Consider the following 56076-nt stretch of genomic DNA (forward strand, 5'->3'; position numbering starts at 1 on the left):
TGCCGGTGTAGCTCAATTGGTAGAGCAACTGACTTGTAATCAGTAGGTTGGGGGTTCAAGTCCTCTTGCCGGCACCACTTTTATATGATATAATACTTAAGTCTCTTGTAAGAAGAGCCATTAGCTCAGTTGGTAGAGCATCTGACTTTTAATCAGAGGGTCGAAGGTTCGAGTCCTTCATGGCTCACCATTTACATGTTGCGGATGTGGCGGAATTGGCAGACGCGCTAGAATCAGGCTCTAGTGTCTTTACAGACGTGGGGGTTCAAGTCCCTTCATCCGCACCATTTCTGCGGAAGTAGTTCAGTGGTAGAACACCACCTTGCCAAGGTGGGGGTCGCGGGTTCGAATCCCGTCTTCCGCTCCAACTATACCATCCACGCCGGGGTGGTGGAATTGGCAGACACACAGGACTTAAAATCCTGCGGTAGGTGACTACCGTGCCGGTTCAAGTCCGGCCCTCGGCATTAAGTTTTGCGCCCGTAGCTCAATTGGATAGAGCGTTTGACTACGGATCAAAAGGTTAGGGGTTCGACTCCTCTCGGGCGCGCCATGATCTATACGAAATCGGGAAGTAGCTCAGCTTGGTAGAGCACATGGTTTGGGACCATGGGGTCGCAGGTTCGAATCCTGTCTTCCCGACCATTCCTGGGGCCTTAGCTCAGCTGGGAGAGCGCCTGCTTTGCACGCAGGAGGTCAGCGGTTCGATCCCGCTAGGCTCCACTTGGTTTCTAAAAAATATTTGGCGGTGTAGCTCAGCTGGCTAGAGCGTACGGTTCATACCCGTGAGGTCGGGGGTTCGATCCCCTCCGCCGCTACCAATGGACCTTTAGCTCAGTTGGTTAGAGCAGACGGCTCATAACCGTCCGGTCGTAGGTTCGAGTCCTACAAGGTCCACCACTATACGGAGGAATACCCAAGTCTGGCTGAAGGGATCGGTCTTGAAAACCGACAGGGGTGTCAAAGCCCGCGGGGGTTCGAATCCCTCTTCCTCCGCCATACATATTCCCAATCATCGCGGGGTGGAGCAGTTCGGTAGCTCGTCGGGCTCATAACCCGAAGGTCGCAGGTTCAAATCCTGCCCCCGCAACCAAACTTTAAAATGGTCCGGTAGTTCAGTTGGTTAGAATGCCTGCCTGTCACGCAGGAGGTCGCGGGTTCGAGTCCCGTCCGGACCGCCATTTAAATACTTAGGCTCGGTAGCTCAGTTGGTAGAGCAACGGACTGAAAATCCGTGTGTCGGCGGTTCGATTCCGTCCCGAGCCACCATTTTATCAATATATATTTTGGCGGTTGTGGCGAAGTGGTTAACGCACCAGATTGTGGCTCTGGCATTCGTGGGTTCGATTCCCATCAATCGCCCCAAATAAAAATTGCGGGTGTAGTTTAGTGGTAAAACCTCAGCCTTCCAAGCTGATGTCGTGGGTTCGATTCCCATCACCCGCTCCATTTCTATATCGTCATGGGCCTGTAGCTCAGCTGGTTAGAGCGCACGCCTGATAAGCGTGAGGTCGATGGTTCGAGTCCATTCAGGCCCACCATGACTTTTATATTCCACAGTAGCTCAGTGGTAGAGCTATCGGCTGTTAACCGATCGGTCGCAGGTTCGAATCCTGCCTGTGGAGCCATATGGAGAAGTACTCAAGTGGCTGAAGAGGCGCCCCTGCTAAGGGTGTAGGTCGTGTAAGCGGCGCGAGGGTTCAAATCCCTCCTTCTCCGCCATATGATTACAGATATAAATTTATAATTGTCGGCCCGTTGGTCAAGCGGTTAAGACACCGCCCTTTCACGGCGGTAACACGGGTTCGAATCCCGTACGGGTCATCCAGAAGCCTTGCATATCCTGCAAGGCTTTTTTATTTTTATCAATCATGGATATGTCATAAGCTTCGTTCTTTATTTTAAAACAGGCAACAAAAATCTCCATATATTTTGTTTTTCTTCAGAAAATGAAGTTAATTGTCTATAAGTATAAGCGCTTTCAGGAAAGGGCTTTTTTTTATTTCTTCGAATAAATACTATAAATGAAAACTATGATGTCAGAAAGGATGATTACATGGCCGTTGCCAGCCCTACAGCACATGATGTTTATCTTTTTCACGAAGGCAGTCTGTTTAAAAGCTATCAGCTGTTTGGCTCGCATTTTCGTGAGCTGAATGGCACAAGCGGATATGAATTCTGTGTGTGGGCGCCTCATGCGTCGGAAGTACGAGTGGCTGGGGATTTTAACAGCTGGTCGGGAGAACAGCATGTGATGCACAGAGTGAATGATAATGGTATTTGGACGTTATTTATTCCGGGTTTAGGAGAGAAGGAACGATATAAATATGAAATCGTGACAAATTGCGGTGAGATCAGGCTGAAGGCAGATCCATACGCCATTTATTCAGAAGTCAGACCAAACACAGCGTCACTTACTTACGATTTGGAAAGGTACAGCTGGCAAGATCAAAGATGGCAAAAGAAACAGAAGACTAAGACGCTGTATGAGAAACCTGTTTTCATTTATGAACTGCATCTCGGGTCTTGGAAGAAGCATTCTGATGGCAGGCATTACTCGTATAAAGAATTAAGTCAGACGCTCATTCCGTATATCAAAGAGCATGGGTTTACCCATATTGAACTGCTTCCGGTGTATGAGCATCCATACGATCGTTCCTGGGGGTACCAAGGAACGGGGTATTACAGCCCAACAAGCAGGTTTGGCACACCGCACGATCTGATGAGGTTTGTTGATGAATGTCATCAACAAAATATCGGAGTCATTTTAGATTGGGTTCCTGGACATTTTTGTAAAGATGCACATGGCCTTTATATGTTTGATGGAGAACCGCTTTATGAATACAAAGAAGAACGTGATCGGGAGAACTGGTTATGGGGTACGGCAAATTTTGACCTGGGAAAACCAGAAGTTCATAGTTTTTTAATTTCGAATGCGTTGTACTGGGCGGAATTCTATCATATAGATGGATTTAGGGTTGATGCAGTGGCTAATATCTTGTATTGGCCAAATCAGGATGAACGCCACACGAATCCATATGCTGTTGAATTTTTAAAAAAACTCAATCAAACCATGAGAGAGGCATATCCACAGGTGATGATGATCGCGGAAGATTCTACAGAATGGCCTCAAGTGACAGGTGCCGTTGAGGAAGGGGGGCTTGGTTTTCATTATAAATGGAATATGGGATGGATGAATGACGTACTGAAATACATGGAGACGCCGCCTGAAGAAAGGCGGCATTGTCATCAGCTTATCTCTTTTTCATTACTGTATGCGTTTAGTGAACATTTTGTGTTGCCGTTTTCTCATGATGAAGTCGTATACGGAAAAAAATCACTTCTTAATAAAATGCCTGGCGACTACTGGCAGAAATTTGCCCAGTATCGGCTTTTGCTGGGCTATATGACAGTGCATCCCGGAAAGAAATTGATCTTTATGGGATCAGAGTTTGCCCAATTTGATGAATGGAAAGATACAGAACAGCTTGATTGGTTTTTGGACTCCTTCCCCATGCATCAGAAAGCCAGCGTTTTTACGCAAGATCTTCTCCGCTTTTACCAAAAAAGCAAAATCCTTTATGAACATGACCATCGTGCACAATCGTTTGAATGGATTGATGTCCATAATGACGAACAATCAATCTTTTCTTTTATTCGCTATGGCAAAAAGCACGGTGAGGCGCTTGTCATCATTTGTAATTTTAGACCCGCGGTCTATCATCAATATGCTGTTGGAGTTCCTTTTTTTACCCAATACATCGAAGTGCTGAACAGTGACAGTGAAACATATGGAGGCTCAGGACAAATCAATAAAAAGCCGATATCGGCCAAAAAGGGAGCTCTTCATCATAAACCGTGTTATATCACGATGACCATCCCCCCTTACGGCATCTCGATTTTACGGGCGGTTAGAAAAAGAGGAGAGATAAAAAGATGAAAAAACAATGTGTAGCCATGCTCCTTGCCGGCGGAAAGGGCAGCCGTCTAAGCGGTTTAACAAAAAATATGGCCAAACCGGCTGTATCTTTTGGGGGAAAATACAGGATTATTGATTTTACCCTAAGCAACTGTTCTAATTCAGGCATAGACACAGTCGGGATTTTAACGCAATATCAGCCGCTTGAGCTGAATTCCTATATTGGAATCGGCAGTGCATGGGATCTTGATAGATATAATGGCGGAGTGACGGTTTTACCTCCTTATGCTGAGTCATCAGAAGTCAAATGGTATAAAGGGACGGCAAGCGCCATTTATGAAAATCTCAATTATTTGAATCAATATGATCCTGAGTATGTACTGATTTTATCAGGGGATCACATATACAAAATGGACTACGGCAAAATGCTTGACTTTCACATTGAAAAGAAAGCGGATGTGACCATCTCTGTCATCGAAGTGGGCTGGGAGGAAGCAAGCCGGTTCGGGATTATGAAGGCCAATCCAGATGGGACGATCACACAATTTGATGAAAAGCCCAAGTTCCCTAAGAGCAATCTTGCCTCAATGGGAATTTATATCTTCAATTGGCCGCTTTTGAAACAGTATCTTGAGATGGACGATCAGAACCCTTATTCTAGCCACGACTTCGGCAAGGACATTATTCCTCTGCTTTTGAAGGAGAAAAAGAAGCTTTCCGCTTATCCGTTCAAAGGATATTGGAAGGATGTCGGAACAGTGCAGAGCTTGTGGGAAGCCAATATGGATTTGTTAAAAGAGGACTCGGAGCTGAAGCTGTTTGAACGCAAATGGAAAATTTACTCCGTCAATCCCAATCAGCCCCCGCAATTTATTTCATCTGATGCGCAGGTTCAAGATTCGCTTGTGAACGAAGGCTGTGTTGTGTATGGAAATGTGTCTCACTCCGTTCTTTTTCAAGGTGTGACTGTCGGTAAGCATGCGACTGTCAAATCATCCGTCATCATGCCGGATGTGACGATTGGGGAGCATGTAGTGATTGAAAATGCCATCGTTCCTAAGGGGACGGTGCTCCCGGATGGTGCAGTGATTCGCTCCGAAAAAGACATTGAAGAGGTGCTGCTCGTTTCAGAGGAATTTGTAGAAAAAGAATTGATTTAATTACTGAACAGGGGGCAGAATCAGTGTTCAATAATCAAATGTTAGGTGTTATAGATGAAACCACATATAAGCATTCTCTTCAGGATTTAACAGCACAGCGGTCGCTTGGGGCGATTCCTTTTGCCGGCAGATACCGTCTGATTGATTTTATGCTTTCCAACATGGTGAATGCGGATATTAGGAGTGTTGCCATTTTTCCGAAGTATCGTTACCGTTCGCTCATGGATCACCTTGGGGCAGGTAAGGAATGGGATTTGCATCGGAAAAAGGACGGTCTCTTTTTTTTCCCGTCTCCCCATCTTCATCACGAATACGATGAATTCGGTTCCTTTCGCCAGTTTTCGGACCATCTAGATTACTTCCACAGAAGCACGCAGCAATATGCTGTTATCTCCAACAGCCATACCGTATGCAACATTCAATTTCAATATGTGCTGAAACGCCATCAGGAGGTTGGCTGCGATGTCACCGAGGTATTTCAGGACGGCCAGTCGCTGCAAATCTATATCATGTCTACAACACTTTTAAAGGAGCTGATCTACGGACATAGCGAAAAAGGCTATAAAACCATTCAGGAGGCTGTTGAAAAGGAAGCTTCCGCCTTGACCATTTGCCCTTATGAATATTCAGGTTATGCCGCTGTTATTGATTCAGTGGAAAAATATTATACCCACAGCATGGAACTCATTCAGCCTCGTTTTTGGCAGCAGGTGTTTTTGCCGCAGCAGCCGATCTACACAAAAGTGAAGGATGAACCGCCGACGAAATACGGAAAACACAGCACTGTCAAAAATTCTTTGGTGGCAAACGGCTGTGTACTTGAAGGAGAGGTTGAAAACTGCATTTTGTTCAGGGCGGTCCATGTTGGAAAGGGTACGAAGCTGAAAAACTGCATTATTATGCAAAAAACGCAGATTGGCGAGGATTGTCTTCTTGAGCAGGTCATTTCTGATAAGGACGTTAAAATCGGCAAGGCGACGGAAGCTGCTGGAACAGCTGAGCAGCCGCTTGTATTAAGAAAAGGTTTGGTGCAAGGAGAGCTGATGAATTCTTGAAGATATTATTTGCTGTGTCTGAATGCACCCCATTTGTTAAATCCGGAGGTCTTGCCGATGTAGCAGGTGCTCTTCCGAAGGCGCTTGCGCGATTAGACAATGAGGTATATGTGATGCTGCCGAAGTACAGCCAAATACCTGAGCCGTGGAAAAAGCGTATGAAAAAAAAGGCTGAGTGTACCGTAGCTGTCGGCTGGCGGCAGCAATATTGCGGAATTGAACATATGGCAGAGGATGATGTGAATTATTATTTCATCGAAAATGAGTACTATTTCAACCGGGATTCGTTGTATGGGCATTATGATGACGGTGAGCGGTTTGCCTTTTTTTCAAGAGCTGTGCTGGAGGCTGCCAAAGTTGTGAATGTTCCAGCCGATATTGTTCATACTCACGACTGGCATACAGCGATGGTCAATTATTTGCTGAAAGAGGAATACAGAAAACATCCTTTTTATGAACGCATGAAAAGCGTGCTCACGATTCACAACTTACAGTTTCAAGGCATATTCCCTCCCGATGTCACACATGACTTGCTGGGTCTTGAGATGGATCATTTTCACTATGAAAGGTTAGAATGCAACGGATTTGTTAATTTTATGAAGGCGGGCATCATTGCGGCTGATCATGTGACGACTGTGAGCCCTACTTACAGAAATGAAATCTTGACGCCGTATTATGGTGAGCAGCTGGAACAGGTTTTGCAATATAGGAAAAATGATGTAACGGGCATATTAAATGGCATTGATGATACGTTCTATCAGCCGAAAAGCGATCCTTATATAGAGGCGCAATACGACTCGGAACATCTTGCATGCAAGATGGAAAACAAAACGAAGCTTCAGCGGCGAATGGGGCTTCCAGAGAAAAACGATATTCCGCTGATCAGTATGGTGACAAGGCTCACTAAACAAAAGGGGCTTGATCTTGTCCGCAGAATTATGCACGAGCTTCTTGAGGAGCAAGACATACAGCTGGTTGTGCTGGGGACAGGAGAACGTGAATTTGAAGATTATTTCCGGTATGCAGAATTTGCTTTTCATGAGAAGTGCCGAGCTTATATTGGGTTTGATGAGCCGCTTGCCCACCAAATTTATGCGGGATCTGATATGTTTTTGATGCCGTCGAAATTTGAGCCGTGCGGCTTGGGGCAGCTCATTGCTCTTCAATATGGCGCCATTCCCATTGTTAGAGAAACGGGCGGACTTTACGACACTGTCCGTTCATATCAGGAGGAAGAGGGGACGGGCAATGGTTTTACATTTTCCGCCTTCAATGCGCATGACCTGAAATTTACGATTGAAAGGGCGCTGTCGTTTTATCGCCAACAGGATGTATGGCAGAGCATCATGAAGACCGCAATGAATGCAGATTACAGCTGGGGGAAGTCGGCTAAAGAGTATCAGCGCATTTTCGAGCATGTGACAAGGAGTGGACGGGATGTTCTCGAGTAAAGAACGCTTTGCAGATTTATTTTTAAAGCGCCTGGAAATGACGTGCGGAAAAAGCTTTAAAGATTCTGCCAAGCTGGATCAATATAAAACGTTGGGCAATATGGTCAGAGAGTATATCAGTGCAGATTGGATCAAGACGAATGAAAAAAGCAGATCCAATTCCGGGAAGCAGACATATTATTTATCAATCGAATTTCTGCTCGGTCAGCTCCTTGAACAAAACTTAATGAATCTCGGTGTTCGTGATGTTGTAGAAGCTGGTTTAAAGGATATCGGCATCAATTTAGAGGAGATCCTTCAGATAGAGAACGATGCTGGTCTCGGCAACGGCGGGCTTGGCCGGTTGGCCGCTTGCTTTTTAGATTCTCTTGCTTCGTTGAACTTGCCGGGGCACGGGATGGGCATCCGTTACAAGCATGGCTTGTTTGAGCAAAAAATTGTAGACGGGCATCAGGTGGAGCTGCCTGAGCAATGGCTGAAAAACGGGAATGTATGGGAAGTAAGGAATGCGGATCAGGCAGTTGACGTTCCATTTTGGGGCGAGGTGCATATGACAGAAAAAAGCGGGCGTCTGCATTTTCGCCACGAACAAGCGACAATTGTAACCGCTGTTCCTTATGATATTCCGGTCATCGGCTATGAAACGGGCACTGTCAATACGTTAAGGCTTTGGAACGCCGAGCCCTATGCGCATTATCATGGCGGTAATATTTTATCTTATAAGCGGGAAACAGAAGCGGTTTCTGAATTTTTATATCCCGATGACACCCATGACGAGGGGAAAATTTTACGTCTGAAGCAGCAGTATTTTTTGGTATGCGCAAGCTTAAAAAGCATTGTAAACAATTACCGAAAAACACATAAATCTTTATCCGGCCTGCATAAAAAAGTGAGCATTCATATTAATGACACTCACCCTGCGCTTGCGGTGCCTGAGCTGATGCGGATTTTGCTTGATGAAGAGGACATGAGCTGGGAAGAAGCTTGGCATATCACTGTACATACGATCTCTTATACGAATCATACAACATTGTCAGAAGCGCTTGAGAAATGGCCGATTCATTTGTTTAGGCCGCTGCTCCCGCGCATGTATATGATTATTGAAGAGATCAATGAAAGGTTTTGCCGCGCAGTTTGGGAAAAGTATCCGGGAGACTGGAAAAGGATAGAGAACATGGCGATTACAGCGCATGGTGTTGTCAAAATGGCTCATCTGGCCATAGTAGGCAGTTACAGTGTAAATGGTGTTGCAAAAATTCATTCCGATATATTAAAGGAAAGGGAGATGCGCGACTTTCACTTGCTGTTCCCAAATCGTTTTAATAATAAGACAAATGGAATTGCCCACAGGCGATGGCTGTTAAAAGCGAATCCAGGCTTGTCTGCCATCATTACAGAGGCGATCGGCGATGAATGGGTGAAACAGCCGGAAGCACTGATCCGTTTAGAACAGTACGCCTCTGATCCTGCATTTATTGAACAGTTTCAAAACAACAAAAGCAAGAAAAAACAAGAGCTTGCCGATTTGATTTTTTGTACGGCAGGGGTGGTTGTGAACCCTGACAGCATATTCGACGTACAGGTGAAACGGCTTCATGCATATAAACGGCAGTTGTTGAATGTTCTTCACATTATGTATTTGTATAACCGCCTCAAGGAGGACGCTGGGTTTTCAATCTACCCGCAAACCTTTATTTTCGGGGCAAAGGCTTCACCAAGCTACTATTATGCCAAGAAAATCATTAAGCTGATCCATTCTGTCGCAGATAAAGTCAATTATGATCCGGCGGTCAAACAGCTGATCAAAGTTGTTTTTTTAGAAAATTATAGAGTTTCTATGGCTGAGCGAATTTTTCCGGCATCAGATGTAAGTGAGCAAATTTCAACCGCAAGCAAGGAAGCGTCTGGTACAGGAAATATGAAGTTTATGATGAACGGCGCTTTGACGATCGGCACGCATGATGGCGCTAATATCGAAATCCTTGAGCGGGTGGGCCCTGATTGTATTTACACGTTCGGCTTAAAAGCGGATGATGTTCTATCGTATCAGGAAAACGGCGGTTATAGATCGAGGGAATATTATCAGCATGACCGGAGAATCAGGCAGGTAGTCGATCAGCTGATCAATGGTTTTTTTGAAGGAGAAGCAGATGAGTTTGAATCGATCTATGACTCGCTGCTTCCGCATAATGATGAGTATTTTGTACTGAAGGATTTCAGCTCATATGCAGATGCGCAAGAGCGAATTCAAGCTGATTATCGAGAACGAAGGAAATGGTCTGAGCGTTCGATTGTAAACATTGCTCATTCTGGATATTTCTCCAGCGACCGCACGATCCGGGAATATGCGAAGGACATTTGGGGCATCAAGCCGATGATATGAAAAAGCCGCTTATACAGCGGCTTTTTTTGTTCACAGATTCATTGAATCGATGGCAAAGGATAAGAACGTCGCAAATGCACTCCATAAAAAATAAGGCAAAAGAAGATAGCTTGCGGCTCTGCTGTATTTTTTCGCAATGATCAGTAATACGATTGCTGTAATGGCGACAAGCAGGCAGTCAATCGATGCAGCCAGCAGATTTTTTTGCGTAAACTGGAAATAGCTGAATGCCTGATTGAGCACGTAATTTATTAAAAACGCAAACCAAAAGCTTTTTGCACCTTTAAAAGAAAACGCAGCATATATAATGGCAGCTGAAAGGGAGATCAGGGCAAACAGAATGGCCCAAATGATGCCGATTGCAGAACCGCTTGGCGTCCAGTCGGGTTTTTTTAATGAATTGTACCATTCTTGGTCAACAGGAAACAGGTATCCTGCGGCTGAAAACAGCGCGTATGAAATCACAAAAACTGCTATGGCGCCGATCATCTTTTTCATGTTTGCAACCTCCGTATGTATTTATTTTACATTTATACTTACCCTTTAGCTTATAAAGATCAAACCCCCGATATGCGGGGGAAATGATGGATTTAAATCAGCTGCTGCAATGCGTTTGATTTAATGCGTTCATATTCAAAAGCTGATTCTAATTCTTCCTTCGGTAAAGCAGACTTGCGGACGTATTTTTCGCGAATGACATCGTAAAGCTCATAAGGAAACAGCATATCTATAAACATGACTTGTTTTTGTTCTTCAGTTAATGGGGCTCTGGATTCGTATGCGTTCAGCATGACATGAAATGTCTCGTCATCCCAAACGCCCGTCGTATCCAAAAGCGGAATAATCATTTTGCGCAAATCGCGAATAGGCAGATCAAATGATACGGTATCTAAGTCGATGACCCAAATCTGTTCATTTTCTCCTAAGAGTGTATTTCCGGTTCCGTAATCCTGGTGGCAAAGGTTAGGGCTTTTTTTCAGCTGTTCAGTCCATGGAACATAGGCCGATTGCAAAAGCTGGTCTTTGATGCGCAGGCCGTCTTCAATGAAGCGGTCTATCTCCTGAAGATAAAGCTGTGAGAAAGGGTCTTCTTTTTCCGCTCTCGCCATCAGCTTCCACGTTTCCATCTGTTTGCACCGTTTCGTGTAGTGATTCGGCCAGCGCCCTAATTTGGTAAATACGGGAACGCCATTCGGCGGCTGATAACCGACGGACGCTGTATGGAAATCAGCAAGGCCTTTCATGATAAACTCCAAGTCCTGCTTTACAGTCAGCTCAAACGGTCTTCCTTCGATCCAATCATATACGACAAATAGAAAGGAGCCGTGCTTGGAATATAGGCTGCCTTTTTTGTTTGGGAGTATGCCAGGAACATTCATGCCTTTTTTTGCTAAATAATCCTGCGCAAAAATGGAAAATAACGCTTTCTTTTCTGGTCTGTGTATTCGTTTCAGACAAACCGCGCCGGAGCCTGTGTGGACCTTCCAGACCAGCGCCATCTGATTTCCCTGAATGACGTCTATTTTTTCAGCATGCAAATCCCATCCTTGAAGCACATTTTCAGCCAGCTCCGTTAATTTTTTTTCATCTTCTGCTGATAAAGGAAGCTCTGATGAATTCCCCTCCTCAATGACTTCGTGGTTTTCTGCCATTAAAGGACACATCCTTACCTGTTTTACTCCTACCTTATGAATCAAAAGGAAAAAATGATTGAGATATTTGACTATATTTAATAGAAGAATATGGTTGTTTACCCGTTTTGTTTTTGGGGCAGTCCCAATCCGCACAAGTTGGTTGATCAGCCGTATCATGATTCTAACTAGTTAAAAATCATGCAGGAATGGAGGCTATGTATGAAAATAGCACTGATCGCCACAGAGAAGCTTCCTGTCCCATCGGTTCGAGGAGGCGCCATTCAAATCTACCTCGAAGCGGTTGCCCCTTTAATTGCCAAAAAACATGAGGTGACTGTGTTTTCTATTAAAGATCCTAATCTCGCTGATAGAGAGACGGCAGACGGTGTCCATTATGTGCATTTGGATGAAGACCGTTATGAAGAAGCTGTTGGAGAAGAGCTGAGAAGGAGCCGCTTTGACCTTGTGCATGTTTGTAATCGCCCAAGCTGGGTTCCAAAATTGAAGAAACAGGCGCCGGACGCTGTTTTTATATTAAGCGTTCACAATGAAATGTTTGCTTACGATAAAATCAGCCAGGCAGAAGGAGAGATTTGCATCGATTCCGTAGCGCAGATTGTTACGGTCAGCGATTATATCGGACAGACGATCACAAGCCGTTTTCCGTCAGCCCGATCAAAAACAAAAACAGTTTATTCCGGTGTGGATTTAAAAGCGTACCATCCCCGCTGGACGAATGAAGGACAGCGGGCTCGCGAAGAGATGCGAAGCGAGCTGGGGCTTCACGGCAAAAAAATCGTCCTATTTGTCGGCCGTCTTAGCAAAGTCAAAGGCCCGCACATTTTATTGCAGGCTTTGCCGGACATCATTGAGGAGCATCCCGATGTCATGATGGTGTTTATCGGGTCCAAATGGTTCGGAGATAATGAATTAAATAACTATGTCAAACATCTTCATACCCTTGGCGCGATGCAAAAGGATCATGTCACATTTATTCAATTTGTGAAGCCAAAGGACATTCCGCGCCTTTATACCATGTCAGATGTATTTGTGTGCTCTTCGCAATGGCAGGAACCTTTAGCAAGGGTGCATTATGAAGCGATGGCTGCGGGACTGCCTATCATTACAAGCAATCGGGGAGGCAATCCAGAGGTCATAGAGGAAGGGAAAAACGGCTACATCATTCATGACTTTGAAAATCCTAAACAATATGCCGAACATATCAATGATTTGCTGAGCAGCTCGGAAAAGCGGGAACGGCTTGGGAAATACAGCCGCCGTGAGGCAGAAAGCAATTTCGGCTGGCAGAGGGTGGCTGAAAATCTGCTCAGCGTCTATGAAAAGAACAGATAGAAGGGGTGAACAGAGTGTACCAAAAAGAGCATGAAGAACAGATTGTGTCTGAAATTCTCAGCTATTATCCTTTTCATATTGACAATGTGGCGCTGAAATCGAACAAAAGCGGGCGCAAAATCTGGGAAGTTCAAACTGATCATGGCCCAAAGCTGCTAAAAGAAGCGCAAATGAAGCCGGAGCGGATGCTTTTTATTACTCAGGCACATGCCCATTTACAAGAGAAAGGGCTGCCGATAGCGCCGATTCATCAAACAAAAAATGGCGGTAGCTGCTTGGGCACGGATCAGGTTTCTTACAGCTTATATGACAAAGTGACAGGAAAAGAAATGATTTACTATGATGCAGAGCAAATGAAAAAAGTCATGTCGTTTGCAGGCCATTTTCATCATGCGTCAAAAGGATATGTTTGCACAGATGAAAGCAAGAAGAGAAGCAGGCTGGGAAAATGGCATAAATTGTACCGATGGAAGCTGCAGGAACTTGAAGGGAATATGCAGATCGCAGCATCTTATCCTGATGACGTATTTTCGCAAACTTTCTTAAAACATGCTGATAAAATGCTGGCAAGAGGAAAAGAAGCACTTCAAGCGCTTGATGACTCAGAATACGAAACATGGACAAAAGAAACGCTCGAGCATGGCGGATTCTGTTTTCAGGATTTTACATTGGCACGTTTGACTGAGATCGACGGGGAGCCCTTTTTAAAGGAGCTTCACTCGATTACCTACGATTTGCCTTCAAGAGACCTTCGTATTCTGCTGAATAAAGTGATGGTTAAGCTTTCTGTGTGGGATACTGATTTCATGGTTGCGCTGCTTGCGGCCTATGACAAAGTGTATCCGCTCACAGAAAAACAGTACGAGGTACTTTGGATTGATCTCGCGTTTCCGCATTTGTTCTGTGCAATCGGCCATAAATATTATTTAAAGCAAAAGAAAACGTGGTCAGATGAGAAGTATAACTGGGCGCTGCAAAATATGATTTCCGTTGAAGAATCTAAAGATTCGTTTTTGGATAAACTGCCGGAACTGTATAAAAAGATAAAAGCGTATCGGGAGGCGAATTGACATGAGGTCATCGAGACAAAAAGCCTCTATTTCTAAATTGGATCTCGACCAATTCATATTTACACCGCCTGGGTCAATGGGATGGCAGGCTCATGACTCAATCTCAGCTGAGAAGGAGGAAGAGGAGAAGCATTTAGCTGTGGGCAGCATCCGAGAGCTTCCTCACATCAATGCACCGAAAGAATATCAAGAAGAAACGAAGGAAAAGGAAACTGAACACAATATCATCAATGATGAAGAAGAAACGAAATTTGAAACTGCTCGAGAGCCTGAGGAGGAGCGTGAGTCGAAACGCTCAATGCCGCTCTTTGAGGAAGAAGAGCATGATGATGAAGAACCAGAATTAGTGGAGGAAGCTAGAGTGGAAATCATCATTCTTCCAAGTGATTCTAAACCAGCTCCATGGTTTTCTTCAGCTGTAAAGCGAAAGGCATAAAGTCACTTTTATGCCTTTTTTTGAGCTCTCTGCAACAAAAAACAGCCCGTTTTGCAACGCGAGCTGTAGGTTTATGATTTTGCTTTCACAAAAAGCTGATTGATTGATGATAAATCAAGGTTTTGCGTCAGAAAAGGCGGCGGGAATTGTTTGTTTTTCGGGGTCAAAACGGATTGGTAAACTGCATTGAGCCGTTTGGCAGCATGTGTAAAGGTAAATAAAGCTTCTACATGCTTACGGCCGTTTTTTGTCATTTTGTTCATTAATTCTTGATCTGTAAAGGCTCTGTCAATTGCTTTTGCAAATGAAGAAGGTTTGTTGTAGCTGTCAATGACAAGGCCGGTGACTTCGTGTTTTACGACCTCTCCGTTTCCGCCCCGGTTTGTGGTAATTAAGGGCGTGCCGGCTGCCATTGCTTCATAATTCACACGGGCGAGCGGTTCATTCCACTGAGAGCTGCACACAAATACATCTGCCATCAGAAAAAGGTTTGGTATGTCGTCTGCGGGAATGAATTTTGTAAAGATCACGTGGTCTCTGTACGGCAGCGCCAGCTTGCGAAGATAGGTGACATATTGATTTTCGCTGTCATCGCTGAACCACTTCCCGCCCGCTATGACAAGTACAGCATCAGGATGCTGCTGCAAAATCCGTCTCATGCTGTGGATGAGAAGGTGAGGCCCTTTTGTCGGGCTTAAGCGGCCGGCGAATAAAATAACTTTTTTATCCTCAATGTCGTATTTTTTTCGGTATGTTTCTCTGACAGCCGCGCCTTTCGTCGTCCAGACGGGCGGATAAGCGTGTAAATCAACGCCCGAGTACACGACTTTTGTGATGTCCTCGGCTTCAGGGAAACGTTCGATGACGGTTTGTTTAATAAATTCGCTGACAGTTGTAATCATGGAGACATTGTCGAGTACTTCTTTTCCTTGCGCGAAGGTCATCTTTTTTTCAGAAAACATTTCGTTATGCAGGCTCAGAATGATCTTGCTGTTTGGTGAAGCCTTTTTATATAAAGAGACATTTAAAGGCCTGTTAAACACATGAATGAGGTCGAAGGAAGAGGCTCGCAGCTCTTCGGCTACCGCCTCTCGGTAATGCTCTTTTGGCAGATGGATATAATGTACGCCGTTTTTCGTTTCTCTTTTTGGAAGCGATGGATCTTCTATTGAAAAAATAGTCAGGTCGTAGCGGCTGCTGAAATAGGGCGTGACACCGTCAATCATCATTTGAATAGCGCCGCCGCGTACCGCGGGCGCCGGCAGCTTTTCTGTACAGATAAAGGCAAGCTTCATTTTCATTCCCCCTGATACAGCGACGATAAATAGGCAATTTCGTTAGTCAAGCCATCCTTTAAGGATGTGGCAGGATCATAATGCAAGAGCTGCTTTGCTTTTGAAATATCCGCCCACGTGTTGCTCGGTTCCCCTGCTATTTTGTCCGAAAAGTGCAGTATTGCTTTTTTACCGGAAATCTCTTCAATGAGGGAGACAACCTTTAAGACTGAGGCACGTTCAGCGCCGCCGATATTTACCGTTTCACCAATAAGGTGGGGTTTCCCAAGAACAGCGGTGATGCCTTTGACACAGTCGCCGATGTAAGTAAAATCTCTTGACTGCTGCCCGTCACCGAAGATCGTGAGCGGCTTTTGCTGAAGGTGCTGCTTGATGAGCCGGTGAAAAGCCATGTCTGGCCGCTGTCTTGGTCCGTAAACGGTAAAAAAACGGAGAATCACAATTGGAATGCCAAAGCTTTGTTGATACACATGGCAAAGCTTTTCGCCGGTAAGCTTTGTTACCCCGTATGGAGATAAAGGAGAAAGCGACGCGTTCTCGCTGACTTTTCCTTGTTTTTCGCCATAGACGGAAGAGGTGGATGCAAAGATGAACGTTTGAATAGGATGTTCCCGGGATGCCTCAAGGAGTCTTTGGAGCGCTTGGATATTATGTGCGGCATATGGGTGAAAATGATTGCCCCAGCTTGAGCGGACACCCGGAATGGCCGCCAAATGAAAGATGACGTCCACTCCTTCCAGTAAGGGAGAAAGATCAGCTGTCAGCAGATTTTCCTTTATAAACGTAAATCGTTTTTCTTGCAGCAGGGTTATAAGGTTTTTTAATTTTAAGGAAAATGGAGTAGGACCGATAAAGTCATCGATTCCGATAATGTGATGTTTCTTATCCTTCAGTAATTCTTCGCAGAGGTGGGAGCCGATAAATCCCGCTGCTCCTGTGACGAGTATTCTCATGGGCGCCCAACCCCCGTACAGATCAGGCCGCAAGCCTCGATCGGTTCTTTTTTCAGTACGTTGCGTCCGTCAATCACAAGACGCCCTTTCATGATGCCTGCAGCCTTTTTCCAATCAAACGCTAAAAACTCAGGCCATTCTGTCGCCAAAAATAAAAAGTCACTCTCTTCTATCGCATCAAAAGCTTGAGAATGCTGAGTTGCATGTTGCCGCAAATGTTCTGGAAGGACAGCTTCAGGGTCATATGCATGAACATCACATCCCAGCTCTGCCAGCCCTTCAATCAGTCTGACGGCCTGAGAATTTCTGGTGTCATCGGTATGGGGTTTGAAGGAAATGCCGAGTACAGCTGCTTTCTTGCCTTGAAGTGTATCGAAGAATGACTGTATTTTTTTGATATACAGGCCGAGCTGAGTGTCGTTAATGTGCTGCACGGCTTGAAGCAGGAAGGTCTCCGTGTTTTTTTCCTTGGCAGCAAATTGCAGCGCCTGCAGATCCTTTGGAAAACAAGAGCCGCCGTATCCGATGCCAGCCTGCAAAAAGTGCCTCCCGATTCTCGGATCTAGTCCGATAGCGCGGGAAATATCCGAGATATCTGAATGATAGGCTTCACATAAGCGGGCCATTTCGTTAATGAACGAGATTTTGGCTGCTAAAAAGAAGTTGTTGGCATATTTGATCAGCTCTGCTCCTGTTAAGCTTGTAATGATATAAGGGGTGTCAATGTGTTTGTAAATAGATTTGACGATTGCTGCCGATACGTGATCGCCTTCCTGAATACCGATGACCGTTTTGTCAGGATGCAGCATGTCATATAAGGCGTTGCCTTCCCGCAGAAACTCGGGATTGGATACGATGTTAAACAAACTTTCAGACACACCGGAGGCAACCAGCTGTTTTGCTATGTTTTCATTTGTCCCGGGCGGAACAGTGCTTTTCGTAATAATGGTTTTATACGATCGAATCGCCTCGCTCAAATCGCTGATGACGGACTGCAGGGCTTTCGTATCAGCTGACCCGTCCGAACGCGGTGGGGTTCCGACTGCGATAAAGATGACGGGACATTTCTCCATGCTCGATTTCACTTCAGAAGAAAACGAGAGATTGCCGTAATGGTTTATTGCATCAGAAAGCCCAGGCTCGTAAAAGGGAATGTCTCCATTTTTCAGCTGCTCGATTTTTTTGACGTCTTTGTCTGTGCATATCATGTCATGCCCGATGGATGCCAGTGCCGCTGATAAAGTTAAACCGACATATCCGGCGCCAACCACACAAATTTTCATCACCTGAGCTCCTTTTCAAGATTACTGGTCATATATCAATATCCTATTAAAAAAGGGCTGGTTCGTGATTCCGCTTTTTGCCCAGTTGCGTCCGCCTAATTTCAGATGGACAAACATCGGGATGCGCTCTTGGAATATCATGTAATAAACATAAGCTGAGGGGAAAATACCATGATAAAAAAAGCGATCATTCCTGCCGGAGGATTCGGCACGAGAAATCTGCCGGTGACGAAGGTGATTCCGAAAGAAATGTTTCCGGTGGGGTCTAAGCCTGTAATTCATTATATTGTTGAAGAACTAAAAGAGTCAGGCATTGAGGACATTTTGATGGTTGTATCGAGCCATAAAAACCTGATTGTCGACTACTTCGATTCCTCTTTGGCACTCGAAGCTTTTCTGGCCTCCCGGGATAAACTGCATTTACTCAGTGAGCATCCAATTCCAGATATACGGATTCACTACGTGCGCCAGCCTTATGCAAAGGGTTTGGGTGATGCCATTTCTTACGGAAGGCCATTTGCAGGTGGAGAGCCTTTTACCGTCGTTTTGCCCGATGATCTGATTTTTTCCGCCAATCAGCCGGCTTTGGGGCAGCTGATTGAAGCGTATACGAAATATCAGTCCAGTGTGATCGGCTTAAAAGAAACAAAAACGGAGGATTTATATCATTACGGGGTGATAAAGGGGGAGCCTGTTGAAAAAGGGATTTATCGCATCCAGGATATTGTGGAAAAGCCTAAACAAAACCCGCCATCTCATTTTGCTGCAGCAGGACGTTATATTTTTACACCGGAAATCTTTGATAAGCTGGACGAATTAGAAGCTGATAACGGAGGAGAAGTGCAGGTAACGGATGCGATTAAAGCTTCACTCGGGGCATGCAATGTTTACGGGAAATTGCTAGAGGGCGAGCGGTATGACATCGGCCTGCAAAAGGATTATTTGAGGCTGATTTCCGATATGCTGAAAACGGAAAAGAACCCCCGATAATCGGGGGTTCAATCAGCGTGGAGATCGCCGAATGTTGTCATGATTCCCTCTTCATCAAGCTCTTCCTCATAACGCTCATGGGCCCTGCTTTGATAAACTGTAATTTCTTTGCCGGTGATATCAGTAGCAATGAAATTTTCGTAAGACTCCGTATTGCCGATATTCTCTTCGGCGTTCATCGTCATATCATCGTAGCTGAGCGGCGGATTTTCCATATCCTGCGGCGTTTGCGAGTTACCGTATTTTTCGACATCCTGATAGGAATCTTCACTGTCATATGGCGCTCTGATTTCTTCATCATCGTCAAATTCAAATTGCCCGAAAGGTGTTTCTTCTTCGATCGGACGGTCTTTGGACACCACGTCCTGTGACGAATACTTCGCGAGTGTTGTGGCAGTCGGAAGCGCTTCAAGTCTTTCGTAAGGGATTTCCTTTCCGCTGACTTCACAAATACCGTACGTACCGTTTTCTATCGCTTTTAATGAATGCTCAATGTCCCGAAGGTGCTCTCGCTCATGTAAATCGAGAGCGATGTCTTTTTCACGCTCGTAAAGTTCGGTTGCATGGTCTCCGGGGTGGTTATCATAAGCTGAAAGTTCCCCCATTGAATCATACGGAAAGGCTGAATTGAGCTGAAAATGGTCATTGTCTTTGAAACGGTTTAAGATATCTTTTTTCGTTTGCTCCAGTTCATTTTTTAAATGCTGCAGCTGGTCTTTTGTAAGCAATGTGATCGCCTCGTTTCTCTTTGATGCATACCTTTAGTATGAACAGATCGCCGGAGAACTTTCATAAATGCCGGATGGAGGAATATAGGGGATTTTCCTTTTATGGTAAGCGGATACAAGCTTTGCTACCAGTGGAGAAAGAAATTTAAGCTTTGTTTCTTTTTCATTTCTGAAATTAGGTTTATAATAGGTAAGGCAGGCCATTTGGACTGCACGATCTGTGTTTGACACAAAGAAGACACAGGTGTATGGTATTAAAAGCATTTTAAGGATTATGGAGGAATGTCTCATGGTGACAACGGTGCAGCGTACGTTCCGAAAGGAAGTTCTACATGCATTACATAAAGCCAAAGAAGTCAACCATGCTGTCTTAATAAGCTATTCGAGACAAATCGAGTCTCTTGACCCTCTATCATTTTTCAATTACAGAGCAAAAAAATATACAGGCAATCGATTTTTTTGGTCAGATCCTGAAAGTGAATTGACAATAGTCGGTCTTGGCAAAGAAGCGGTTTTCCAGACAAATCAAAAAAACAGCGAGCGGTATCGTGAGGTTTTTGAACAATGGGAGCGCTTTAAAAAGACGGCTTTTCATATTTATGAAGAAGAAATGCTGCAGCATTCTGCAGTGGGACCAGTGTTATTCGGAGGATTTTCTTTTGACCCTTGCGAAGAAAGAGGTACACAATGGGACCATTTCTCGGAAGGGGATTTCTTTGTGCCTTCGCTTATGCTGACAATGACTGCTGAAGGCCCGTTCTTAACAGTCAACAGATGGGTAAAAGGACAAGAAGATGCAGAGGCTGTTTTGGAAGGCTTACAAGCTTTTGCAGCGGAATTTATGATTCCCGGTTTCAAGCAAGAAGATCAAGCTGTGATTGCAGAAGTTCAAGAGCTGGATAAGGATGATTGGCTGAAAGCAATTAAAACGGCAACAAGCCAAATTAAAGAGAAACAATATGATAAAGTGGTTCTTGCCCGAGAGCTGCTGCTCACGTTTGACGGTCCAATCCAAATTGAACCGGTGCTTAAAACGCTTCTGAACGATCAGCAGACAAGTTATGTTTTTGCAATTGAACAGGGAGGCAAAACCTTTGTCGGCGCATCTCCAGAGAGACTGATCAAAAGGGACGGCAGCACTGTCATGTCTACTTGTCTGGCAGGCTCCATTAAACGAGGCGTGAATGAAGAAGAAGACCGCCGGATCGGGCTTGAATTATTAAACGATGAAAAAAACCTGCATGAGCATGATATTGTCGTAGGCATGATTCATAACGCTTTTGAATCAGCCTGTTCAGAGGTTGAAAAGCCTGATGGGCCTGTATTGTACAAAACAAAAAGCGTTCAGCACCTATTTACGCCGATTGTCGGACAGCTGCGTGACTCTGCTTCGATTTTTGACTTAATTGAGAAGCTGCATCCCACTCCGGCGCTTGGGGGAGCACCTAAGGAAAAAGCTGTGGAAGTGATCCGACAGATTGAACCGATGAATCGCGGCTGGTATGCAGCCCCTATCGGCTGGATTGACAGCCAGGATAACGGGGAATTCGCAGTAGCCATTCGTTCCGGACTGATCGAAGGCAGAACAGCAAGGCTGTTTGCCGGGTGCGGTATTGTGGAAGACTCGGAACCAATCTCGGAATATGAAGAAACGCAGATTAAATTGAAGCCGATGATCTCTGCATTAGGAGGTGAGAGGCGTTGACTGTCAACCCGATTACTCATTACATCGGAAGTTTTATTGATGAATTCGCCCTTTCCGGAATTACGGACGCCGTCGTTTGTCCCGGCTCAAGATCCACGCCGCTGGCTATTCTTGCTGCCGCACACCCCGATATTAGCGTCCATGTCCAAATTGATGAAAGATCGGCCGGGTTTTTTGCACTAGGATTGGCAAAAGCGAAGCAGCGTCCCGTACTATTGATCTGCACATCAGGAACAGCCGCGGCCAATTTTTATCCGGCTGTGGTTGAAGCCCATTATTCAAGGGTGCCAATTATTGTGTTAACTGCTGATCGGCCTCATGAGCTGCGCGAAGTAGGCGCACCGCAGGCTATTAATCAGCACTTCTTATTCGGTAACTTTGTTAAGTTTTTCACAGACTCTGCTCTTCCGGAAGAGTCTCCGCAAATGCTGAGATACATCCGAACGCTGGCAAGCCGCGCTGCCGGTGAAGCACAAAAACGACCAATGGGGCCTGTCCATGTGAATGTGCCGCTGCGCGAACCGCTGATGCCGGACCTTTCGGATGAGCCGTTTGCAAGAATGAGAACAGGCCGTCATGTGTCTGTAAAAACGGGTACGCAGTCTGTTGACCGCGAATCCCTGTCTGATGTGGCTGAAATGCTCACAGAGGCTGAAAAAGGAATGATCGTCTGCGGAGAGCTCCATAGTGAAGCGGATAAGGAAAACATTATTGCGCTGTCAAAAGCGCTTCAGTATCCGATATTAGCGGATCCGCTGTCTAATCTGCGGAATGGTGTTCACGATAAAAGCACTGTCATTGATGCGTATGATTCATTTTTAAAAGATGATGAGCTGAAGCTGAAACTTCGTCCTGATGTTGTCATCCGGTTTGGGCCGATGCCTGTTTCAAAACCGGTTTTCTTATGGCTCAAGGATGATCCGGCGATTCAGCAAATCGTGATTGACGAGGATGGAGGGTGGAGAGACCCGACACAGGCAAGCGCGCATATGATCCATTGTAATGCGTCTGTTTTTGCTGAGGAGATCATGGCAGGCCTTACTGCTGCCACCAGATCATCAGAGTGGCTTGAGAAGTGGCAGTATGTCAATGAGCGGTTCCGTGCGCATCTGCAAACCATCAGCAGTGAAGATGTTTCGTTTGAAGGCAATCTCTATCGAATCCTTCAGCATCTTGTGCCTGAAAACAGCTCGCTGTTTGTCGGCAACAGCATGCCGATCAGGGATGTTGATACGTTTTTTGAAAAGCAGGAACGCCCTTTCCGGATTTATTCAAACCGGGGCGCAAATGGAATAGACGGTGTCGTCTCCTCTGCGATGGGGGTATGTGAAGGAACAAAAGCGCCTGTTACCCTTGTGATTGGAGATTTATCTTTTTATCATGATTTAAACGGCCTGCTCGCGGCCAAAAAACTGGGCATTCCTCTTACTGTGATTCTTGTCAATAATGACGGCGGAGGGATTTTCTCCTTTTTGCCGCAGGCTTCTGAGAAGACACACTTTGAAGATTTGTTCGGCACACCGACTGGGCTCGATTTCAAGCATGCGGCTGCACTTTACGGCGGAACGTATTCATGCCCGGCTTCATGGGATGAATTCAAAACAGCTTACGCGCCGCAGGCAGACAAGCCCGGACTCCATTTGATCGAAATCAAAACAGATCGCCAATCGAGAGTCCAGCTTCATCGCGATATGCTGAACGAGGCTGTGCGGGAAGTGAAAAAGCAATGGGATCTGTAAACATAACGGTGTCAGATGGTGTCCGATATGCTGTGACAGACGTCGGGCCGGATGCTTCCGAAGCCGTCGTCTGTCTGCACGGGTTTACTGGCAGCAAACAATCATGGACTTTTCTTGATGAGATGCTGCCTGATTCCCGCTTGATCAAAATTGATTGTTTAGGGCATGGTGAAACCGATGCCCCGCTGAATGGGAAAAGATACAGCATAAGCCGGCAAGTTTCTGACCTTGCCGAGATTTTTAATCAATTAAAACTTCACAAAGTGAAATTGATTGGGTATTCTATGGGAGGAAGGCTTGCTTACTCTTTTGCGATGACATATCCAAAGCGGGTATCGGCACTTGTGCTTGAAAGCACAACGCCGGGGCTCAAAACGCTTGGAGAACGGCGGGAGCGGATCATGCGGGACCGGAAGCTTGCTGATTTTATTTTGCGTGACGGGATCAAAGCGTTTGTTGAGTATTGGGAGAATATCCCTTTGTTTTCATCCCAGCAGCGGCTGGCTGAAGATATTCGGCACAGGATACGATCGGGCCGTCTGCGGAACAATAAGATTGGGCTGGCGAACAGTTTAACCGGCATGGGCACCGGTTCACAGCCTTCCTTGTGGAGCCGTGTAGAAGAAATAGCCGTTCCTGTGCTCCTTATCTGCGGCGAGTGGGACGAAAAATTTTGCGCCATCAATCAAGAGGTGCATAAGATGCTTCCTTCTAGTAGAATAGAGATTGTTCCAAAGGCAGGACATACGGTCCATGTGGAACAGCCGCGATTGTTTGGTAAAATAGTGAGTGAGTTTTTGACAAGCATCTGACTCATTCACATAGAGAATAAAAGGAGGTCATCATATGGCTGAATGGAAAACAAAACGGACATACGATGAGATATTGTATGAAACGTATAATGGCATTGCAAAAATAACAATCAACCGACCTGAGGTACATAATGCGTTTACCCCTAAAACGGTTGCTGAAATGATTGATGCGTTTGCTGACGCAAGAGACGACCAAAATGTTGGGGTTATCGTGCTTGCCGGCGCAGGGGACAAAGCATTTTGTTCTGGCGGAGACCAAAAAGTGCGCGGCCACGGTGGATATGTAGGAGACGACCAGATCCCGCGTCTTAACGTATTGGATCTTCAGCGTTTAATCCGTGTCATTCCGAAACCGGTTGTTGCGATGGTGTCTGGATATGCGATCGGCGGAGGCCATGTGCTTCACATCGTATGTGACTTGACAATTGCTGCAGACAACGCAATTTTCGGACAAACAGGCCCTAAAGTGGGAAGCTTCGATGCAGGTTACGGTTCTGGCTATCTGGCTCGAATTGTTGGGCACAAAAAAGCACGTGAAATATGGTACCTATGCCGTCAGTACAACGCACAGGAAGCACTGGACATGGGTCTTGTCAACACAGTCGTTCCTTTGGAACAGCTTGAAGAAGAAACGATTAAATGGTGTGAAGAAATGCTTGAAAAAAGCCCGACCGCACTGCGCTTTCTTAAAGCTGCGTTTAACGCGGACACAGACGGACTTGCTGGAATTCAGCAGTTTGCAGGGGATGCTACCCTTCTTTACTACACAACAGATGAAGCAAAAGAAGGCCGTGATTCCTTTAAGGAAAAACGCAAACCTGATTTCGGACAGTTCCCTCGTTTCCCGTGATCAGCAATACTTAGTCAACCAACAGCTTGAGACTTTGCGGTCCAAGCTGTTTTCTTTTCAATACAGACATTTTACCTCGGAGATGATGACATGCTGACAGAACAGCCCAACTGGCTCATGCAGCGGGCACAGCTGACACCTGAGAGAATTGCTCTCATCTATGAAGACCAAACCGTAACTTTTGCAGAATTGTTTGTCGCGTCTAAACGAATGGCGGAACAGCTTGCCGCTCATTCGGTTCGGAAAGGGGATACTGCGGCTATTTTGCTCCAAAACCGTGCAGAAATGGTATACGCTGTTCACGCTTGTTTTTTGCTAGGTGTTAAAGCGGTGCTTTTGAATACGAAGCTGTCAACACATGAAAGGCTGTTTCAGCTGGAGGATTCCGGCTCCGGCTTTTTACTGACAGATTCAAGCTTTGACAGAAAAGAGTATGAACATATCGTTCAAACAATTGATGTGGATGAATTGATGAAAGAAGCCGCGGGGGAAATGGAGATCCAGGCTTATATGCAAATGGATGCAACGGCGACGCTGATGTATACATCGGGTACGACAGGAAAGCCCAAGGGAGTTCAGCAAACGTTCGGCAACCATTATTTCAGTGCGGTGTCGTCCGCGCTTAATTTGGGTATAACAGAACAAGACCGCTGGCTTATCGCATTGCCGCTCTTTCACATCAGCGGCTTGTCCGCATTATTTAAATCTGTGATCTATGGAATGACTGTCGTGCTTCATCAGCGTTTTTCCGTAAGCGATGTGCTGGATTCTATCAACAGGCATGAAGTGACAATGGTATCTGCGGTGCAGACTATGCTGGCCAGTCTTTTACAAGAAACAAGCCGCTGCCCTGAATCCATCAGATGCATTCTTCTCGGCGGCGGTCCTGCACCGCTGCCATTGCTTGAGGAATGCCGTGAGAAAGGATTCCCTGTCTTTCAGTCATATGGAATGACAGAAACTTGCTCACAAATTGTTACCCTGTCGCCGGAATTTAGCATGGAGAAGCTCGGATCTGCGGGGAAACCGCTGTTTTCATGTGAAATCAAAATCGAGCGGGACGGACAGGCATGTGAACCGTTCGAACACGGTGAAATTATGGTCAAAGGCCCAAATGTCATGAAAAGCTATTTTAACCGAGAGAGCGCAAACGAAGCCTCCTTTCAAAATGGCTGGCTGAAAACAGGTGATCTTGGGTATTTGGACAATGAAGGCTTTTTATATGTATTAGACAGACGTTCAGATCTGATCATTTCTGGCGGAGAAAACATTTATCCGGCCGAAGTAGAGTCGGTGCTGCTTTCACACCCCGCTGTGGCCGAAGCCGGAGTTTCAGGGGCTGAGGACAGAAAATGGGGGAAAGTGCCTCACGCCTATCTTGTCCTTCACAAGCCTGTGAGCGCAGAAGAATTGAGGGTATACTGCAAAGAACGTTTGGCGAAGTATAAAATTCCGGCAAAATTCTTTGTGCTTGACCGCCTGCCGCGCAATGCGTCTAATAAGCTCTTGCGAAATCGGCTGAAGGATGCGCGTAAAGGAGAACTGCTATGATCGAAATAGAAAAAATTACGCTTTACCATTTGAGCATGAATTTAAAGAAACCGTTTAAAAACAGTATCGAAACGCTTCAAGAGCGCAAATTTCTGATCGTGGAAGCCATTGATACATCCGGTGTTACAGGCTGGGGAGAAGTTTCTGCTTTCTCTTCTCCTTGGTACACCGAGGAAACCATTGGAACATGTTTGCATATGCTAAAAGATTTTTTTATTCCAAATGTCGTCGGCCGTGAATTTAATCACCCTTCAGAAGTGCCGGACAGCCTGGCGCGGTATAAAGGAAACCGGATGGCAAAAGCGGGACTTGAATCGGCTGTCTGGGATATCTATGCTAAAAAGAAGGGCATATCTCTTGCTGGGGCATTGGGCGGAACAAGAGATAAAGTCCCTGCCGGAGTGGTTGTCGGCCTGGCACCCCTTGACGATATGCTGAAGGAAATTGAAAGCTATCAAAAAGAAGGTTATCAAAGAATAAAAATTAAAATTCAGCCTGGGCAGGATGTGGAATTGGTCAAGGCCATCCGCAGCCGGTTCCCAAACATCCCGCTCATGGCTGATGCCAATTCTTCCTATGAGCTGAAGGATATCAGCCGATTAAAGGAGCTTGATGAATTCCAGTTAATGATGATTGAGCAGCCTCTTCAAGCTGACGACATCGTTGACCACCGCCACTTGCAGAAACATTTGAAAACGGCCATTTGCCTTGATGAAAGCATTTGTTCAGTTGATGATGCGAGACGGGCGATTGAGCTGGGAAGCTGCAAAATTATTAATATAAAGCCTTCGCGTGTCGGCGGCTTAACAGAAGCTTTAAAAATTCATGATTTATGCCAAGAGCATCATATGCAGGTGTGGTGCGGAGGAATGCTGGAAACCGGCATATCGAGAGCGCAGAACGTTGCGCTTGCTTCACTGCCTCAATTCACAATACCCGGCGATATTTCATCATCTTCACGCTATTGGGATGAAGATATTGTGACCCCTGATATTCGTATTGATAATGGATTTATTTCTGTGTCAAAACAGCCTGGTTTAGGGGTTGAGGTGAACCAGGATATTATGCGAAAATATGTGACCAAAATGGATGTTTTCACACAGCATGGGTAAGAAAAAAGCATTTTGCTATTTTGAATAAATGACACTATGCTGTTACAGTAAAAGTGTTCATTGAATACATCCCTTCTCGTTTGGACCGGCTGCTGACCCAGCCGGTTTTTTTATGTAAATGGAGCTTGACAAAAATGGCCAAACGCGATAATTTTGCATAAAGGAAACTTTTTGTCCTGTGTAAATAAAATATGCCTTTGTCTAATTTAATGTCACATGTCTAAGAACTGACATCATAAGATAAAACAATCGGACATTGATGGCAAAGAGGAGGAGAAACATGAAACGAGGGCTGATGGCGGCAGTGCTTTTTGCGGCCTTTGCTTTAACAGGATGCGGAACAGATTCAGCCGGAAAGAGCGCTGATCAACAATTACAAGTGACAGCGACAACATCTCAAATTGCCGATGCAGCAGAAAACATCGGAGGAAAGCATGTAAAAGTCACCTCGTTAATGGGGCCGGGGGTTGATCCGCACCTTTACAAAGCTTCGCAAGGTGACACGAAAAAATTAATGTCAGCCGATGTTGTTCTGTACAGCGGGTTGCATTTGGAAGGGAAAATGGAGGACGTCCTCCAAAAAATCGGCGAACAAAAACAAGCAGCGGCAGTTGCTGAGGCCATTCCGAAAAACAAGCTTATTTCCGCGGGGGAAGGCAAGACGTTTGATCCCCACGTGTGGTTCAGCATTCCGCTATGGATCTATGCAGTGGATGAAATTGAAATGCAATTCAGCAAAGCAATGCCTCAGCACGCAGATGACTTTCAGAAAAATGCCAAAGCATACAAAGAAGATTTGCAATATTTAGATAAGTGGGCGCGCCAGGAGATCTCGCACATTCCGGAGAAAAGCCGTGTGCTTGTGACTGCTCATGATGCGTTTGCGTACTTTGGGAATGAGTATGGATTTAAGGTAAGAGGCCTGCAGGGACTAAGCACAGATTCGGACTATGGATTAAGGGATGTTCAGGAGCTGGTTGATCTTTTGACAGAAAAACAAATAAAAGCTGTGTTCGTAGAAAGCAGCGTATCTGAAAAATCAATCAATGCAGTGGTGGAAGGCGCTAAAGAAAAAGTTCATACCGTCACAATTGGCGGCCAGCTTTATTCGGATGCCATGGGTGAAAAGGGCACCAAAGAAGGCACATACGAAGGAATGTTCCGCCACAATATCAACACGATTACTAAAGCGCTTAAATAAAGAATAGAGGTGAAGGATATGTTCCCTGTTGAGCTTGATAATGTGACAGTTGCTTATCATAAAAGGCCTGTGCTGCAGGACATTTCGCTGCAGGTGCCGGAAGGAAAACTGATTGGCATTATCGGCCCAAACGGCGCGGGAAAATCAACTTTGATCAAAACCATTCTCGGTCTTGTGCCTCGGGCTTCAGGAGACATTTCTATTTACGGCAAAGACTATAAGGATCAGCGGACCAGAATCGGATATGTTCCGCAGCGCGGCTCGGTTGACTGGGATTTCCCCACAAGCGCGCTCGATGTCGTTCTAATGGGAAGATACGGAAAAATCGGTTTATTAAAGAGGCCAAAGAAAGCAGATGTGGAAATGGCGAAGGCCGCTTTAGCAAAAGTCGGGATGCTTGATTATGCGAATAGGCAGATCAGCCAGCTGTCAGGCGGCCAGCAGCAGCGGGTGTTTCTTGCCCGGGCACTCTGCCAGAACGCTGACATTTATTTTATGGATGAACCGTTTGCAGGTGTCGATGCAGCGACGGAGCGCGCGATTATGACGCTTCTGGCAGAACTCAAAGAAAAAGGAAAAACCGTGCTTGTCGTCCATCATGACTTGCAGACCGCCGAGGATTATTTTGATTGGATTTTACTGCTTCATTTAAGAAAAATCGCTTTCGGACTGGCGGAAAACGTTTTTACAATCGAAAACCTGCAAAAAACATATGGAGGAAGGCTTACGTTTTTAAAAGATAAAGTCATAGCAGAAGGGCATAAGGAGTGAGCGCAATGTTTGAAAGTTTGTGGCTGCAGCTCCAGCATCCGAACACACAGTGGGTGCTGGCGGGTACGCTTTTGCTCGGGGCGGCAAGCGGTGTTTTGGGCAGCTTTGTGCTGCTGAGAAAGCAAAGTTTAATCGGCGATGCGATGGCCCATTCAGCTCTGCCGGGTGTATGTCTCGCTTTTCTGTTCACCGGGCAAAAATCACTGCCTTTCTTTTTGCTGGGTGCGGCGCTTGCCGGACTGCTCGGAACATTTTGTATTCAGGGGATTTCGCGGTTTTCAAAAACAAAGGAGGACTCGGCGATCGGGATAGTTCTTTCTGTGTTTTTTGGCGTTGGGATTATTCTTTTGACATATATTCAGCAGCAGGGGGCAGGAAGTCAAAGCGGGCTTGATTCTTTTTTGTTCGGCCAGGCGGCTTCATTGGTCAGACAGGATATCATCCTTATTGCAGGAATATCTGCTGTTCTGCTGCTCCTGTGTATTGTTTTCTTTAAGGAATTTACATTGATTACTTTTGATCTCGCGTTTGCAAAGGGATTGGGAATCCCGGTGCGTTTTTTGAACGGGCTTTTGGCTAGTCTGATTGTCGGTGCTGTCGTCATTGGGCTTCAGACGGTTGGTGTGATATTAATGGCGGCTATGCTGATTACACCTGCCATAGCTGCAAGATATTGGACCGAACGATTGACAGGGATGATCGTCATTGCCGGGATCACTGGCGGGGTCAGCGGAGTGGCCGGAACCCTGCTGAGCACGACCATGAAGGGAATGGCGACAGGGCCATTAATAATCATATCTGCAACGCTGATCTTTCTTTTTTCAATGATTTGCGCGCCTAAGCGGGGGTTGGCGGCTAAAGCCATAAGGCTGATGAGGCTTCGGCGCAGAACAAGCAGGGGGCAAGTGCTGCTGACGATTTATGAACAGTATGAAAAGAAAGATCTTTGTGTAACAGCTGAGAGTGTAAGAAAGAAAAGGCGTCTATCTCCTTCATTATGCCTTAAGGTTTTAAATGACTTGGAACAAGAGGGGTGCATTAAGTGTATCGAAAATGGAGTTTGGCAAATCACAAGCACCGGGATTGAAAAAGGCTACCACACAGCTTTGAAGCAGTGGATGTATGAAGTGTATCTCATGCATGAAATGGAGTTTGCCAATATAGAATTCGACCAGGACTGCTTTGATCCGGATCGTTTGCCAGGGGAAACGAGAGAACGGCTTTTTTCATTATTAAAGCTGTATGGCCGGATGCCTGAGCTGCGAAAAGCGTCTCATGAAGCCGAGAAGGGACAGATCGCAAATGAGTTTTGAAGCATGGATTATAGCTACCGGTGTATTAGTCGGTGTAAGCTGCGCATTGATCGGCACATTTCTTGTGCTGAGAAGCATGGCGATGCTGGCCGACGCAATCAGTCATACAGTGTTGCTTGGCATTGTCGGCGCTTTTCTAGTGACCGGGAGTCTCGACGGGATTTCTATGTTTATCGGTGCAGCTGTAACCGGATTGTTAACGGCATTTTTGGTTCAGCTTCTTCATAGCAAGGGGGTTCAATCAGATGCTGCCATAGGCGTTGTGTTTACATCCTTATTTGCAATCGGCGTCATTTTGCTTTCTGTTTATGGAGCGAATGTCCATCTCGATATTGAGCACTCGTTAATGGGAGAAATCGCTTTTGTGCCGTGGAATACGATGACGGCATTCGGAGTTGATATCGGGCCGAAAGCGTTTTGGATGCTGGCATCTGTTCTGGTTTTAAACGTAGTGTTGATCAGTGTGTGCTATAAGGAGTTTAAAATCGCTTCGTTTGATCCTCAAATGGCTTTAGCCTTAGGAATACCGGTTTTGCTCATTCATTACGTGCAAATGGGCATGCTGTCTTTGACGACTGTTGCTTCCTTTGATTCAGTGGGTGCTGTATTGGTTGTGGCCATGTTGATTGTTCCGCCTGCTGCGGCACATTTGCTGACAGACCGGCTTCTTTATATGCTGATTCTCAGCGCATTGATTGGGGGACTGTCGGCGATCATGGGCTATTTCTTCGCAACGTGGCTTAATGTTTCGATTTCAGGAGCGATGGCGGCCATGACAGGTATATGGTATGCAAGCGCCTTTTTGTTTTCACCTGCAAACGGGGTCATGACTAAAAAGCTGAGAACACTCAACATGCAAAAAGAAAGAGCTGGCTGATGCAGCTCTTTCTTTTAATTACAAATCATGCGGCTTAAACGTTTTGCAGTCTGTTTCCCGGCTGTTTTCAGCCGTTTCACCAGTATGGCTGACAACATAAATGGCATCAGCGGTGCATTTGTTTCCTTTGCCCCAATAAGAACAGTTGTTGACTTCGCATAGAATTTTCTGCTCCATGCCATCCCCTCCTTAAAAAGGTTCTGGGTTAGTATAGCCGGCAGGCTTCACCTCTATTCCTCCTGGCGGATATAGCGTTTATCTCGCATAAACATTTTCCAGAAGAAATAAAAGCCCGGAAATAGAATGATAAATGCGACGATATACGTCGCAAACAGTGCCCTGAACGTTGCTGGCTCTGTGAAGCCTGACATGACTGTCACATCGGGATAAATCATATACGGAAGATGCGCCCGCCCGTACGCGTAGCTTGCGAGAAAATACTGTATTCCAATCGCGACAAGTGCAAGCCGCGGTTTTCCGATGTTTTTTCCAAAACTTTTGTTTGGCAGAAACAGAGCGATTCCAGCAATGACAAATGTAATAAACGATGCAATAATCCAAGTGAAATCATTCAGCATTCCGCTGTACAGCCAGTTTGCTTCATTCCGCATCGTCACCATAATGCATACAGCAAACAGCAGTGAAATCGGGCCGGTGATCAGGGCGCTTTTTCTGTAGGCCCGGTACGCATCCTGTTCCTCTGCTACATTTGAAAAATCAGCAAGCAATAGCGAGGATAAAAATAAGGTGCTTAAAATCGCAAACCCGATAAATGAATAGGCGTTGGGGCTTGAAAAGATTTTAGACATATTCAAGTTATAGATCCCGTCCGTTTTTTCGATAAATCCTCCGTGAGTCACAGGAAGCACCAAAATTAAAACAGCAGGAATGATAAAGCCGGAGATGCCGGAAATATATCTTAGCGTTTTCCGCTCTTTTGCTGTGTTTGAAAAAACGAGAAATCCGCTTCGGATCGCTAAAAGCAGCAAAATTATGCTGCCGGGAATTAATAACACGGTGCCGAGCACAAATGTCGCACCGGGGAAAAAACTGAAAAGCGCCACGACGATGGCCACAATAAAGACGTTTGTGACCTCCCAAGTCGGGGACAAAAATCGATTCGCAATATCGGTGGCCTTCATGTGTTCCTTGTTTAAATAGATCATAGACCAAAATCCAGCTCCAAAATCCATTGTCGCCATGACGGCGTAAATAAACACAAAGCCCCAGATAATTGAGATGGCGATCAGAGCGTCAGTTGAAATGTCCATTTGTCGATCTTCCTTCCATTTGGTTTCCTGTTTGCGGAGCCATTACGACTCCGCTGTATTTAAATCTTCGTCAACCGGGTGCTTGCGGAAATAGTACAAGAGCACGTAGACGACAGCTGCGCCTAACACGGCATAAACAAATGTGAAAAACAAGAAGAGCACTCCGATCGAGCCAGTCGTAGTTACGACATCCGATGTTTTCAGCAGATGATAGATGACCCAAGGCTGCCTTCCCGTACAGGCGAAAATCCAGCCGAATTCAATGCCGATAAGACTAAAAGGGCCTGCTGTCATGAAAATGACCAAAAGCCACGTCGGGAATCGGTCTTTCTTGAGCACCTTTCTCCAGACCACACCGATAATGGAATAAAGAATCAACAGCATGCCTACTCCGACCATCGCATTAAACAGCGTGTGAATAAAAAGCGGCGGCCATTCATCTCTAGGAAATGCATTCAATCCCTTTACAACAGTGTCAAAACGGTTCGCTGCCAAAAAGCTTAAAGCCCATGGAATCTCGATAGCCCATTTTACTTTTTCTTCTTTCGGGTCGGTAAAACCGCCGATCGCGAGCGGAGCGTGGGATCTTGTTTCAAACAGGCCTTCCGCACCGGCTAATTTTTCGGGCTGGTATTCGTACAGCATCTGTGCTGATTCGTGTCCGTTCAAAGCGGTCAGCAATGAAAAAATACCGCCGATCGTGAGTGCGAGCAAAAGGGCTTTCCGGTGAAAGCGATAGACCTTTTCCTTTTTTCTCGTCCGGATCATTTTATATGCGGCCACAGAAGCCACGATAAACGCTCCCGTCATAAATGCGGATAAAACGACATGGCCCGCAGTGATAAAAAAGCTTGGGTTGAAGAACGCGGCCCACGGATCAACATCTGTGATTTTTCCGTTTAAAATTTTAAAACCTGCCGGAGTTCCTTCAAAGGCATGGACATTCGTGATCAGAACAGCGGATGCTGCGGCCCCGACTAACACAAAGAAAACAGCAACAATCCTCATTGCAGGTGATAAGCGGTCTGCTGCGTATACATAAATCGACATAAAAAGGGCTTCAACAAAAAAAGCATAGATTTCAATTTGAAACGGCAGGGACATGACCCGGCCGATGACTTCCATAAATCCCGGCCATAAAAGCGCGAGCTGAGTGCCCGCGATCGTTCCGGTCGGTATGGCGACTCCCAGTAAAACAGCTTGTGCTTTCGTCCACCTTTTCGCCATGATCGCATAATGGTCATCTTTCGTTTTTTGATAAATCAATTCCGCCACTAAAATCATGAGCGGCAGACCGACTCCAAGCGTTGCGAAAATGATATGAAAGCCCATTGTCGTGCCAAAAAGGCTTCTGGCCAAAACTAAATCATCCACAATCGTAAACCACCTTTCTCAAAAGACGTTCTGTATGTATTTTGGGTTTATTATTTGCTTCCTCGGTTAGATTATTCTTCCTATTCTTAAATGCCATGAGGTTTACGATGAGAGAACAGAGGGAAGGATGTAAGAAGATTGACAAAACGTTTGTGACGTTATAAAATAAAACGTAATTATTACGATTTGATGAAAGGAGACACTCATGAAAGAAGGAATTCATCCAAAAAACCACAAAGTCATATTTCAGGATGTCAACAGCGGCTATCGTTTTCTCAGCACCTCGACCAAAACATCTAATGAAACAGCAGAGTGGGAAGACGGCAACACATATCCCGTCATTAAAGTAGAAGTAAGCTCTGACACGCATCCGTTTTATACAGGCCGCCAGAAATTCAATGAAAAAGGCGGACGAGTTGAGCAGTTCAAAAAACGCTATAACATGGGGAAATAAGGCAGACCTGAGGGTTTGTCTTTTTTTATTATGACGAATAAACAAGTGTTGTGATATATTGAAGAGTAAAAAGAATAGAAAGGGACAACGAACATGAGTCTTCTAAATGATATTCTCGAATTTAACAAGACATTTACTGAACAAAGAGAGTATGAAAAGTATAAAACGTCAAAATTCCCCGATAAAAAAATGGCGATTCTTTCTTGCATGGACACTCGTCTGGTTGAACTGCTGCCGCATTCGATGAATATGCGAAACGGAGATGTGAAAATCATTAAAAGTGCCGGTGCGCTTGTGACACACCCATTCGGAAGCATCATGAGAAGTTTACTCGTCGCAGTGTACGAGCTGAACGCCGATGAGGTATGTGTGATCGGACATCACGATTGCGGCATGAGCAAAATCAGCAGCGAAAGCATGCTTGATAGAATCAAAGAAAGAGGAATTCCGGAAGAACGCATCGAAACATTAAAGTACTCCGGTGTTGATTTTGATCAATGGTTTAAAAGCTTTGATTCAGTAGAAGCAAGTGTGAAAGACAGCGTAGAAGTCATTAAACATCATCCGCTGTTCCCGGAAAACGTTCCAGTCCATGGCTTAGTTATTGATCCTGACACAGGAAAACTGGATCTTGTCGTAAACGGCTATAACGCTTAATGTTTGTGTTTCTTTTCAGGAACGGGATCGACCCCTCCCGGATGGAACGGATGGCATTTCAAAATCCGTTTGATTGTCAGCCAGCCGCCTTTTAAAGCCCCATGTGTTTTAATCGCTTCGATTCCATATTGAGAGCAAGTCGGATAAAAGCGGCATGTTGGCGGCGTCAGCGGCGAGATGAATTTTTGATATCCTCTGATCAGAGCGATAAATAGGGTTTTCATATGTATTCAGCAACCTTTCTGATGCAAGTATAAGAAAAAAAACGCAGATTGAAAAGCTATTCGATTATTCTTATCGGAAAGGTATGTTATAATGAATGTACATTTTTAGAAAAGGGAGAGTGCCATTATGCCTTCAGTAGAAAGTTTTGAGCTTGATCATAATGCGGTTGTTGCTCCATATGTAAGACATTGCGGCGTGCATAAAGTAGGAACAGACGGCGTTGTAAATAAATTTGATATTCGTTTTTGCCAGCCAAATAAGCAGGCAATGAAGCCTGACACCATTCACACACTTGAGCATTTGCTCGCGTTTACGATTCGTTCTCATGCAGAGAAATACGATCATTTTGATATCATTGATATCTCTCCAATGGGCTGCCAAACCGGCTATTATCTTGTTGTGAGCGGAGAGCCGACACCAGCGGAAATCGTTGATCTGCTTGAAGACACAATGAAGGAAGCGGTAGAGATTACCGAAATACCAGCTGCGAATGAGAAGCAGTGCGGCCAAGCGAAGCTTCATGATCTGGAAGGCGCTAAACGTTTAATGCGTTTCTGGCTTTCACAGGATAAAGAAGAATTGCTAAAAGTATTTGGCTAAAATAGAAAAGACCTTTTTGCTCAAGCGCAAAAAGGTCTTTTTTGTGACGTCTCATATTTTGTGTACCATTTGCTGTAAGCGTTTGCTACTATTTAGGTAAACGATGAAAGGGTGATGGCATGAAAAAGATGTTGGTTGTTCTGCTTTTTTCTGCTTTTTTGCTTAACGGATGCGGATCTGGCGAAAGCAAAGCAAATACAGATGAGGCGCCCAAGGTTTTGGATGTCAAGCTGACCGGTCCTGAAAAAATAAAACCCGGAGACAGCGCTGCTTATGAAGCAGCCGTATCATACGGTGATGAAGCTGTGACAGATGCCGATGAAGTAGAGTTTGAAGTATGGAAAGAAGGGGAAAAAGACGCCAGCCAAATGTTTAAGGCGAAACAAGAAAAAGGCGTATACCGGCTGGAAACAACGTTTAAGGAAGATGGTGTATACACTGTCCAATCCCATGTCACAGCAAAAAAACAGCATAGCATGCCGACCTTAAAAGTCCAAGTCGGAGACGCCGATGCTGCGGGCAATCAGTCAGAAGAGAAGCAATCACATCATCATTGATTGTGTGAATCAGAGTGATTTTCTTGCGGTGGATCAATGGTATGCTTTACATTATAGGCTTTTACAGTCGTCCAAATGGTTACAAGCAACACAGCCAGCACAATCAAAATACTTATCGTAATGAGAAGCGTCATGACATTCCACCTCCCGTTTTTTAACAATTGTAGCATAATAGAAGAAATCGTGACAGATAAGGGTAAAAAAGAGGTTTTAGCGTACGATATTAAGGGTATACATAGTCATATAACAAGGAGGAGATACCATGTCAGAACAATTGATTCAAGCAGTGAACAAACAAGTAGCCAACTGGACGGTCATGTATGTGAAACTACATAATTATCACTGGTATGTGAAAGGGAAAGATTTCTTCACTCTTCATGAAAAGTTTGAGGAGCTGTACAACGAAACAGCAACTTATATTGATGACTTAGCAGAACGTCTTTTGGCGCTGAACGGAAAACCGATTGCAACAATGAAGGAATCCTTAGAAACGGCTTCTGTCAAAGAAGCGGCTGGAAATGAAACAGCTGAACAAATGGTTCAAAGCGTATACGATGATTTTACGGTCATCGCGGAAGAGCTGAAAAACGGCATGGATTTAGCTGATGAAGTCGGTGACGAAACAACAGGGGACATGCTTCTTGCAATCCATCAAAATATTGAAAAACATAACTGGATGCTAAAAGCTTACCTGGGGTAAAAGAACGGCCGGACGTCTAAAAACAGATGTCCGGCTTTTCTTTTTGTATCTGAAAAATAGGCGACAACCAGTCCATTTTTCTGAAAAATCCAATCCGGTCGGCTTGTTTTCCATAGAATATCGTAAGGCCGTTTCTGTGAAAGGATGTTGGGATAAATGGATAGAGACTTTGGCATCTTTTCGTTAATAGCAGTCAGCGTTTCAGCAGCGGGTTTTTTCTTCGGAGGTTTTCAGTATTCATTTCTGATTTTGCTCTCTCTTATGGCAATTGAATTTATCAGTACGACTTTGAAGGAAACAATTATTCACAAACTGTCGTTTAAGAAGATATTTGCCCGGCTTGTCAAAAAATTAGTCACGCTGGCTCTGATCTCTGTATGCCACTTTTTTGATCAGCTGCTGAATACACAGGGGTCCATTCGTGACTTGGCTATTATGTTTTATATTCTTTATGAATCTGTGCAAATTGTTGTGACAGCCAGTTCTCTCGGCATACCGGTTCCCCAGGTGCTTGTCGATCTTTTAGAAACGTTAAAAAATAAATTTAAACGCAAACCGTAACTTTTCCCTGTTCGCGGGTCATAATAAAGCCCAGAGCGTCAGTCGCACTTTTCGGCATTAGGCATCACAAAAAACTGTACGAGCTAGTCTGTATGCAGAACCTGACGGCGTGCTGGGTTTCCCTTATTTTTTGATAAAAGGCTTCCGCAGAAACGTAACTGTGGTATGATGTATGGAAGATAGCTAGGAACGGATTTGAGGGATAAACATGTACGAGTTTAAAGATTATTATCAGAATACTGTTCAGCTTTCCTTTGACAATCAGCCTTTCTCGGACAGCCCGAAGCATGTCTGGGTGATTTGCCGTTTTGGCGGCAAATGGCTTTTAACAGAACATGAGGACAGAGGCTATGAGTTTCCAGGCGGGAAAGTAGAGCCGATGGAGTGCGCGGAAGAGGCTGCGCTTCGGGAAGTAAAGGAAGAGACGGGCGCGAGAGTCAAAAGCCTCAAGTATCTCGGACAGTATAAGGTTCTCGGTAAAGAAAAAGTGATTGTGAAAAATATATATTTTGCAGATATAGAAAAGCTTGAAGAGCAAGCTGATTACTTTGAAACGAAAGGCCCGGTTTTGTTTCACGAGCTTCCGGAGAACCTTTCCCGCAATAAAAAGTTCAGCTTTATTATGAAGGATTCCGTTCTTCCGATCAGTTTGAAAAAACTGAAAGAATCTGGATGGATCGAATAAAAAATCCGGCACATGTGCCGGATTTTTTATTATGTCCTGCCCTTCGTCCATTTCTTTTCCAGCAGCTCGACGCCCTGATACATCAGAGTGGCAAAGATGGCGATGATCAGCAGGCTTAAGAAGACGAGTGTAAAATTGAAGACTTGGAATCCGTAAATAATCATATATCCCAATCCAACCTTCGAAACGAGGAATTCCCCTACAATGACGCCAACCCATGATAAACCGACGTTTACTTTTAATGTTGAAATAATCGCGGGAGAGGATGCGGGCAGTATGGCTTCTTTAAAAATAACCCATTTTTTTGCGCCGAATGTTTTCATGACTTTCGTATAGTTTTCGTCGACCTCCTGAAAGGCGGTGTACACAACGATGGTGGTGATAATGACGCTGATGATGGCTCCCATCGCAATAATGCTGATTAAACTGGGACCGAGTGCGACAATCAGGATCGGGCCTAGGGCCACTTTCGGCATTGCATTCAAGATCACAAGATACGGATCTAAAATCCTGGCAAGCCGATTGGACGACCATAACAAAGCGGCGAGGCACGTGCCCATAAACGTTCCAAGCAAAAAGCCTAGCACCGTTTCGAATAAAGTGACGCCGATGTGTGACAGTAATGAACCGTCACCGAGTTTCTCCAGCAATAAACGCCATACAGCTGATGGAGAGCTGAAGATCAGCGGATCGATCCAGCCCTGCCTGCTGGAGATTTCCCAGCCTGAGAAAAAGAGAATAAATATGGCAAGCTGAAAGGAATGGACATTCCACTTTTCCTTTTTTTGTTTGAATTGATACTGCTCATGAAGCAGATCAATGGTTTCTTTGCTGTTTCTCAAGAGAATTCAGCTCCTTCCATATCGTTTGAAACAGCGTCTGGAAGGATGGCTCCTGGCGGGCGTCAAAAGGCATCATCGAGGCCAATTCCTTAGGAATGGTAAAAATCTGATGGATGGTGCCCGGCTGATTCGAAAATAAAAAGATCGTATCGCTCATCGCTATCGCTTCCCCTATATCATGAGTGACAAGCACTGCTGTTTTTTGATATTCCTTTAATGTGCGGAATACCAGGTTTTCCAATGACAGCTTTGTCTGAAAATCAAGCGCGGAAAATGGCTCATCCAGCAAAAGCAGACTTGGATCTGGCGCAAGAGTTCTTGCAAGCGCGGCCCGCTGGCGCATCCCGCCTGACAGCTCTTTCGGATATTTTTTCTCCACATCTATGAGGCCGAACTCAGGCAATAGGCCGAGTGCAGCGGCCTTGCTTTCTTCTGTCAGCGTGTCGGCGATTTTTAAACCGAGAAGCACATTTTCCTCGATAGATTTCCAGGGAAATAAGTAATCCTGCTGAAGCATATAGCCAATGTTATGTTCTTTTTGATTCGGCTCACGGCCTTCAATCAGAACTCTGCCTTCCGATGGCTCAATCAAACCGGCAATAATGGAAAGCAGTGTTGTTTTTCCGCAGCCGCTTGGGCCGAGAAATGAGATGAAATCACCTTTTTCGGCATCGAAATGAATATCCCGCACAGCCGTTGTTTTTTCTTTGATAGAAAAGTAAGTATGGGTTACATGGTCGACATGTAAGAAAGACATAGATGGCGCCTCCTATTTCTCCGAGGTGACTTTTTCAGCAATTTCTTTATTTACAAGCTGATTGTATGGAATGTGCTTCGGCAGTTCTCCCGCTTGATCCATAATGTCTTGGAGCAGCTCCCATTCTTTTTCGTTAAGCAGAGGATCTGGCGAATATGAATGCTGCTTTTTATAGCGTTCAATGGATGTTTCGATGACGTCTGGGTCGGTATCATCAAATTCATCTTTAATGGCATCTGTGATGTCCTTCGCAGAATGATTTTCAACCCACTGCTGCGCCTTGTAAATGGCTTTTGTAAACTTGACGGCTGTGTCTTCATTTTTCTTCAGGTAGCTTTGTTTCGCCATAAAGGTCGTGTAAGGAACGTCGCCTGATTCTTCTCCGAATGAAGCCACGATATGGCCGATGCCTTTTTTCTCAAAGAGAGAAGCCTGCGGTTCAAAAAGCTGTACATACTCACCGGTTCCAGAAGCAAACGCATTGGCAATATTGGCGAAATCTATGTTCTGGATGAGGTCTATATCTTTATGCGGGTCAATCTTATGTTTGTTCAGCACATACTCGCCGACCATTTGAGGCATGCCGCCTTTTCGCTGGCCGAGAAACGTTTTTCCGTTCAGCTGATCCCAGTTGAAGTGTTCAACATCTTCTCTCGCGACAAGGAACGTCCCGTCTGTCTGAGTCAGCTGGGCGAAGTTAATAACGGGGTCCTTAGCCCCTTGCGCCTCGACATAAATAGATGTTTCTGATCCGACAAGCGCGATGTCGGAGCCGTTTGAAAGAAGCGATGTCATCGTTTTGTCTCCGCCCCAGGTTGTATTCACATCGACATCAAGCCCTTCTTCCTTAAAAAATCCTTTTGACTCCGCAACATATAAAGGTGCGTAAAAAATAGAATGGGTCACTTCAGCCACTTTAACTTTGGTCAGCGTTTCTTCCTGCTTGCAAGCTGCCAGGGCGATCATCAGAAAGATACTGCCGACACAGGCGAAGCCCAGCCTTAACCATTTGTTCACATAGACAACCTCCTTATTTAGCATCAAGTTAATATCCTTTTTTGCTTTACATATCGTATGATGGGTATAAAAATGTGTGAATGCCTAATCAGTTTCACCGGATGTAATTTTGGAGTAAGGAAAGCATATAGAAAAAAGGAGGCGGCTGTTTTGATTGTAGAGAAAAGAAGATTTCCGTCGCCAAGCCAGCATGTGCGTTTGTATACGGTCTGCTATCTGTCAAATGGGTTACGGGTAAAGGGGCTTCTGGCTGAGCCGGCGGAACCGGGACAATATGACGGATTTTTATATTTGCGCGGCGGGATTAAAAGCGTGGGCATGGTGCGGCCGGGCCGGATTATCCAGTTTGCATCCCAAGGGTTTGTGGTGTTTGCTCCTTTTTACAGAGGAAATCAAGGAGGAGAAGGCAATGAGGATTTTGCCGGAGAAGACAGGGAGGATGCATTTTCTGCTTTTCGCCTTCTTCAGCAGCACCCAAATGTCAAGAAGGACAGAATTCATATCTTCGGGTTTTCCCGCGGCGGGATTATGGGAATGCTCACGGCAATCGAAATGGGAAGGCATGCGGCTTCATTTGTTTCCTGGGGAGGCGTCAGTGATATGATCCTTACATACGAGGAGCGGCAGGATTTGCGGCGAATGATGAAAAGAGTCATCGGCGGAACACCGAAAAAGGTGCCTGAGGAATATCAGTGGCGAACACCGTTTGATCAAGTAAACAAAATTCAGGCTCCCGTGCTGTTAATCCATGGAGAAAAAGACCAAAATGTTTCGATTCAGCATTCCTATTTATTTGAAGAGAGGCTAAAACAATTGCATAAGCCGGTTGAGACGTGGTATTACAGTACATTCACACATTATTTCCCGCCAAAAGAAAACCGGCGTATCGTTCGGCAGCTTACACAATGGATGAAAAACCGCTGACAATGAAATATGGTATGATAAAGAAAAAAGAGAACGAAAGGGGATCTCACTTTGGGAATGCCTGTTGAATTTAATACACTGATTGTGACAAAAGGAAAAGAAGTTCGCATAGATGAAAATATATTCACGTTAGAGAAGGACGGATACCGTGTATATCCGATGGAGATTCCGATGGATGTGCGCAAAACAAAGCTTGGCGAAAAGTCGGGCACAGCTGAAGTGCAGAAGCTTCAATGGGAAGACGGCCGGACGCTCATTACGTACAAGCTGACTTCTTTGCATTCTGTCAATTAAAACAAGCCAAGAGCTAATTGCTCTTGGCTTTTGCTTTTTAAACGAGAGGGCCGCCTGCCTGTGCAATGGCATCTGTATGTGCGAACTTTTTAAAATTCTCTTTGAATTCATTTGCAAGGTAGAATGCCTTTTCTCTGTATTCTTCCTTGTTGGCCCACGTGTTTTCAGGCTGAAGGATGTGATCAGGAACGCCAGGAACATGAGCCGGGATGTGCAGGCCAAAAATATCGTCAGTTATGATTTCTGCATCCTCTAATTTACCTTCAATCGCTGCTTTGACCATTGCTCTTGTGTAAGAAAGCTTCATTCGTTCGCCAGTGCCATAGCCGCCCCCGGTCCAGCCGGTATTGACCAAGAAAACGTCTGCGCCGTGTTCATCGATCTTTTTGCCGAGCATTTCAGCATAGACGTGAGCAGGAAGCGGCAGGAACGGTGAGCCGAAGCAAGTGGAGAACGTCGTTTCAGGTGACGTCACACCTCGTTCAGTTCCGGCAAGCTTGCTCGTGTAACCGCTCAAGAAATGGTACATCGCCTGTTCCTTCGTCAGTTTGCTGATCGGCGGCAGGACTCCGAAGGCATCAGCCGTCAAAAATACAATTGCAGACGGATGGCCTGCCATGCTTGGAGTCACGATGTTATCAATCATATGGATCGGGTAAGCTGCCCGCGTGTTTTCAGTATAGAAGGAATCATCATAATTGGCTTCACGTGTGTCTTCATCAACAACGACATTCTCGAGAACTGATCCGAAACGAATTGCGTTAAAGATCTGAGGTTCCTTCTCCTCGCTTAAGTGAATGCACTTAGCGTAGCATCCGCCTTCGATATTAAAGACGCCTGTATCAGACCAGCCATGTTCATCGTCACCGATCAGCTTGCGATCAGCATCGGCTGAAAGAGTGGTCTTTCCTGTTCCTGACAGTCCGAAGAAAAGGGCGACATCACCTTTTTCACCGACATTGGCGGAGCAGTGCATGGATAAAATGTCTCTTTCAGGCAGCAGGAAATTCATAATGGAGAAAATAGACTTCTTCATTTCTCCGGCATACTCTGTTCCTCCGATTAAAATCGTCCGTTTTTCGAAAGAGACAATAATAAACGTTTCGGAATGAGTGCCGTCTGTTTTTGGGTCCGCTTTGAAATGCGGAGCAGAAAGAATGGTGAACGGCTGCTCAACTGTTTTCTTATCATTGCCTTCCGGACGGATGAACAGCTGCCGCGCAAATAAATTGTGCCATGCGAACTCATTTACGACAGTGATCGGCAGCCTGTATTTCTCGTCTGCTCCCGCAAATCCTTCGAAAACAAACAGCTCATCTCGCTGTTTCAGGTAGCTGACAACTTTCGTATAAAGCCGATCAAACGCTTCTTCTGAAATCGGCTGATTCACCGGGCCCCAATCGATCTTATTTTTCGTGCTTTCTTCCTCCACGATGAATTTATCTTTAGGTGAACGTCCTGTGTAATCGCCTGTTGTCGCGCGAACAGCACCCGTGGATGTTAAAATGCCTTCGTTTCGGGAGAGTACTTTTTCTGTTAGCTGTGCTGCTGATAAATTATGACGCACATTTGGACTTGTTAATAAGGCTTGTAAATCAGCGGTCAAATCAACTGAGTTCATATGAAACCTTCCTTTATCGTTTTTTGTGTTTTGCTAATTGTGAATTAGTATAACATATATTTTCAAATAGTCTATACTATTTATCATTTTTTGTGTGTGCATTTCCATTGTTTTCCCTCAATATAGGTGCCTATTTCTTCTGAATCATATTGACATTGCAAACCCTTTTACGATAAGATATTTCATTGAGCGGATACTCTTATCCCGAGCTGGCGGAGGGACAGGCCCTATGAAGCCCAGCAACCGGTTTCTCTGTTATTTATTATGTTGAACTGAGTGAGACAACCAAGGTGCTAACCTGTTGCAAGGTTGTATGATTCCTTGAGCGATAAGAGTGAAAGGCACAAAGACCAAACCCTTTCCTCGATGGAAAAGGTTTTTTTATTTCATAAATATGCCAATTAACATTCTCTAATATAACGTTACATTGTATAAGAGGGAGCGAGTTCCGTATCATATATGCAAGGTCTATCGGGAGACCTTGTGCAGGAGGAAGCAAATCATGAGTAAAAATCGTCGTTTATTTACATCAGAATCTGTTACGGAGGGGCATCCAGATAAAATCTGTGACCAGATTTCTGACAGCATTTTAGATGAAATTTTAAAGAAAGACCCTAACGCGCGTGTTGCTTGTGAAACATCTGTGACAACTGGTTTGGTTCTTGTCAGCGGAGAGATCACAACATCTACGTATGTTGACATTCCGAAAACAGTTCGCCAAACCATTAAAGAAATCGGATACACACGTGCGAAATACGGATTTGATGCGGAAACTTGTGCGGTTTTAACATCAATTGATGAGCAGTCTGCTGATATCGCAATGGGTGTAGACCAAGCGCTTGAAGCCCGTGAAGGCACAATGAGCGAAGAAGAAATTGAAGCGATCGGTGCTGGTGACCAAGGTTTAATGTTCGGTTATGCGTGCAACGAAACGAAAGAGCTTATGCCTCTTCCAATTTCACTTGCTCATAAATTAGCCCGCCGCCTAAGTGAAGTCCGTAAAGAAGATATTCTTCCGTACCTTCGCCCTGACGGCAAAACACAGGTAACGGTTGAGTACGATGAAAATAACAAGCCTGTCCGCATTGACGCGATTGTTATTTCAACTCAGCATCACCCTGAAATTACACTTGAGCAAATTCAGCGCAACATTAAAGAACATGTCATCAATCCGGTTGTTCCTAAAGAATTGATTGATGAAGAAACAAAATATTTCATCAACCCAACAGGACGTTTCGTAATCGGAGGCCCTCAAGGGGATGCGGGACTTACAGGACGCAAAATCATCGTTGATACGTACGGCGGCTATGCACGCCACGGCGGAGGCGCGTTCTCAGGAAAGGATGCGACGAAGGTAGACCGTTCTGCGGCTTATGCAGCAAGATACGTTGCGAAAAACATCGTTGCGGCTGAGCTTGCTGATTCTTGCGAAGTGCAGCTTGCTTACGCGATTGGTGTTGCACAGCCTGTGTCAATCTCAATCAACACATTCGGTTCCGGAAAAGCTTCTGAGGAAAAACTGATTGAAGTTGTCCGCAATAACTTTGATTTACGACCTGCCGGCATTATCAAAATGCTTGATTTACGCCGTCCGATCTACAAACAAACTGCTGCGTACGGCCACTTTGGACGTCACGATGTTGACCTTCCATGGGAGCGTACAGACAAAGCGGAGCAGCTGCGTAAAGAAGCGTTAGGAGAATAATTTTATAGCCGCTTACTGGTTAAGCGGCTTTCCTTTTTTATCGTTGTATCCATGTTTATTTTTTTACATAACTGTGAAACCAAATACTATTCACAGCGTCTATAAATAGGGGTTCAATGATGACAATTTTAATTATGGAGGCAATACTATGTGTGGATTTGTCGGGGTTTTTAACAAGCATCCGTTAGCTCAAACCGCTGATCAAGAAGAACTAATCAAACAAATGAACCAAATGATCGTTCACCGCGGTCCTGACAGTGATGGATATTTCCATGATGAGCACGTCGGATTCGGATTCAGACGTCTCAGCATTATTGATGTAGAAAATGGCGGACAGCCTTTATCATATGAAGATGAAACATATTGGATTATCTTTAACGGGGAAATCTATAACTATATTGAACTGAGAGAAGAGCTTGAAGCAAAGGGGTACACATTCAACACGGATTCGGACACAGAGGTTCTTCTTGCGACTTACCGTCATTATAAAGAAGAAGCGGCGTCCAAATTGCGCGGTATGTTTGCCTTTCTGATTTGGAATAAAAACGATCATGTGCTTTATGGAGCAAGAGATCCATTCGGCATTAAACCGTTGTACTACACAACGATCAATGATCAGGTTTATTTTGCCTCAGAGAGAAAAAGTTTAATGGTTGCTCAGAATGATATTGAAATAGACAAAGAGGCATTGCAGCAGTACATGTCTTTCCAATTTGTTCCTGAACCAAACACGCTTGATGCCCATGTGAAAAAAGTAGAGCCGGGTTCACAGTTCACAATCCGCCCGGACGGCGATATCACATTCAAAACGTATTTCAAAGCGAACTTCAAGCCGGTTCAGACTGAAGAAGACAAGCTTGTGAAAGAAGTCAGAGACGCGATCTATGACTCTGTAAACGTTCATATGAGAAGTGACGTTCCTGTCGGTTCATTCCTGTCTGGCGGAATTGATTCTTCCTTTATTGTGTCTGTTGCGAAGGAATTTCATCCAAGCTTAAAAACATTCTCAGTCGGCTTTGAACAGCAGGGCTTCAGTGAAGTCGATGTAGCGAAAGAAACTGCAGCGGCGCTGGGCATTGAAAATATCAGCAAAGTCATTTCGCCTGAGGAATACATGAATGAGCTTCCGAAGATCGTATGGCATTTTGATGACCCGCTTGCTGATCCGGCAGCGATTCCGTTGTACTTTGTTGCAAAAGAAGCGAAAAAACATGTAACGGTTGCTTTATCAGGTGAAGGAGCGGATGAGCTCTTTGGTGGATATAACATTTACCGTGAACCGCTTTCGCTCAAACCATTTGAACGCATTCCGTCCGGCCTGAAAAAAATGCTTCTACACGTTGCTGCCGTTATGCCTGAAGGGATGAGAGGAAAGAGCCTGCTTGAGCGCGGCTGTACTCCGCTTCAGGATCGTTATATCGGTAACGCGAAAATCTTTGAAGAGTCTGTCAAAAAGCAGCTGTTGAAGCATTATAATCCGAACCTTTCATATCGCGATGTGACGAAGACTTACTTTACAGAAAGCAGCTCGTACAGCGATATCAACAAAATGCAGTATGTCGATATCCACACTTGGATGCGCGGCGACATTTTGTTAAAAGCGGATAAAATGACGATGGCAAATTCTTTGGAACTGCGTGTGCCGTTCTTAGATAAAGTCGTATTTGACGTCGCTTCAAAAATTCCTGATGAACTGAAAACGAAAAACGGCACGACGAAGTATCTTCTTCGCAAAGCCGCTGAAGGAATTGTGCCTGAGCACGTATTAAACCGCAAAAAGCTTGGTTTCCCTGTACCGATCCGTCATTGGTTGAAAAACGAAATGAACGAATGGGTGCGAAATATTATTCAAGAAAGCCAAACGGATGCATATATCCATAAGGATTATGTCCTTCAGCTTCTTGAAGACCATTGTGCGGACAAGGCTGATAACAGCCGTAAAATCTGGACTGTACTGATCTTTATGATTTGGCACAGCATTAATATTGAAAAACGGTATATGCCTGAAGAGCTGAGCCATCAGCCTAAAGAAGTCATCTTTGTGTAACAGACAACAAGGCTTTCGATTAATCGAAAGCCTTGTTATTATCCTTTTATTTCTCCATCATCATTGATTTACCCAATCCACACGCAATATTCAGAAAAATGATTTAATGATATTTTTTTCTAGGGGAGAAGAAAGCATGCAAAAACAAAAACAAGAGCTGCACCGCGGACTCGAAGAAAGGCATATTTCTTTAATGTCTTTAGGAGCTGCCATAGGAGTGGGGTTGTTCCTCGGCTCCGCATCAGCTATTCAGTTAGCAGGGCCAGGTATTTTGGTAGCATATGCCGCAAGCGGCCTGGTCATGTTTTTTATTATGAGAGCGCTTGGGGAAATGGCCATTCAAAAACCGGTTGCCGGTTCCTTCAGCAGGTATGCGCGTGATTATTTGGGACCGCTTGCAGGCTATTTAACAGGGTGGAACTACTGGTTTTTATGGGTTGTCACCTGTATGGCTGAAATTACTGCTGTCGGCATCTATATGGGGTTCTGGTTTCCTGATGTGCCAAACTGGATTTGGGCATTATCGGCGCTGATCATTATGACGGGTGTTAATTTCCTGGCTGTCAAAGCTTACGGCGAGCTGGAATTTTGGTTCGCATTGATTAAAATTGTCGCGATCCTATCTATGATTGCTGTCGGTTTATTGATGATTATTGCAGGAGTCGGCAATGGGGGCATTGCAACCGGAATCAGCAATTTATGGAATAACGGAGGATTTTTCCCTCATGGAATAAAAGGGGTTTTATTGTCACTTCAAATGGTGATGTTCGCCTATTTAGGGATTGAAATGATCGGGGTGACGGCTGGCGAAGTGAAAAACCCGCAAAAATCATTAGCCAAAGCAATCGATACAGTATTTTGGCGGATTTTGATTTTTTATGTAGGCGCTTTATTTGTCATTATGTCTATTTATCCGTGGCAGGAAATTGGCTCCCAGGGAAGCCCATTTGTTCTCACATTTCAAAAAGTGGGCATTCCATCAGCCGCAGGCATCATTAACTTTGTCGTGTTGACGGCCGCGCTGTCTTCATGCAACAGCGGTATTTTCAGCACAGGGCGGATGCTGTTTAACTTGGCGGAACAGAAAGAGGCGCCACAAGCATACGGTCAGCTGACGAAAGGCGGCATCCCGGGTAAAGCTGTTCTGGCTTCAGCGGGCGCTTTATTAGTCGGAGTGCTGTTAAACTACGTTGTCCCTGCGAAGGTATTTACTTGGGTTACAAGTATTGCGACGTTCGGAGCGATTTGGACGTGGGCAATCATTTTGCTTTCTCAAATCAAATACAGGAAAAGTTTGAAGCCCGAAGAAAAGAAACACTTAAAGTATAAAATGCCTTTCTTTCCGTTTACGTCTTATGTGTCATTGGCGTTTCTAGCATTCGTCGTCATTCTTATGGCTTACAGCCCTGATACAAGAGTAGCCGTGATTATCGGGCCGATATGGTTTCTCATCTTGCTTGCCGTGTACTATGGAAAAGGTTTTCATAAAAAAAATGCGGCTAATGACAGTGAACGAAATATCAGCTGACAAAAAGAGCTCCCAGTGAGCTCTTTTTGTGTGCTCATAGAAAATAGAGAACAGGAAAGAATAGGTATGTGTTTTTGCAGAGGCTGTTTACAGTTTTGTGATAAGATAAAAGTCATACGTTTATATGTTTAATGCGACATGTGAACGTTTTATGGAAAAATTGAAACCCGAACCGTCATGACGTCCGGGTTAACGATGGTTATTGCTTTCAAAAATAATTTGAAAAATGGTAAAGTAAGACGAAGCAGGTCTTATGTTTGTTGAAGTGATTTATAATATTGGCCCTTTTCTACATATTCTGACCGTATTCTTTGCATATCTTTTCGATCTTCTTCCGTCAAAGGGCGGATGACTTTTGCAGGGCGGCCGAAGGCGAGATGGCCAGGCGGAATAATTTTTCCGGGCGGGACCAGACTGCCGGCACCAATAAAGGCGCCTTCGCCAATTTCGGCTCCGTCTAAAATGATTGAGCCCATGCCGATTAAGGCGTTCTTGCGGATGACAGCGCTGTGAAGTGTAACCTGATGGCCTATCGTGGCGTCATCTTCAATGAGCAGCGTCTTGTTCGGGCTTTGGTGGAGGCAGCTCAAATCTTGGATATTGACTCTGTTTCCGATTCTGGTCGGCGCAACATCTCCCCTTATGACAACAGAAAACCAAACGCTGGACTGTTCTCCGATCACAACATCACCGGTAATTGTTGCATTGTCAGCTATAAAGGCTGTTGGGTGGATATCTGGCATGTGTTCCTTATAAGGGTAGATCATAAGATTCATCCTTCTTTCTCTATTTAAATTTCGTATGAGGTGAAGAGCATGTGGACCTGGAAAGCAGACAGACCTGTTGCAGTGGTTGTAATCATTCACGGGGCAAGTGAATATCATGGACGATATAAATGGCTGATTGAAATGTGGCGATCTTCGGGTTATCACGTTGTCATGGGCGATTTGCCTGGACAGGGAACAACGACAAGGGCAAGAGGGCATATTCGCTCTTTTCAAGAATACATTGATGAAGTAGATGCTTGGATAGATAAAGCGCGAACCTTTGATCTGCCGGTTTTTCTTTTAGGTCACAGCATGGGCGGTCTGGTCGCGATTGAATGGTTTAAACAACAAAGAAATCCCCGCATTACGGGAATTATTTTATCATCACCGTGTCTCGGACTGCAAATTAAAGTCAATAAAGCGCTTGACCTTGCATCAAGAGGCCTGAATGTTATCGCTCCGTCGCTTAAGGTTGATTCGGGATTATCAATTGATATGGCGACGCGCAATGAGGACGTCATCGAGGCTGACCAAAATGATTCGTTATACGTCAGGAAAGTTTCTGTCAGATGGTACAGAGAGCTTTTAAAGACAATTGAGTCAGCGATGGTGCCGACAGATGCTTTTTTGAAAGTGCCGCTTCTTGTGATGCAGGCCGGTGATGACAAGCTTGTTGATAAAACGATGGTCATCAAATGGTTTAATGGCGTTGCTTCTCATAATAAAGCGTACAGAGAGTGGGAAGGGCTTTATCATGAGATCTTTAATGAACCCGAAAGAGAAGATGTCTTTAAAGCAGCAAGAGCGTTTACTGATCAATATATTTGAACTAGTTGGGGGTGCATGTGTTGACAGTACCGGAACATCCTTTTGGATTGATGGCAAAGGTATATCGAGATATTTTTCCGCTCGTTCATCAAGAGCTGGACATATGGAAGCAAAAATCAGAATCGATTCATAACAGTGAGTTAAAAGCGCAGGCAACCGCAAGTATTCGAGACAAAACGTTTCACTGTGAAGGCGGCGGAATACTGGCTTTATTGTCAGGCAGCCAAAAACAGAAATGTGTCGAGTTTATCATCGCGTATCAAACGATTAGTGATTATTTGGACAATCTGTGTGACCGCAGCACCTCACTTGACCCGCAGGACTTTCGGATGCTCCATGCCTCAATGCAGGACGCACTGACAGTGGGGGCTGAACTGCAAAACTATTATCAATTCAGAGAAGAACAGGATGACAGCGGATATTTGCATGAACTGGTTAAAACGTGCCAGCGTGTTCTCGGCTCCATTGAGCACTATGACATGATTAAACCTTATCTGCTTGAACTGTGCGGCTATTATTGCGATTTGCAGGTGCATAAGCATGTCATTGAGCATGAACGTGTTCCGCGGCTTGAAAAGTGGTTTACTCAATATGAATCAGAACTCCCTGAGATGGAGTGGTATGAATTTTCAGCCTGTGCAGGTTCAACATTAGGCATTTTCTGTCTAGTTGCGTATTCGTTCCAGCCTGATTTCACAGAAAGCACCGCTAAAAAAATCCGCGACAGTTATTTTCCTTACATACAGGGTCTTCATATTCTGCTTGATTATTTGATTGATCAAGAGGAGGACTTGCTGGAAGGAGACTTGAATTTCTGCTCGTATTATCAGTCTCATGAAGAGATGATGAATCGGCTTGAACACTTTATCCATAAAGCCGACGAGCATTTACAAGGCATTCCGCATGAAAACTTCCATCGTTTAATCAATCGAGGCTTGCTTGGCGTTTATTTGTCGGATGATAAAGTGGCAGGCCAAAAGGAAATGGGCCGGCTCGCAAGGAAGCTGATCAAAGCCAGCGGAAAAACTTCCTTTTTCTTTTATATCAACGGCAGAGCCTACCGGAAATTTCAAAAAATGTCCTGGATGAAAAACTCAAAGAAAAAAGCTCAAATCATTTGCTGATCTGAGCTTTTTTTTCGATGGCGACAATAAATGGCGGGTCATTTTGCTGATTGATAAATCCGTATGTTAATACACGGGCTGTTTGCTGGTCCAAGTCCCGGCAAAACTCAAGCACATCATTTTTTTCCGCTTTGCCTTCCGGGTGGCCGTGATAGACGACGAGAACGATCAGGCCTTCGTCTTTCATGATGCTGAGAAGCTGTTCAATTGCTTTGATCGTTGAACTGCCGTTTGTTGTAATTGATTTGTCCCCGCCCGGCAAATAACCGAGGTTAAATACCGCGGCCGCCACTTTGCCATGTGTTTCAGGCGGAAGGGATTCAGCGATTTTGTCATGGCTTTTGTGAAATAATGTTGTTCGCGCTTGATAAGTCTCACCGAGCCGTTCCTGTGTATTGGCCACGGCTGATTCTTGAATGTCAAAAGCGTACACGTGGCCGTTTTGACCGACAAGCTCCGCTAAAAACTGTGTATCATGTCCGTTGCCCATCGTTGCATCTACAACGATATCTCCTTCTCCCGCGGCCATTTTCAGCAGTTCTTTGCTGTAAGGAAGAATTTTCTTCAATATCATAGCGCTGATTCCTCCTCAAGCCGCTGAAAGAACTTTCCTTGATAGCTGCCTCGATTTTCCAGTTCTTTATTAATGGCGCCAAGCACTTCCCATTTGTTGACGCTCCACATTGGCCCGATCATCAACTCAATCGGTCCATCACCTGTAATGCGGTGGACGATCATTTCCGGCGGAATGATCTCAAGCTGATCGCAGACGAGCTGCACATAATCATCTTGAGAAAGGAATTCCAGCTTTCCCTTTTCATATTGCTTGACCATCGGCGTGCCTTTCAGTAGGTGAAGCAGATGGATTTTAATGCCTTGGACGTCCAAATCTGCGACGGCCTTTGCCGTTTCCATCATCATGTCCCGGTCTTCCAAAGGCAGTCCGTTGATAATATGTGAGCAGACACGTATGCCGTGTTTTCTTAATTTATTGACGCCTTCCACATAGCAGTTAAAATCATGTGCGCGGTTGATCAGAAGTGCAGTCCGTTCATGAACCGTTTGAAGCCCAAGCTCCACCCACAAATACGTGCGTTCATTCAGCTCTGCCAAGTAGTCCACGACATCATCAGGCAGACAGTCCGGGCGTGTGGCGATCGAAATGCCGACCACATCATCTAAGGCGAGGACAGATTCGAATTTCTCACGAAGCACCTCAACCGGGGCGTGAGTGTTTGTGAAAGCCTGAAAATAAGCGATGTATTTGCCGTCCTTCCATTTTTCGTGCATGCGGTTTTTGATGTCATGGAATTGCGTTATTAAATCATCGGCCCGGTTCCCGGCGAAATCACCGGAGCCTGCTGCGCTGCAAAAAGTACAGCCTCCGTGGGCAACGGTGCCGTCTCGGTTTGGACAGTCAAAGCCGCCGTCAAGCGCCACTTTAAACACCTTATGGCCGAAATGATCTCTAAGATGATAATTCAATGTATGATAGCGTTTTTCCGTATTTGAATAAGGAAAAGGATTGTTCTGCATTACAATTCATGTGCCTCCTTGCGTACGATTGCATCCTAAAATTGTAGCACGCATTTCACAAGAGAACAAATGAATATCGACCATAAATTACTTTATTGAACAAAGTCAGATGAGGCTACAATAAGAATGATGGATGACTTCCATTACCAAGAGGAGGGGTTACTGTGGCAACAAGACAATCAGTAGATGAACATCTCCAGCAATGTATGCAGGCGTATGATTATGCTGAAGAACAGCTGAAAATCGCTTCTAAACAAGAGCATTATAATGATCAAGAATATAGTGATGCGCAAATGCAGCTTGAAGATGCGGTAAATGCCTTGAATAAGCTATGGCTGTCGTCAAATGATCAGCAGAGAGAACAGCTGTACAGAATGAGGCTTCAGCTTCAGGCTTTGCAAAATAATATGATCCTGCAGCACCCTCTTGATGTGTAGGAAACGGACCCTTTTCATAAGGGTCCGTTTTTTTGTAAAAAAAGGATTGACTTTAAGTGCCAAAGTATTTATTGTATTAAGTGTACTAATTGAAGTAATACACTATAGACACTGATATAACACCATTTATATATTGAAATTAAGGGAGGCAGTTATGAAACATAAAAAACGAAACAAACGTAACGTGCCGATGCTGATTGCGGCATCTGTGATCGCTTGTTCTTTTTTTCTTGTTCTCGTGATGATCGGTTTTGAATGGCAAAAAAGTATCATTGACCATTTTTATCTGTAAAAGGTTCAGATCGTATAGAAAGTAGGGAAGTAAATGATTCAAATCGATCCAAGAAGCTCAACACCCATTTACGAACAAATTATTCAGCAAATGAAAGAGCTTTGTTTGAAAGGGATCATGAAGCCTGGTGATAAGCTTCCTTCTGTCAGAGAATTGGCGACGATCATTATTGCGAATCCGAACACTGTCAGCAAAGCGTACAAAGAGCTTGAACGAGAGGGGATTATTGAAACGCTGCGGGGCAGAGGAACCTATATATCGGAGAATGCAAAAACGACACTGGTTGAAGGGAAGATGACGATGATTAAAGAGCAACTCAAACAGCTCATCATCGATGCACACTATGCAGGGGTTGAGCTGGAAAAACTGCAAGAATGGATAAAGGAAATCAGCGCTGATGTGAAGGGAGGCAAAGAAAAATGATTGAACTGCGGCAGCTGTCAAAAACGATTGACGGCAATCAAGTGTTAAAAGATGTTTCATTAACAATCGAAAAAGGAGAAATCTTCGGATTGCTTGGACGCAATGGATCAGGAAAAACGACGATGCTCCGCTTAATCCAGCAAATCATTTTCGCAGACAGCGGGACAATTTTATTTGACGGCGTAGAAATCAAAAAGCATCCGAAGGTCAAACAAAATATCATCTACATGCCTGTTCAAAATCCGTTTTACGATAAGTATACATACAAGCAGTTAGTCGATATTTTGAGAAGAATCTATCCGAAATTTGATGTCACGTACGCGAATGAGCTGATGAACAGATACGAAATTCCGGAAACGAAAAAATATCGCGAACTGTCGACGGGCTTAAAAAAACAGCTATCGCTCGTTCTGTCGTTTGCGGCGAGACCGGCGCTAATTCTTCTGGATGAGCCGACGGACGGAATAGACGCGGTGACAAGGCATGATGTGCTGCAGCTGATGGTCGATGAAGTGGCAGAGCGTGATACGAGCATCCTGATCACTTCCCACCGGCTTGAGGACATAGAGCGGATGTGCAACCGAATTGGTTTTCTCGAAGATAACAGGCTGACAAATGTAATGGATCTTGATGAATTAAAAGAAGAATACATCAAAATTCAAATGGCGTTTGATACAGATGTCAATTTGGCCATCAGAGAGAAAAACATTCCGATGCTCGATCAGGCCGGTGTGTTTTACACGGTGCTGATCCCGAAAAGCGATGAGGAGAAAAAGAGCTTTTTGAGAGAGCTGAAGCCAAAAGTGTGGAACGAGCTTCCTGTCAACTTGGAAGAAGTGTTCATTGCGAAGTTTGGAGGGAAGCGGAGATGGTAGACCGAGGTCTCCTCTATCGAGAGTGGAAGCAGAATCAAGTGGTGATTTTGCTGAGTATTGTGTTTTTAGTGCTGGCAAATCCGCTCTCTATTGTGAATACGTATTTGTCTTATCAAGGATGTCTTGATCACCAATACACGCAATATTGTAATTTTATTGTGAATTATAAAAGTAATCTGATGGATATCAACTGGATGCCGGGTGTCATATTGGCGGTCTGTCTCCTGGGAATGGAACGTTCAAAAGGCACGATGGATTTTATTTTAAGCCTTCCATATAACAGAAGCCAAATTTTTCAGACGAAATTTTGGTTAGGCGGTTTTGTGATTGTGGT

The 56076-nt window shown here is 44.8% G+C and carries 56 protein-coding genes, 20 tRNA genes and 1 riboswitch (1 of these 77 only partly in view); of the genes, 58 read left to right on the forward strand and 18 right to left on the reverse strand.

Annotated elements, in window-relative coordinates:
* Nucleotide 1 precedes the first annotated feature (1 nt).
* The 25 genes from NZD81_RS00005 (at nt 2) to glgP (ending at nt 9968) form a co-directional block, all read left to right on the forward strand.
* A tRNA-Thr gene (locus tag NZD81_RS00005) sits at nt 2-77 on the forward strand.
* Nucleotides 78-114: 37 nt separating this feature from the next.
* Nucleotides 115-190: transfer RNA gene (locus NZD81_RS00010), tRNA-Lys, on the forward strand.
* Nucleotides 191-200: 10 nt separating this feature from the next.
* A tRNA-Leu gene (locus NZD81_RS00015) sits at nt 201-287 on the forward strand.
* A gap of 5 nt (nt 288-292) precedes the next feature.
* Nucleotides 293-367 (forward strand) — tRNA-Gly (locus NZD81_RS00020).
* 14 nt (nt 368-381) lie between these two features.
* Nucleotides 382-467: transfer RNA gene (locus tag NZD81_RS00025), tRNA-Leu, on the forward strand.
* 9 nt (nt 468-476) lie between these two features.
* A tRNA-Arg gene (locus NZD81_RS00030) sits at nt 477-553 on the forward strand.
* Nucleotides 554-568: 15 nt separating this feature from the next.
* Nucleotides 569-645 (forward strand) — tRNA-Pro (locus NZD81_RS00035).
* A gap of 5 nt (nt 646-650) precedes the next feature.
* Nucleotides 651-723, forward strand: a tRNA-Ala gene (locus NZD81_RS00040).
* A gap of 21 nt (nt 724-744) precedes the next feature.
* Nucleotides 745-821: transfer RNA gene (locus tag NZD81_RS00045), tRNA-Met, on the forward strand.
* A 2-nt stretch (nt 822-823) separates the two neighbouring features.
* Nucleotides 824-900 (forward strand) — tRNA-Ile (locus NZD81_RS00050).
* 6 nt (nt 901-906) lie between these two features.
* Nucleotides 907-999 (forward strand) — tRNA-Ser (locus NZD81_RS00055).
* Between the two features lie 17 nt (nt 1000-1016).
* A tRNA-Met gene (locus NZD81_RS00060) sits at nt 1017-1093 on the forward strand.
* An 11-nt stretch (nt 1094-1104) separates the two neighbouring features.
* Nucleotides 1105-1181, forward strand: a tRNA-Asp gene (locus NZD81_RS00065).
* A gap of 12 nt (nt 1182-1193) precedes the next feature.
* Nucleotides 1194-1269, forward strand: a tRNA-Phe gene (locus NZD81_RS00070).
* A 20-nt stretch (nt 1270-1289) separates the two neighbouring features.
* Nucleotides 1290-1365: transfer RNA gene (locus tag NZD81_RS00075), tRNA-His, on the forward strand.
* Between the two features lie 10 nt (nt 1366-1375).
* Nucleotides 1376-1449: transfer RNA gene (locus NZD81_RS00080), tRNA-Gly, on the forward strand.
* 15 nt (nt 1450-1464) lie between these two features.
* Nucleotides 1465-1541: transfer RNA gene (locus tag NZD81_RS00085), tRNA-Ile, on the forward strand.
* A gap of 12 nt (nt 1542-1553) precedes the next feature.
* A tRNA-Asn gene (locus NZD81_RS00090) sits at nt 1554-1628 on the forward strand.
* A 3-nt stretch (nt 1629-1631) separates the two neighbouring features.
* Nucleotides 1632-1722, forward strand: a tRNA-Ser gene (locus tag NZD81_RS00095).
* Between the two features lie 30 nt (nt 1723-1752).
* A tRNA-Glu gene (locus tag NZD81_RS00100) sits at nt 1753-1824 on the forward strand.
* Between the two features lie 232 nt (nt 1825-2056).
* Nucleotides 2057-3940, forward strand: coding sequence for a 1,4-alpha-glucan branching enzyme (glgB, locus tag NZD81_RS00105; RefSeq protein ID WP_282373221.1), 1884 nt, complete (start codon nt 2057-2059; stop codon nt 3938-3940).
* The gene (locus NZD81_RS00110) at nt 3937-5079 is read left to right on the forward strand and encodes a glucose-1-phosphate adenylyltransferase (protein WP_147772413.1); all 1143 of its coding nucleotides are present in this window, start codon (nt 3937-3939) and stop codon (nt 5077-5079) included. The genes glgB and NZD81_RS00110 overlap by 4 nt, the downstream gene beginning before the upstream one ends.
* Before the next feature lie 23 nt (nt 5080-5102).
* Nucleotides 5103-6134, forward strand: coding sequence for a glucose-1-phosphate adenylyltransferase subunit GlgD (gene glgD / locus NZD81_RS00115; protein WP_080478266.1), 1032 nt, complete (start codon nt 5103-5105; stop codon nt 6132-6134).
* Nucleotides 6131-7585 (forward strand): glycogen synthase GlgA, encoded by a 1455-nt coding sequence (gene glgA / locus NZD81_RS00120; RefSeq protein ID WP_282373217.1) that lies wholly within the window; start codon nt 6131-6133, stop codon nt 7583-7585. The genes glgD and glgA overlap by 4 nt, the downstream gene beginning before the upstream one ends.
* Complete coding sequence (glgP, locus tag NZD81_RS00125; protein WP_136654392.1) at nt 7572-9968, forward strand: glycogen phosphorylase GlgP; 2397 nt, start codon at nt 7572-7574, stop codon at nt 9966-9968. Before glgA ends, glgP begins: the two co-directional genes overlap by 14 nt.
* A 30-nt stretch (nt 9969-9998) precedes the next feature.
* Here glgP and NZD81_RS00130 read toward each other — a convergent pair whose 3' ends face one another.
* Nucleotides 9999-10466, reverse strand: a complete 468-nt coding sequence (locus NZD81_RS00130) for a TspO/MBR family protein (RefSeq protein ID WP_136654391.1) — start codon at nt 10464-10466, stop codon at nt 9999-10001.
* Nucleotides 10467-10558: 92 nt separating this feature from the next.
* A complete protein-coding gene (gene cotI, locus NZD81_RS00135) occupies nt 10559-11632 on the reverse strand; it encodes a spore coat kinase CotI (RefSeq protein ID WP_136654390.1) in 1074 nt (357 codons plus the stop codon).
* Nucleotides 11633-11821: 189 nt separating this feature from the next.
* Between cotI and cotSA the strand changes: the two genes are divergently transcribed.
* From cotSA to NZD81_RS00150, 3 genes are read left to right on the forward strand one after another with little or no spacing between them, the layout of a single operon-like run.
* Nucleotides 11822-12955, forward strand: a complete 1134-nt coding sequence (cotSA, locus tag NZD81_RS00140; protein WP_136654389.1) for a spore coat protein CotSA — start codon at nt 11822-11824, stop codon at nt 12953-12955.
* Nucleotides 12956-12969: 14 nt separating this feature from the next.
* Nucleotides 12970-14025 carry a spore coat putative kinase CotS gene (gene cotS / locus NZD81_RS00145; RefSeq protein ID WP_014665115.1) on the forward strand — a complete coding sequence of 352 codons (1056 nt, stop codon included), beginning with the start codon at nt 12970-12972 and terminating at the stop codon, nt 14023-14025.
* A 1-nt stretch (nt 14026) separates the two neighbouring features.
* Nucleotides 14027-14461: a hypothetical protein gene (locus NZD81_RS00150; RefSeq protein ID WP_136654388.1), complete on the forward strand. Its 435-nt coding sequence runs from the start codon at nt 14027-14029 to the stop codon at nt 14459-14461.
* A gap of 71 nt (nt 14462-14532) precedes the next feature.
* Here the strand turns inward: NZD81_RS00150 and NZD81_RS00155 are convergent, their stop codons facing one another.
* Genes NZD81_RS00155 through NZD81_RS00165 form a run of 3 tightly spaced genes read right to left on the reverse strand, consistent with a single transcriptional unit; the run spans nt 14533 to nt 17992 of the window.
* Entirely contained in the window at nt 14533-15756 is a 1224-nt protein-coding gene (locus tag NZD81_RS00155; RefSeq protein ID WP_103030896.1) for a glycosyltransferase family 4 protein, read from the reverse strand.
* Between the two features lie 2 nt (nt 15757-15758).
* Nucleotides 15759-16709 carry an NAD-dependent epimerase/dehydratase family protein gene (locus NZD81_RS00160; RefSeq protein WP_282373212.1) on the reverse strand — a complete coding sequence of 317 codons (951 nt, stop codon included), beginning with the start codon at nt 16707-16709 and terminating at the stop codon, nt 15759-15761.
* Nucleotides 16706-17992: a UDP-glucose dehydrogenase family protein gene (locus NZD81_RS00165; RefSeq protein ID WP_172640568.1), complete on the reverse strand. Its 1287-nt coding sequence runs from the start codon at nt 17990-17992 to the stop codon at nt 16706-16708. Before NZD81_RS00165 ends, NZD81_RS00160 begins: the two co-directional genes overlap by 4 nt.
* Before the next feature lie 171 nt (nt 17993-18163).
* Here NZD81_RS00165 and NZD81_RS00170 point away from each other — a divergent pair, with 171 nt between their 5' ends.
* Nucleotides 18164-18982 carry a UTP--glucose-1-phosphate uridylyltransferase gene (locus NZD81_RS00170; protein ID WP_282373209.1) on the forward strand — a complete coding sequence of 273 codons (819 nt, stop codon included), beginning with the start codon at nt 18164-18166 and terminating at the stop codon, nt 18980-18982.
* Between the two features lie 8 nt (nt 18983-18990).
* Here NZD81_RS00170 and NZD81_RS00175 read toward each other — a convergent pair whose 3' ends face one another.
* Nucleotides 18991-19710 carry a yteA family sporulation protein gene (locus NZD81_RS00175; protein WP_282373207.1) on the reverse strand — a complete coding sequence of 240 codons (720 nt, stop codon included), beginning with the start codon at nt 19708-19710 and terminating at the stop codon, nt 18991-18993.
* 289 nt (nt 19711-19999) lie between these two features.
* Between NZD81_RS00175 and NZD81_RS00180 the strand changes: the two genes are divergently transcribed.
* The 10 genes from NZD81_RS00180 to mntD all read left to right on the forward strand — a co-directional run bounded on the left by NZD81_RS00180 (nt 20000) and on the right by mntD (nt 31641).
* On the forward strand, nt 20000-21415 hold the full coding sequence (locus tag NZD81_RS00180) for an isochorismate synthase (RefSeq protein ID WP_282373205.1): 1416 nt from the start codon (nt 20000-20002) through the stop codon (nt 21413-21415).
* A complete protein-coding gene (gene menD / locus NZD81_RS00185; RefSeq protein ID WP_282373203.1) occupies nt 21412-23154 on the forward strand; it encodes a 2-succinyl-5-enolpyruvyl-6-hydroxy-3-cyclohexene-1-carboxylic-acid synthase in 1743 nt (580 codons plus the stop codon). The genes NZD81_RS00180 and menD overlap by 4 nt, the downstream gene beginning before the upstream one ends.
* Nucleotides 23142-23966 (forward strand): 2-succinyl-6-hydroxy-2,4-cyclohexadiene-1-carboxylate synthase, encoded by an 825-nt coding sequence (menH, locus tag NZD81_RS00190; protein ID WP_282373201.1) that lies wholly within the window; start codon nt 23142-23144, stop codon nt 23964-23966. The genes menD and menH overlap by 13 nt, the downstream gene beginning before the upstream one ends.
* A gap of 34 nt (nt 23967-24000) precedes the next feature.
* A complete protein-coding gene (gene menB, locus NZD81_RS00195; RefSeq protein ID WP_003229054.1) occupies nt 24001-24816 on the forward strand; it encodes a 1,4-dihydroxy-2-naphthoyl-CoA synthase in 816 nt (271 codons plus the stop codon).
* A gap of 90 nt (nt 24817-24906) precedes the next feature.
* Nucleotides 24907-26367 carry an o-succinylbenzoate--CoA ligase gene (locus tag NZD81_RS00200; protein WP_282373199.1) on the forward strand — a complete coding sequence of 487 codons (1461 nt, stop codon included), beginning with the start codon at nt 24907-24909 and terminating at the stop codon, nt 26365-26367.
* Nucleotides 26364-27479 (forward strand): o-succinylbenzoate synthase, encoded by a 1116-nt coding sequence (menC, locus tag NZD81_RS00205; protein ID WP_069150127.1) that lies wholly within the window; start codon nt 26364-26366, stop codon nt 27477-27479. Before NZD81_RS00200 ends, menC begins: the two co-directional genes overlap by 4 nt.
* A gap of 280 nt (nt 27480-27759) precedes the next feature.
* The gene (gene mntA / locus NZD81_RS00210; RefSeq protein WP_282373196.1) at nt 27760-28680 is read left to right on the forward strand and encodes a manganese ABC transporter substrate-binding protein/adhesin MntA; all 921 of its coding nucleotides are present in this window, start codon (nt 27760-27762) and stop codon (nt 28678-28680) included.
* Nucleotides 28681-28698: 18 nt separating this feature from the next.
* Nucleotides 28699-29451: a manganese ABC transporter ATP-binding protein MntB gene (mntB, locus tag NZD81_RS00215; RefSeq protein WP_282373195.1), complete on the forward strand. Its 753-nt coding sequence runs from the start codon at nt 28699-28701 to the stop codon at nt 29449-29451.
* Between the two features lie 5 nt (nt 29452-29456).
* Complete coding sequence (locus NZD81_RS00220) at nt 29457-30764, forward strand: metal ABC transporter permease (RefSeq protein WP_282373194.1); 1308 nt, start codon at nt 29457-29459, stop codon at nt 30762-30764.
* Nucleotides 30754-31641, forward strand: coding sequence for a manganese ABC transporter permease MntD (gene mntD / locus NZD81_RS00225; protein WP_282373191.1), 888 nt, complete (start codon nt 30754-30756; stop codon nt 31639-31641). Before NZD81_RS00220 ends, mntD begins: the two co-directional genes overlap by 11 nt.
* Nucleotides 31642-31659: 18 nt before the next feature.
* Here mntD and NZD81_RS00230 read toward each other — a convergent pair whose 3' ends face one another.
* From NZD81_RS00230 to NZD81_RS00240, 3 genes are read right to left on the reverse strand one after another with little or no spacing between them, the layout of a single operon-like run.
* Nucleotides 31660-31818 (reverse strand): DUF1540 domain-containing protein, encoded by a 159-nt coding sequence (locus NZD81_RS00230; protein ID WP_003229069.1) that lies wholly within the window; start codon nt 31816-31818, stop codon nt 31660-31662.
* A 53-nt stretch (nt 31819-31871) separates the two neighbouring features.
* On the reverse strand, nt 31872-32912 hold the full coding sequence (locus NZD81_RS00235; RefSeq protein WP_014665096.1) for a cytochrome d ubiquinol oxidase subunit II: 1041 nt from the start codon (nt 32910-32912) through the stop codon (nt 31872-31874).
* A gap of 42 nt (nt 32913-32954) precedes the next feature.
* On the reverse strand, nt 32955-34286 hold the full coding sequence (locus tag NZD81_RS00240; RefSeq protein ID WP_014665095.1) for a cytochrome ubiquinol oxidase subunit I: 1332 nt from the start codon (nt 34284-34286) through the stop codon (nt 32955-32957).
* A 205-nt stretch (nt 34287-34491) separates the two neighbouring features.
* Here NZD81_RS00240 and NZD81_RS00245 point away from each other — a divergent pair, with 205 nt between their 5' ends.
* Entirely contained in the window at nt 34492-34740 is a 249-nt protein-coding gene (locus NZD81_RS00245; protein ID WP_003219346.1) for a type B 50S ribosomal protein L31, read from the forward strand.
* A gap of 93 nt (nt 34741-34833) precedes the next feature.
* A complete protein-coding gene (locus NZD81_RS00250; protein ID WP_014665093.1) occupies nt 34834-35397 on the forward strand; it encodes a beta-class carbonic anhydrase in 564 nt (187 codons plus the stop codon).
* On the opposite strand, the gene yidD is transcribed toward NZD81_RS00250, so the two are convergent.
* A complete protein-coding gene (gene yidD, locus NZD81_RS00255; RefSeq protein ID WP_014665092.1) occupies nt 35394-35621 on the reverse strand; it encodes a membrane protein insertion efficiency factor YidD in 228 nt (75 codons plus the stop codon). The genes NZD81_RS00250 and yidD overlap by 4 nt on opposite strands.
* 127 nt (nt 35622-35748) lie before the next feature.
* Between yidD and NZD81_RS00260 the strand changes: the two genes are divergently transcribed.
* Together NZD81_RS00260 and NZD81_RS00265 are read left to right on the forward strand one after the other, a co-directional pair.
* Nucleotides 35749-36222, forward strand: a complete 474-nt coding sequence (locus NZD81_RS00260; RefSeq protein ID WP_014114882.1) for an S-ribosylhomocysteine lyase — start codon at nt 35749-35751, stop codon at nt 36220-36222.
* Nucleotides 36223-36341: 119 nt separating this feature from the next.
* A complete protein-coding gene (locus NZD81_RS00265; RefSeq protein ID WP_014665091.1) occupies nt 36342-36779 on the forward strand; it encodes a FixH family protein in 438 nt (145 codons plus the stop codon).
* Here NZD81_RS00265 and ytzI read toward each other — a convergent pair.
* A complete protein-coding gene (gene ytzI / locus NZD81_RS00270; RefSeq protein ID WP_003229081.1) occupies nt 36773-36913 on the reverse strand; it encodes a YtzI protein in 141 nt (46 codons plus the stop codon). The two genes, NZD81_RS00265 and ytzI, sit on opposite strands and share 7 nt — an antisense overlap.
* A 128-nt stretch (nt 36914-37041) precedes the next feature.
* Here ytzI and NZD81_RS00275 point away from each other — a divergent pair, with 128 nt between their 5' ends.
* From NZD81_RS00275 to ytkD, 3 genes are all read left to right on the forward strand, one after another.
* On the forward strand, nt 37042-37479 hold the full coding sequence (locus NZD81_RS00275) for a Dps family protein (protein WP_003229083.1): 438 nt from the start codon (nt 37042-37044) through the stop codon (nt 37477-37479).
* Nucleotides 37480-37635: 156 nt separating this feature from the next.
* The gene (locus NZD81_RS00280; RefSeq protein ID WP_014665089.1) at nt 37636-38040 is read left to right on the forward strand and encodes a phage holin family protein; all 405 of its coding nucleotides are present in this window, start codon (nt 37636-37638) and stop codon (nt 38038-38040) included.
* A 208-nt stretch (nt 38041-38248) separates the two neighbouring features.
* Entirely contained in the window at nt 38249-38725 is a 477-nt protein-coding gene (gene ytkD, locus NZD81_RS00285; protein WP_014665088.1) for an RNA deprotection pyrophosphohydrolase, read from the forward strand.
* Between the two features lie 29 nt (nt 38726-38754).
* Here ytkD and NZD81_RS00290 read toward each other — a convergent pair whose 3' ends face one another.
* The 3 genes from NZD81_RS00290 to NZD81_RS00300 are packed head-to-tail and all read right to left on the reverse strand — an operon-like array spanning nt 38755 to nt 41341.
* Nucleotides 38755-39567, reverse strand: coding sequence for an ABC transporter permease (locus NZD81_RS00290; RefSeq protein ID WP_134975905.1), 813 nt, complete (start codon nt 39565-39567; stop codon nt 38755-38757).
* Complete coding sequence (locus tag NZD81_RS00295) at nt 39542-40324, reverse strand: ABC transporter ATP-binding protein (RefSeq protein WP_014665086.1); 783 nt, start codon at nt 40322-40324, stop codon at nt 39542-39544. The genes NZD81_RS00290 and NZD81_RS00295 overlap by 26 nt, the downstream gene beginning before the upstream one ends.
* A gap of 12 nt (nt 40325-40336) precedes the next feature.
* Nucleotides 40337-41341, reverse strand: a complete 1005-nt coding sequence (locus NZD81_RS00300; RefSeq protein WP_040082051.1) for an ABC transporter substrate-binding protein — start codon at nt 41339-41341, stop codon at nt 40337-40339.
* A 150-nt stretch (nt 41342-41491) separates the two neighbouring features.
* Between NZD81_RS00300 and NZD81_RS00305 the strand changes: the two genes are divergently transcribed.
* Nucleotides 41492-42265, forward strand: a complete 774-nt coding sequence (locus tag NZD81_RS00305; protein ID WP_014665084.1) for an alpha/beta hydrolase family protein — start codon at nt 41492-41494, stop codon at nt 42263-42265.
* 51 nt (nt 42266-42316) lie between these two features.
* Nucleotides 42317-42559 (forward strand): DUF2584 domain-containing protein, encoded by a 243-nt coding sequence (locus NZD81_RS00310; protein WP_040082053.1) that lies wholly within the window; start codon nt 42317-42319, stop codon nt 42557-42559.
* 37 nt (nt 42560-42596) lie between these two features.
* Here the strand turns inward: NZD81_RS00310 and pckA are convergent, their stop codons facing one another.
* Complete coding sequence (gene pckA / locus NZD81_RS00315; protein WP_282373177.1) at nt 42597-44180, reverse strand: phosphoenolpyruvate carboxykinase (ATP); 1584 nt, start codon at nt 44178-44180, stop codon at nt 42597-42599.
* Nucleotides 44181-44376: 196 nt separating this feature from the next.
* Nucleotides 44377-44515, forward strand: a riboswitch (SAM riboswitch).
* 167 nt (nt 44516-44682) lie between these two features.
* On the opposite strand from pckA, the gene metK reads away from it, so the two are divergent.
* The 3 genes from metK (at nt 44683) to alaP (ending at nt 49460) form a co-directional block, all read left to right on the forward strand.
* Entirely contained in the window at nt 44683-45885 is a 1203-nt protein-coding gene (gene metK / locus NZD81_RS00320; RefSeq protein WP_014665081.1) for a methionine adenosyltransferase, read from the forward strand.
* Nucleotides 45886-46033: 148 nt separating this feature from the next.
* A complete protein-coding gene (gene asnB, locus NZD81_RS00325; RefSeq protein WP_014665080.1) occupies nt 46034-47932 on the forward strand; it encodes an asparagine synthase (glutamine-hydrolyzing) in 1899 nt (632 codons plus the stop codon).
* Between the two features lie 136 nt (nt 47933-48068).
* On the forward strand, nt 48069-49460 hold the full coding sequence (gene alaP, locus NZD81_RS00330; RefSeq protein ID WP_014665079.1) for an alanine permease AlaP: 1392 nt from the start codon (nt 48069-48071) through the stop codon (nt 49458-49460).
* 251 nt (nt 49461-49711) lie between these two features.
* On the opposite strand, the gene NZD81_RS00335 is transcribed toward alaP, so the two are convergent.
* Complete coding sequence (locus NZD81_RS00335) at nt 49712-50227, reverse strand: gamma carbonic anhydrase (protein WP_040082055.1); 516 nt, start codon at nt 50225-50227, stop codon at nt 49712-49714.
* Nucleotides 50228-50275: 48 nt separating this feature from the next.
* Here NZD81_RS00335 and ytpA point away from each other — a divergent pair, with 48 nt between their 5' ends.
* Nucleotides 50276-51055: a phospholipase YtpA gene (gene ytpA, locus NZD81_RS00340; protein ID WP_014665077.1), complete on the forward strand. Its 780-nt coding sequence runs from the start codon at nt 50276-50278 to the stop codon at nt 51053-51055.
* A 20-nt stretch (nt 51056-51075) separates the two neighbouring features.
* Nucleotides 51076-52179: a tetraprenyl-beta-curcumene synthase gene (gene tbcS, locus NZD81_RS00345; RefSeq protein WP_040082058.1), complete on the forward strand. Its 1104-nt coding sequence runs from the start codon at nt 51076-51078 to the stop codon at nt 52177-52179.
* Here the strand turns inward: tbcS and mnmM are convergent.
* Both mnmM and mnmL read right to left on the reverse strand, forming a co-directional pair.
* The gene (gene mnmM / locus NZD81_RS00350) at nt 52169-52753 is read right to left on the reverse strand and encodes a tRNA 5-(aminomethyl)-2-thiouridylate-methyltransferase MnmM (protein WP_069840176.1); all 585 of its coding nucleotides are present in this window, start codon (nt 52751-52753) and stop codon (nt 52169-52171) included. The genes tbcS and mnmM overlap by 11 nt on opposite strands.
* A complete protein-coding gene (gene mnmL, locus NZD81_RS00355) occupies nt 52750-53715 on the reverse strand; it encodes a tRNA modification radical SAM protein MnmL/YtqA (protein WP_069840175.1) in 966 nt (321 codons plus the stop codon). The genes mnmM and mnmL overlap by 4 nt, the downstream gene beginning before the upstream one ends.
* Before the next feature lie 164 nt (nt 53716-53879).
* On the opposite strand from mnmL, the gene NZD81_RS00360 reads away from it, so the two are divergent.
* The 5 genes from NZD81_RS00360 to ytrC all read left to right on the forward strand — a co-directional run.
* A complete protein-coding gene (locus NZD81_RS00360; RefSeq protein ID WP_014665073.1) occupies nt 53880-54152 on the forward strand; it encodes a YtzC family protein in 273 nt (90 codons plus the stop codon).
* Nucleotides 54153-54306: 154 nt separating this feature from the next.
* Nucleotides 54307-54444: a hypothetical protein gene (locus NZD81_RS00365; RefSeq protein ID WP_003229119.1), complete on the forward strand. Its 138-nt coding sequence runs from the start codon at nt 54307-54309 to the stop codon at nt 54442-54444.
* Between the two features lie 33 nt (nt 54445-54477).
* The gene (gene ytrA / locus NZD81_RS00370; protein ID WP_014665072.1) at nt 54478-54867 is read left to right on the forward strand and encodes a GntR family transcriptional regulator YtrA; all 390 of its coding nucleotides are present in this window, start codon (nt 54478-54480) and stop codon (nt 54865-54867) included.
* Complete coding sequence (ytrB, locus tag NZD81_RS00375) at nt 54864-55742, forward strand: ABC transporter ATP-binding protein YtrB (protein ID WP_014665071.1); 879 nt, start codon at nt 54864-54866, stop codon at nt 55740-55742. The genes ytrA and ytrB overlap by 4 nt, the downstream gene beginning before the upstream one ends.
* Nucleotides 55736-56076 carry the start of an ABC transporter permease YtrC gene (gene ytrC / locus NZD81_RS00380; protein ID WP_134975909.1) on the forward strand. It continues 643 nt past the right edge of the window, so only the first 341 of its 984 coding nucleotides appear in the window; the start codon lies at nt 55736-55738; its stop codon lies beyond the right edge, outside the window. Before ytrB ends, ytrC begins: the two co-directional genes overlap by 7 nt.

It is taken from the genome of Bacillus sp. B.PNR1, assembly GCF_030386235.1.
Classification (GTDB): Bacteria; Bacillota; Bacilli; order Bacillales; family Bacillaceae; genus Bacillus; species Bacillus stercoris.

Coding starts and splice junctions, on each gene's coding strand:
- mntA (WP_282373196.1), top strand. CDS start 27,760: ATGAAACGAGGGCTGATGGCGGCAGTGCTTTTTGCGGCCTTTGCTTTA.
- NZD81_RS00130 (WP_136654391.1), bottom strand. CDS start 10,466: ATGAAAAAGATGATCGGCGCCATAGCAGTTTTTGTGATTTCATACGCG.
- yidD (WP_014665092.1), bottom strand. CDS start 35,621: ATGAAAACCCTATTTATCGCTCTGATCAGAGGATATCAAAAATTCATC.
- alaP (WP_014665079.1), top strand. CDS start 48,069: ATGCAAAAACAAAAACAAGAGCTGCACCGCGGACTCGAAGAAAGGCAT.
- NZD81_RS00160 (WP_282373212.1), bottom strand. CDS start 16,709: ATGAGAATACTCGTCACAGGAGCAGCGGGATTTATCGGCTCCCACCTC.
- NZD81_RS00250 (WP_014665093.1), top strand. CDS start 34,834: ATGAGTCTTCTAAATGATATTCTCGAATTTAACAAGACATTTACTGAA.
- NZD81_RS00220 (WP_282373194.1), top strand. CDS start 29,457: ATGTTTGAAAGTTTGTGGCTGCAGCTCCAGCATCCGAACACACAGTGG.
- glgB (WP_282373221.1), top strand. CDS start 2,057: ATGGCCGTTGCCAGCCCTACAGCACATGATGTTTATCTTTTTCACGAA.
- NZD81_RS00180 (WP_282373205.1), top strand. CDS start 20,000: ATGGTGACAACGGTGCAGCGTACGTTCCGAAAGGAAGTTCTACATGCA.
- NZD81_RS00280 (WP_014665089.1), top strand. CDS start 37,636: ATGGATAGAGACTTTGGCATCTTTTCGTTAATAGCAGTCAGCGTTTCA.
- NZD81_RS00155 (WP_103030896.1), bottom strand. CDS start 15,756: ATGAAGCTTGCCTTTATCTGTACAGAAAAGCTGCCGGCGCCCGCGGTA.
- mnmL (WP_069840175.1), bottom strand. CDS start 53,715: ATGCAGAACAATCCTTTTCCTTATTCAAATACGGAAAAACGCTATCAT.
- mntD (WP_282373191.1), top strand. CDS start 30,754: ATGAGTTTTGAAGCATGGATTATAGCTACCGGTGTATTAGTCGGTGTA.
- menC (WP_069150127.1), top strand. CDS start 26,364: ATGATCGAAATAGAAAAAATTACGCTTTACCATTTGAGCATGAATTTA.
- ytrA (WP_014665072.1), top strand. CDS start 54,478: ATGATTCAAATCGATCCAAGAAGCTCAACACCCATTTACGAACAAATT.
- cotSA (WP_136654389.1), top strand. CDS start 11,822: ATGAAAATAGCACTGATCGCCACAGAGAAGCTTCCTGTCCCATCGGTT.
- ytpA (WP_014665077.1), top strand. CDS start 50,276: ATGTGGACCTGGAAAGCAGACAGACCTGTTGCAGTGGTTGTAATCATT.
- NZD81_RS00235 (WP_014665096.1), bottom strand. CDS start 32,912: ATGGACATTTCAACTGACGCTCTGATCGCCATCTCAATTATCTGGGGC.
- pckA (WP_282373177.1), bottom strand. CDS start 44,180: ATGAACTCAGTTGATTTGACCGCTGATTTACAAGCCTTATTAACAAGT.
- ytzI (WP_003229081.1), bottom strand. CDS start 36,913: ATGACGCTTCTCATTACGATAAGTATTTTGATTGTGCTGGCTGTGTTG.
- NZD81_RS00170 (WP_282373209.1), top strand. CDS start 18,164: ATGATAAAAAAAGCGATCATTCCTGCCGGAGGATTCGGCACGAGAAAT.
- NZD81_RS00200 (WP_282373199.1), top strand. CDS start 24,907: ATGCTGACAGAACAGCCCAACTGGCTCATGCAGCGGGCACAGCTGACA.
- ytrB (WP_014665071.1), top strand. CDS start 54,864: ATGATTGAACTGCGGCAGCTGTCAAAAACGATTGACGGCAATCAAGTG.
- glgP (WP_136654392.1), top strand. CDS start 7,572: ATGTTCTCGAGTAAAGAACGCTTTGCAGATTTATTTTTAAAGCGCCTG.
- menH (WP_282373201.1), top strand. CDS start 23,142: ATGGGATCTGTAAACATAACGGTGTCAGATGGTGTCCGATATGCTGTG.
- NZD81_RS00165 (WP_172640568.1), bottom strand. CDS start 17,992: ATGAAAATTTGTGTGGTTGGCGCCGGATATGTCGGTTTAACTTTATCA.
- NZD81_RS00275 (WP_003229083.1), top strand. CDS start 37,042: ATGTCAGAACAATTGATTCAAGCAGTGAACAAACAAGTAGCCAACTGG.
- NZD81_RS00365 (WP_003229119.1), top strand. CDS start 54,307: ATGAAACATAAAAAACGAAACAAACGTAACGTGCCGATGCTGATTGCG.
- mnmM (WP_069840176.1), bottom strand. CDS start 52,753: ATGATATTGAAGAAAATTCTTCCTTACAGCAAAGAACTGCTGAAAATG.
- NZD81_RS00230 (WP_003229069.1), bottom strand. CDS start 31,818: ATGGAGCAGAAAATTCTATGCGAAGTCAACAACTGTTCTTATTGGGGC.
- NZD81_RS00245 (WP_003219346.1), top strand. CDS start 34,492: ATGAAAGAAGGAATTCATCCAAAAAACCACAAAGTCATATTTCAGGAT.
- mntB (WP_282373195.1), top strand. CDS start 28,699: ATGTTCCCTGTTGAGCTTGATAATGTGACAGTTGCTTATCATAAAAGG.
- NZD81_RS00335 (WP_040082055.1), bottom strand. CDS start 50,227: ATGATCTACCCTTATAAGGAACACATGCCAGATATCCACCCAACAGCC.
- asnB (WP_014665080.1), top strand. CDS start 46,034: ATGTGTGGATTTGTCGGGGTTTTTAACAAGCATCCGTTAGCTCAAACC.
- NZD81_RS00260 (WP_014114882.1), top strand. CDS start 35,749: ATGCCTTCAGTAGAAAGTTTTGAGCTTGATCATAATGCGGTTGTTGCT.
- NZD81_RS00265 (WP_014665091.1), top strand. CDS start 36,342: ATGAAAAAGATGTTGGTTGTTCTGCTTTTTTCTGCTTTTTTGCTTAAC.
- NZD81_RS00110 (WP_147772413.1), top strand. CDS start 3,937: ATGAAAAAACAATGTGTAGCCATGCTCCTTGCCGGCGGAAAGGGCAGC.
- metK (WP_014665081.1), top strand. CDS start 44,683: ATGAGTAAAAATCGTCGTTTATTTACATCAGAATCTGTTACGGAGGGG.
- cotI (WP_136654390.1), bottom strand. CDS start 11,632: ATGTGTCCTTTAATGGCAGAAAACCACGAAGTCATTGAGGAGGGGAAT.
- ytkD (WP_014665088.1), top strand. CDS start 38,249: ATGTACGAGTTTAAAGATTATTATCAGAATACTGTTCAGCTTTCCTTT.
- menB (WP_003229054.1), top strand. CDS start 24,001: ATGGCTGAATGGAAAACAAAACGGACATACGATGAGATATTGTATGAA.
- NZD81_RS00150 (WP_136654388.1), top strand. CDS start 14,027: ATGAGGTCATCGAGACAAAAAGCCTCTATTTCTAAATTGGATCTCGAC.
- NZD81_RS00295 (WP_014665086.1), bottom strand. CDS start 40,324: ATGTCTTTCTTACATGTCGACCATGTAACCCATACTTACTTTTCTATC.